General features: G+C 38.8%; 44 protein-coding genes, 3 tRNA genes and 1 pseudogene (1 of these 48 running past the window's edge). 18 read left to right on the top strand and 30 right to left on the bottom strand.

Annotation, left to right across the window (positions count from 1 at the left end):
* The 3 genes in view from HMPREF1321_RS02975 to HMPREF1321_RS02965 are tightly spaced (at most 12 nt apart) and all read right to left on the bottom strand, a layout consistent with a single transcriptional unit that may run on beyond the window.
* Window positions 1-650, bottom strand: the 5' portion of a protein-coding gene (locus HMPREF1321_RS02975; protein ID WP_009421281.1) for a DUF5017 domain-containing protein. Its footprint begins 451 nt before the window's first position; 650 of the gene's 1,101 nt are visible here — the first part of the coding sequence; its start codon is at window positions 648-650; the stop codon falls past the left edge of the window.
* A gap of 1 nt (window position 651) precedes the next feature.
* The gene (locus HMPREF1321_RS02970) at window positions 652-2,457 is read right to left on the bottom strand and encodes a RagB/SusD family nutrient uptake outer membrane protein (RefSeq protein ID WP_009421313.1); all 1,806 of its coding nucleotides are present in this window, start codon (window positions 2,455-2,457) and stop codon (window positions 652-654) included.
* A gap of 12 nt (window positions 2,458-2,469) precedes the next feature.
* Window positions 2,470-5,535, bottom strand: a complete 3,066-nt coding sequence (locus tag HMPREF1321_RS02965) for a SusC/RagA family TonB-linked outer membrane protein (protein WP_009421275.1) — start codon at window positions 5,533-5,535, stop codon at window positions 2,470-2,472.
* A 700-nt stretch (window positions 5,536-6,235) separates the two neighbouring features.
* Here HMPREF1321_RS02965 and HMPREF1321_RS12315 point away from each other — a divergent pair.
* A complete protein-coding gene (locus tag HMPREF1321_RS12315; protein ID WP_009421279.1) occupies window positions 6,236-6,364 on the top strand; it encodes a hypothetical protein in 129 nt (42 codons plus the stop codon).
* Between the two features lie 94 nt (window positions 6,365-6,458).
* On the opposite strand, the gene HMPREF1321_RS02960 is transcribed toward HMPREF1321_RS12315, so the two are convergent.
* The 7 genes from HMPREF1321_RS02960 to HMPREF1321_RS02930 form a co-directional block, all read right to left on the bottom strand.
* Window positions 6,459-8,777: a penicillin-binding protein 1A gene (locus HMPREF1321_RS02960; RefSeq protein ID WP_009421314.1), complete on the bottom strand. Its 2,319-nt coding sequence runs from the start codon at window positions 8,775-8,777 to the stop codon at window positions 6,459-6,461.
* A 29-nt stretch (window positions 8,778-8,806) separates the two neighbouring features.
* On the bottom strand, window positions 8,807-9,295 hold the full coding sequence (locus HMPREF1321_RS02955; RefSeq protein WP_009409915.1) for a gliding motility lipoprotein GldH: 489 nt from the start codon (window positions 9,293-9,295) through the stop codon (window positions 8,807-8,809).
* Window positions 9,282-10,592: a stage 0 sporulation family protein gene (locus HMPREF1321_RS02950; RefSeq protein WP_009421309.1), complete on the bottom strand. Its 1,311-nt coding sequence runs from the start codon at window positions 10,590-10,592 to the stop codon at window positions 9,282-9,284. The genes HMPREF1321_RS02955 and HMPREF1321_RS02950 overlap by 14 nt, the downstream gene beginning before the upstream one ends.
* Before the next feature lie 226 nt (window positions 10,593-10,818).
* Window positions 10,819-11,502 (bottom strand): uroporphyrinogen-III synthase, encoded by a 684-nt coding sequence (locus tag HMPREF1321_RS02945; protein ID WP_009421282.1) that lies wholly within the window; start codon window positions 11,500-11,502, stop codon window positions 10,819-10,821.
* 57 nt (window positions 11,503-11,559) lie between these two features.
* Window positions 11,560-13,104 (bottom strand): ribonuclease E/G, encoded by a 1,545-nt coding sequence (locus tag HMPREF1321_RS02940; protein ID WP_002670818.1) that lies wholly within the window; start codon window positions 13,102-13,104, stop codon window positions 11,560-11,562.
* Between the two features lie 187 nt (window positions 13,105-13,291).
* The gene (locus tag HMPREF1321_RS02935) at window positions 13,292-13,606 is read right to left on the bottom strand and encodes an HU family DNA-binding protein (protein ID WP_002670816.1); all 315 of its coding nucleotides are present in this window, start codon (window positions 13,604-13,606) and stop codon (window positions 13,292-13,294) included.
* A 228-nt stretch (window positions 13,607-13,834) separates the two neighbouring features.
* On the bottom strand, window positions 13,835-15,064 hold the full coding sequence (locus tag HMPREF1321_RS02930; RefSeq protein ID WP_009421286.1) for a 3-phosphoshikimate 1-carboxyvinyltransferase: 1,230 nt from the start codon (window positions 15,062-15,064) through the stop codon (window positions 13,835-13,837).
* Window positions 15,065-15,603: 539 nt separating this feature from the next.
* Between HMPREF1321_RS02930 and HMPREF1321_RS12150 the strand changes: the two are divergent.
* The 6 genes and pseudogenes from HMPREF1321_RS12150 to HMPREF1321_RS02900 all read left to right on the top strand — a co-directional run bounded on the left by HMPREF1321_RS12150 (window position 15,604) and on the right by HMPREF1321_RS02900 (window position 25,360).
* Window positions 15,604-15,774 (top strand): annotated as a pseudogene (locus HMPREF1321_RS12150) (phosphinothricin acetyltransferase).
* Between the two features lie 975 nt (window positions 15,775-16,749).
* Complete coding sequence (locus HMPREF1321_RS02920) at window positions 16,750-18,126, top strand: sigma-54-dependent transcriptional regulator (RefSeq protein WP_002670899.1); 1,377 nt, start codon at window positions 16,750-16,752, stop codon at window positions 18,124-18,126.
* Window positions 18,127-18,214: 88 nt separating this feature from the next.
* The gene (locus HMPREF1321_RS02915; RefSeq protein ID WP_009421308.1) at window positions 18,215-21,145 is read left to right on the top strand and encodes a glycoside hydrolase family 3 N-terminal domain-containing protein; all 2,931 of its coding nucleotides are present in this window, start codon (window positions 18,215-18,217) and stop codon (window positions 21,143-21,145) included.
* A gap of 71 nt (window positions 21,146-21,216) precedes the next feature.
* Window positions 21,217-22,542, top strand: a complete 1,326-nt coding sequence (nhaD, locus tag HMPREF1321_RS02910; protein ID WP_009421299.1) for a sodium:proton antiporter NhaD — start codon at window positions 21,217-21,219, stop codon at window positions 22,540-22,542.
* A 392-nt stretch (window positions 22,543-22,934) separates the two neighbouring features.
* Entirely contained in the window at window positions 22,935-24,629 is a 1,695-nt protein-coding gene (gene lysS / locus HMPREF1321_RS02905; RefSeq protein WP_009421293.1) for a lysine--tRNA ligase, read from the top strand.
* Window positions 24,630-24,727: 98 nt separating this feature from the next.
* The gene (locus HMPREF1321_RS02900; protein WP_009421296.1) at window positions 24,728-25,360 is read left to right on the top strand and encodes a hypothetical protein; all 633 of its coding nucleotides are present in this window, start codon (window positions 24,728-24,730) and stop codon (window positions 25,358-25,360) included.
* A gap of 63 nt (window positions 25,361-25,423) precedes the next feature.
* Here the strand turns inward: HMPREF1321_RS02900 and HMPREF1321_RS02895 are convergent, their stop codons facing one another.
* Entirely contained in the window at window positions 25,424-26,743 is a 1,320-nt protein-coding gene (locus tag HMPREF1321_RS02895) for a sugar MFS transporter (protein WP_009421277.1), read from the bottom strand.
* Window positions 26,744-27,024: 281 nt separating this feature from the next.
* Here HMPREF1321_RS02895 and HMPREF1321_RS02890 point away from each other — a divergent pair, with 281 nt between their 5' ends.
* The 3 genes from HMPREF1321_RS02890 (at window position 27,025) to HMPREF1321_RS02880 (ending at window position 33,215) form a co-directional block, all read left to right on the top strand.
* Complete coding sequence (locus tag HMPREF1321_RS02890) at window positions 27,025-29,901, top strand: TonB-dependent receptor (RefSeq protein WP_009421273.1); 2,877 nt, start codon at window positions 27,025-27,027, stop codon at window positions 29,899-29,901.
* A 142-nt stretch (window positions 29,902-30,043) separates the two neighbouring features.
* Window positions 30,044-32,074, top strand: coding sequence for a recombinase (locus HMPREF1321_RS02885; protein WP_034575574.1), 2,031 nt, complete (start codon window positions 30,044-30,046; stop codon window positions 32,072-32,074).
* 13 nt (window positions 32,075-32,087) lie between these two features.
* Window positions 32,088-33,215, top strand: a complete 1,128-nt coding sequence (locus HMPREF1321_RS02880; RefSeq protein WP_009421290.1) for an aminotransferase class I/II-fold pyridoxal phosphate-dependent enzyme — start codon at window positions 32,088-32,090, stop codon at window positions 33,213-33,215.
* 57 nt (window positions 33,216-33,272) lie between these two features.
* On the opposite strand, the gene fmt is transcribed toward HMPREF1321_RS02880, so the two are convergent.
* The gene (fmt, locus tag HMPREF1321_RS02875) at window positions 33,273-34,223 is read right to left on the bottom strand and encodes a methionyl-tRNA formyltransferase (RefSeq protein WP_009421303.1); all 951 of its coding nucleotides are present in this window, start codon (window positions 34,221-34,223) and stop codon (window positions 33,273-33,275) included.
* Between the two features lie 715 nt (window positions 34,224-34,938).
* On the opposite strand from fmt, the gene HMPREF1321_RS02870 reads away from it, so the two are divergent.
* Window positions 34,939-36,177: a sulfate adenylyltransferase subunit 1 gene (locus HMPREF1321_RS02870; protein ID WP_009421287.1), complete on the top strand. Its 1,239-nt coding sequence runs from the start codon at window positions 34,939-34,941 to the stop codon at window positions 36,175-36,177.
* A gap of 148 nt (window positions 36,178-36,325) precedes the next feature.
* Window positions 36,326-36,736 carry a hypothetical protein gene (locus HMPREF1321_RS02865; protein WP_009421306.1) on the top strand — a complete coding sequence of 137 codons (411 nt, stop codon included), beginning with the start codon at window positions 36,326-36,328 and terminating at the stop codon, window positions 36,734-36,736.
* A 310-nt stretch (window positions 36,737-37,046) separates the two neighbouring features.
* Here the strand turns inward: HMPREF1321_RS02865 and HMPREF1321_RS02860 are convergent, their stop codons facing one another.
* Window positions 37,047-37,520: a hypothetical protein gene (locus HMPREF1321_RS02860; RefSeq protein WP_009421283.1), complete on the bottom strand. Its 474-nt coding sequence runs from the start codon at window positions 37,518-37,520 to the stop codon at window positions 37,047-37,049.
* Between the two features lie 410 nt (window positions 37,521-37,930).
* On the opposite strand from HMPREF1321_RS02860, the gene rocD reads away from it, so the two are divergent.
* The 5 genes from rocD (at window position 37,931) to HMPREF1321_RS02835 (ending at window position 41,955) form a co-directional block, all read left to right on the top strand.
* A complete protein-coding gene (gene rocD / locus HMPREF1321_RS02855; RefSeq protein WP_009421291.1) occupies window positions 37,931-39,175 on the top strand; it encodes an ornithine--oxo-acid transaminase in 1,245 nt (414 codons plus the stop codon).
* A gap of 119 nt (window positions 39,176-39,294) precedes the next feature.
* On the top strand, window positions 39,295-40,104 hold the full coding sequence (locus tag HMPREF1321_RS02850) for an enoyl-ACP reductase (protein ID WP_009421302.1): 810 nt from the start codon (window positions 39,295-39,297) through the stop codon (window positions 40,102-40,104).
* 68 nt (window positions 40,105-40,172) lie between these two features.
* Window positions 40,173-40,382, top strand: coding sequence for a membrane protein insertion efficiency factor YidD (gene yidD, locus HMPREF1321_RS02845; protein ID WP_002680684.1), 210 nt, complete (start codon window positions 40,173-40,175; stop codon window positions 40,380-40,382).
* A gap of 13 nt (window positions 40,383-40,395) precedes the next feature.
* Window positions 40,396-41,739, top strand: a complete 1,344-nt coding sequence (dgt, locus tag HMPREF1321_RS02840) for a dGTP triphosphohydrolase (protein WP_009421305.1) — start codon at window positions 40,396-40,398, stop codon at window positions 41,737-41,739.
* 142 nt (window positions 41,740-41,881) lie between these two features.
* Window positions 41,882-41,955: transfer RNA gene (locus tag HMPREF1321_RS02835), tRNA-Asp, on the top strand.
* 197 nt (window positions 41,956-42,152) lie between these two features.
* On the opposite strand, the gene HMPREF1321_RS02830 is transcribed toward HMPREF1321_RS02835, so the two are convergent.
* The 9 genes from HMPREF1321_RS02830 to HMPREF1321_RS02790 form a co-directional block, all read right to left on the bottom strand.
* Window positions 42,153-42,923: an ABC transporter ATP-binding protein gene (locus tag HMPREF1321_RS02830; RefSeq protein ID WP_009421292.1), complete on the bottom strand. Its 771-nt coding sequence runs from the start codon at window positions 42,921-42,923 to the stop codon at window positions 42,153-42,155.
* Window positions 42,920-43,801, bottom strand: a complete 882-nt coding sequence (gene fabD, locus HMPREF1321_RS02825; RefSeq protein ID WP_009421310.1) for an ACP S-malonyltransferase — start codon at window positions 43,799-43,801, stop codon at window positions 42,920-42,922. The genes HMPREF1321_RS02830 and fabD overlap by 4 nt, the downstream gene beginning before the upstream one ends.
* A 37-nt stretch (window positions 43,802-43,838) precedes the next feature.
* Complete coding sequence (gene coaBC / locus HMPREF1321_RS02820) at window positions 43,839-45,023, bottom strand: bifunctional phosphopantothenoylcysteine decarboxylase/phosphopantothenate--cysteine ligase CoaBC (RefSeq protein ID WP_009421289.1); 1,185 nt, start codon at window positions 45,021-45,023, stop codon at window positions 43,839-43,841.
* 88 nt (window positions 45,024-45,111) lie between these two features.
* Complete coding sequence (locus tag HMPREF1321_RS02815) at window positions 45,112-45,426, bottom strand: DNA-directed RNA polymerase subunit omega (RefSeq protein WP_002670957.1); 315 nt, start codon at window positions 45,424-45,426, stop codon at window positions 45,112-45,114.
* 7 nt (window positions 45,427-45,433) lie between these two features.
* The gene (locus HMPREF1321_RS02810) at window positions 45,434-46,240 is read right to left on the bottom strand and encodes an outer membrane protein assembly factor BamD (protein WP_015782608.1); all 807 of its coding nucleotides are present in this window, start codon (window positions 46,238-46,240) and stop codon (window positions 45,434-45,436) included.
* 36 nt (window positions 46,241-46,276) lie between these two features.
* Complete coding sequence (gene fabG, locus HMPREF1321_RS02805; RefSeq protein ID WP_009421300.1) at window positions 46,277-47,023, bottom strand: 3-oxoacyl-[acyl-carrier-protein] reductase; 747 nt, start codon at window positions 47,021-47,023, stop codon at window positions 46,277-46,279.
* Window positions 47,024-47,059: 36 nt separating this feature from the next.
* Window positions 47,060-47,383, bottom strand: a complete 324-nt coding sequence (locus tag HMPREF1321_RS02800) for a translation initiation factor (protein WP_009421297.1) — start codon at window positions 47,381-47,383, stop codon at window positions 47,060-47,062.
* A 2-nt stretch (window positions 47,384-47,385) separates the two neighbouring features.
* Complete coding sequence (locus HMPREF1321_RS02795) at window positions 47,386-48,912, bottom strand: DUF4270 domain-containing protein (RefSeq protein ID WP_009421316.1); 1,527 nt, start codon at window positions 48,910-48,912, stop codon at window positions 47,386-47,388.
* A gap of 7 nt (window positions 48,913-48,919) precedes the next feature.
* Complete coding sequence (locus HMPREF1321_RS02790) at window positions 48,920-49,729, bottom strand: glycogen/starch synthase (RefSeq protein ID WP_009421288.1); 810 nt, start codon at window positions 49,727-49,729, stop codon at window positions 48,920-48,922.
* Window positions 49,730-49,785: 56 nt separating this feature from the next.
* Here HMPREF1321_RS02790 and panC point away from each other — a divergent pair, with 56 nt between their 5' ends.
* Window positions 49,786-50,682, top strand: coding sequence for a pantoate--beta-alanine ligase (gene panC, locus HMPREF1321_RS02785; protein ID WP_050977199.1), 897 nt, complete (start codon window positions 49,786-49,788; stop codon window positions 50,680-50,682).
* 92 nt (window positions 50,683-50,774) lie between these two features.
* On the opposite strand, the gene HMPREF1321_RS02780 is transcribed toward panC, so the two are convergent.
* From HMPREF1321_RS02780 to HMPREF1321_RS02745, 8 genes are all read right to left on the bottom strand, one after another.
* The gene (locus tag HMPREF1321_RS02780) at window positions 50,775-51,398 is read right to left on the bottom strand and encodes a rhodanese-like domain-containing protein (RefSeq protein WP_034575571.1); all 624 of its coding nucleotides are present in this window, start codon (window positions 51,396-51,398) and stop codon (window positions 50,775-50,777) included.
* 13 nt (window positions 51,399-51,411) lie between these two features.
* The gene (locus tag HMPREF1321_RS02775) at window positions 51,412-51,759 is read right to left on the bottom strand and encodes a hypothetical protein (RefSeq protein ID WP_034554582.1); all 348 of its coding nucleotides are present in this window, start codon (window positions 51,757-51,759) and stop codon (window positions 51,412-51,414) included.
* A gap of 157 nt (window positions 51,760-51,916) precedes the next feature.
* On the bottom strand, window positions 51,917-53,056 hold the full coding sequence (locus tag HMPREF1321_RS02770) for a hypothetical protein (protein ID WP_002670973.1): 1,140 nt from the start codon (window positions 53,054-53,056) through the stop codon (window positions 51,917-51,919).
* 83 nt (window positions 53,057-53,139) lie between these two features.
* Window positions 53,140-53,397: a 30S ribosomal protein S20 gene (rpsT, locus tag HMPREF1321_RS02765; protein WP_002670974.1), complete on the bottom strand. Its 258-nt coding sequence runs from the start codon at window positions 53,395-53,397 to the stop codon at window positions 53,140-53,142.
* 70 nt (window positions 53,398-53,467) lie between these two features.
* A tRNA-Glu gene (locus HMPREF1321_RS02760) sits at window positions 53,468-53,539 on the bottom strand.
* A 42-nt stretch (window positions 53,540-53,581) separates the two neighbouring features.
* Window positions 53,582-53,653 (bottom strand) — tRNA-Glu (locus HMPREF1321_RS02755).
* Window positions 53,654-53,836: 183 nt separating this feature from the next.
* A complete protein-coding gene (locus HMPREF1321_RS02750) occupies window positions 53,837-54,841 on the bottom strand; it encodes an acyl-CoA reductase (protein WP_009421284.1) in 1,005 nt (334 codons plus the stop codon).
* Window positions 54,842-54,867: 26 nt separating this feature from the next.
* Window positions 54,868-57,384 carry a DUF5686 and carboxypeptidase-like regulatory domain-containing protein gene (locus HMPREF1321_RS02745; RefSeq protein WP_009421315.1) on the bottom strand — a complete coding sequence of 839 codons (2,517 nt, stop codon included), beginning with the start codon at window positions 57,382-57,384 and terminating at the stop codon, window positions 54,868-54,870.
* Between the last annotated feature and the right edge of the window lie 287 nt (window positions 57,385-57,671).

The raw sequence follows: 57,671 nt of genomic DNA, 5'->3' as shown, positions 1-57,671 counted from the left end.
AAAGTGACTGCTGTTTCTCCTTCAGCAATTCCTCCTAAGAATATCACGATAGGGAACTTTGTTTCTTCGGGGTGTTCGCTTTGGTCGTTAGTACTTTTCAAAGTAGTTGTCGCAAACTTCATTCGTAAAGTCATCTTCTTGTCGCTTCCTACTTTGGTGTTTACATTAAGTCGCAAAGCTTCATACCACCAGTTAGGGTGTTGGGCATTCACTTTCACTACATTTTTACCTATGGTAGCATCGGTTACTACTTCGGCTTGACTGCCAACTAAGTTATCACCGCTATTGGCATTACGCACTTCAAAAGCACCATTGGCTAAAGTAGTGCTCCCTACTTGTGTAGAAGTAAAGTCTACTTTGTAAGGTTTCACATCAGGGTCGGTAGGGCGATAGTTTTTACCTTGTAATTCCTCAGAAGTCTTTCCTTTGAGTACATTGTCTATACTCTTTTGGTAATCGTGTCCTTCATCACCGGTGTAAATAGCCAAGGCATTTACATTATGATGAATAGTAAAAGTTACGGGGTCGCCTACCTTCACTTGGGTTTTATCAGCTGTTACTGATAGGTCTACGTCTTCAGGTTTATCCTTAGTACAAGCGCCTAAAGCCGTGAGTAGCAAACTGCTAATGAGTAATATATGTGTTTTCATTTTAATATCCAGGATTTTGAGTTAAATTCTTATTTGCGTCCAATTCGCTAAGCGGAATAGGTAACAATTGATGATAAGGGCGAACATTCTCAGGCGCAGCAGGTGCTGGGATACGGCGTTCCTCCCCACTGATAAACGGATTGTTGATACGCCAGTTTTGGAAAGCTTGTACCAGAATGCCACGGCGTACGAGGTCACACCAGCGGTCGGTGGTTTCTCCTACAAGTTCGCGTGCGCGTTCGTTTAAGATTTCAGTACGGAAAGCGGTATAATCATCGCTGTAATGTTTAGCTGTCCACATAGCAGTACCTGCATAGTCATAACCATAAGAGGAGGTTTTCCAATCGGGTACTACGGTGTTTACATCGTTGATATGAGTTTTATCCAAATCACGAGGCAATACATCGCGGTGTACGATGCGTCCACCTGCTTTGTTAGAGATACGAGCGCGTTTGCGCACTAAATTCACCGCATCGTAAGCGCTTTGCACGTTGGTGCCATTCATTGTTAAAGAAGATGAGGGTGTGTAAGCCCCAGGTGAATGGTTTACCTCGTTATAAGCCTCTGCATAGATGAGGAGTACATCAGCAAAGCGAAGTAGCGGTTCATCCATACCGAAGTTCTTGTAGTTATACGAAGAGGTATCAGCTAATGGGAAACGGCGGAACTTACCGATACTCCACATTACCCAGTTATTGTTTTCGGTAGCCTTACTAAGAGGTTGGTCTACACGGGTATCTTTATAAATATTGTAGTCCCAACCCCATAACTTACCATTGTCGAGTACTTGCACACGTGGGCAGTTCCACAATCGGCGAATAGAGTCGGAGGGTTCATAAATCATACGGTGGTAATCGGAACTGGAGATGTTATCCCACGAACCTCCTAAGTTTTCATTCCCTCTCATTCCGTAAAGCATTCCTGTGAGGGTACCAGTGTCGTCGCCTGTAAGACCTTGTACGCACCAAATAACTTCTTTTGGAGCTTCGCTTATTTTGGTTTTAGCGTTGAATACATCGGGATAGTATTCTACTAATTGGTAGCGACCGCCTTGTATGACCTCTTTGGCATAGTTCATTGCTTTGGTGTAGTTTTCAGTAGCCGAACCAAGCACTTCACGTCCGTCGCGTTGTGCTACTGAGGCAAGCCACAAGTGTACTTTAGCTAAGAAACCGCGACAAGCATCTTTGGTAATACGTCCGTATTGGTAACCATTGCCTGTATCGCCTTTTTCGGCTACGTGAGCCATCGAGTAAGTAAAATCGGCAATAATTTGCTCAAACACCTGCTTTTGAGGGGTGCGAGGCACTTTGAGGTCGTCGAGCGATTCGGTTTCTTTTAATACCAAAGGCACATCGCCAAACCAACGCACCAAATCGAAGTACAAGTAAGCGCGCACACCACGAGCTTCGGCTACATAGCGTTCCCAGTTATTGATACGATCTTGGTGTTCGGTTACATTATCGATTACCGAGTTGCAGTTCTTAATGGCAGCATAGTGTTGTTGCCACATTTGGGTGATATAATCGTTGTCAGGCCCAAACTTATAGTTACGCAAGCCTTGCCCCTCGTCCCAATCAGCGCGTTTGGCAAGGTCGGTACTAATTTGTTTGGTGCCGTGTCCTGTGATGTACACATCGGTGAGGTAACGGTAAGTACCGTTCATTGCTTGGCGAGCATCCAATTCATTTTGATAGAAAAATTGAGACGTAAGGGTGCTCTTGGGGTCTTCTTCTAAGAACTTAGCACAACTGCTCAATCCGAGGCTTGCCCCTATTGCTATAATGGTGGTAATATGTAATTTCATAATCTATATCTTTTAAAAACCAACTTCTACTGAGAATAAAACCGATGTAGGTCGTGGGTACGGACTCATATCGAGGCCTGGTGCTAAACGAGCTATGGTGCCATAGCCCGTATTGGCTTCGGGGTCAAACCCTGAATAACGTGTCCAAAGTGCAAGATTGGTACCGGTAACGCCTACACGCAATTTGTTAAGTTTGTAAGGCTCTAACACTTCTTTAGGCAAGTTGTAACTAAGAGTAACAGTTTGCAAACGCAAGAAAGAACCGTCTTCTACCAAGTCGCTACGGAAAGCGTTTTCAGCCCAGAAACCACCTCCAAAGAGCGGGAAGTTACGGTCGGGGTGTGCTTCCGACCACACGTTGTTATAAACGCTTTGTGTGATATTGTCGATATTCTTAGTGCCTGTGAGGTAGTAAGCATTACCGTTTACTACATCGTTGCCATACGACCAACGCAAGAAAGCGTATAATTCCCAGCCTTTATAAGAGAAGGTATTGCCTATACCACCTGTATGTAATGGGTTTACATCGGCTACGGGCACACGGTCGTTAGTGTCGATTACACCATCGTGGTTGATGTCTTTCACTCGCAAACCTCCTAAAGCTACGTTAGGACCTGGTTGTGCGTTATCCACTTCGTTTTGGTTGTGGAATACACCATCGGCTACATAACCGTAGTAAATACCTACTGGCATACCTACGCGCAAGAGCACATCACTTTTGATTTTGGAGTTGATGCCACGGTCGTAGAATTGTTGATACTGACCTTCGTCTAATGAAAGGATTTTGTTTCGGTAGAAAGAAATATTGAAATCGGTTGTCCATTTGAAATCGCCTTCACGCAACCATTGTGCATTGAAGCTCACTTCGAGACCTTTGTTTTCCATTGAACCTGCATTCTTCCACGCTTTTTGGAATCCCGAAGTAGAAGGGATATTCACTTCCAAAAGCATATCGTCTATGCGTTTATAATACAGTTCAGTAGAAAGGGTGTAACGGTTTTTGAGGAAGGACAAATCTAAACCGATATTGTATTGCTTTTGGCTTTCCCATTTGAGGTTGTCGTTAGCAATATTGCTGGTATAACGACCGATTTCCACTTTGTTACCGTCTAATACTACTTTGTTTTTAGCGAGTTGTGCTAAAGATTGGTAAGATGGGATTTGGTTGTTACCTGTCATACCGAAACTACCGCGCAAACGCAAATTGGAAATAGCTTCTATTTTCTTGATAAAGTCTTCTTCGTGAGCATTCCAAGCCAAAGAAACGGCAGGGAAGTAACCGTATTTGTTGTTCTTACCAAATTTAGAAGAACCATCGGCACGCAAAGAAGCGTTGAGTACATACTTGTTGTTATAACTATAAGTAGCCCTACTGATGTAGGATACTAATTGGTTGCCATCATAAGTGTACAAAGGCGCATAGGTTACTAACCCTTGGTTGATACCCCAAATGCCTTGTTTGGTATCCTCGAAGTTGGTAGACTTATTGTAAGTATAATCTGTCCAATACTTATTGGCTTCAAAAGCGCCCATTATAGAAAAATAGTGCTTATTGATGCTCTTAGAGTATTGCAAACGGGCTTCATATACCCAGCTGTTCTCATTGCGATGAGAGAGCTCCATACGTCCGCGTTCTGACTGTCCGAACCAAGTGTCAGGTCCCCAAAAACGGTCTTGACCAATAGTGTGTAAACGGTAAGAAGCACTGGTGTTAAAAGTCAAATCTTTAAGCAGTTGATAGCTGAGGTATACATTGGCGTTGAGCTCGTTATATTTGGTATTGATATCCACTTGGTCTACCGCTACCTTAGGGCTCATCGTACGAATATTAGGATAGCTCATTAGGGTACCAAAACCAGGGTAGTCTAAGAAAGGAGAAGTTTGCAAAGCTTTGAGAACCACTCCATTTTGAGACCAATCGCTTACGGGATTTTTATCCTTAGAAACGGCATAAGAGAGGTTGATACCTGCATTCATCTTATCGTTAATCTTCTGAGAGAGGTTGAGGCGTGAAGTAAAGCGGTTGAAAGCAGAACGTTTGATAAGTCCTTCTTGGTTCAGATAGCCCACTGAAAGCATATAGCGGGTTTGGTCGGTACCACCCGTGATACTACCGTTAGCTTCGTTTTTAGTACCTGTTTGGGTAACTTCTTTCAGCCAATCTTTTACGGCAGGGTGATTCCAGCCTTTTTCGGCAATCATTCGTTGCCAAAAGTCTATTTGAGGTTGATTGCCCCAAGTACCATAATCGAGCATTTTGTGAGCATAATCTTCAGCATTGAGCACCTTCAAAGGGATATTAGGCATCATTTCAATAGAACTTGCATAACTGAAATTGAATTTTGGTTTGGCGAGCTCTTTTCCTTTTTTGGTGGTGATAAGTACTACCCCATTAGAACCGTTAGACCCGTAGATAGCTGCTGCGGCGGCATCTTTGAGGATTTCCATTGACTCAATGTCGTTAGGGTTTAAGCTGAGTAGCGGATTGGTAGCCACATCTTCATTGGTATTGGTTACCCTTTGGGTAGGCATTGGCACCCCGTCGATTACAAAGAGCGGTTGCGTACCTCCTGTGATGGAGTTCACCCCGCGAATTCTAAATGTGAGTCCGCTGGAAGCAGAACCATCGGAAGAGATGATTTGCACCCCACTCACTTTACCTTGCAACGCTTGCAATACCTGCGACGGACTGCTTTGGGCAATATCTGCCATCTTCACCGAAGCTACTGCCGTAGAGATATCGCTTTTGCGCTGTGTACCGTACCCTACAAGCACTACCTCATCAATCTGAGTGACCTCAGGTTCGAGAGATACATTGAAAGTACGTGTTTTACCTACGGCTATGGTTTTGGAGCGATAGCCCATAAAGCTCACTACTATTTTATCGGTAGGAGCTACACTTAGGGAGAAACGCCCTTCAAAATCAGTAGCCGTACCTGAATGTGCGTGCTCTACAGCAACGCTTGCACCAGGGAGGGGTTGTTTGTTTTCATCGGTAACTACCCCCGTAATAGTTACTTTTTGCGCCAGCATTGGGATACTGAACAGCAAAATACAAATGCTAATGATGCTTTTCATTATATAAAATTTAAAGTTTTTTCTTTGGGACAAAATTAAGGAATACTTAACAAAAAGCACTTTACTTATTGTACATTTTTCTTTACTAAAAGTTATTTTTCTGATAAAAACGTAAGTAATCAATAAGTTAACTTGAGCTCAGCGTAAGAAATATCGTAGTATTTATGTTACGAAAAATATAAAGAATAGAAGCACAAGGGCTTTTAAAAAGGAAATAAAAAGGAATTATAAGTAACTGGTAAAAGTGTTTTTTGGTTGAAAAGAGCTTGGGTTAGCTTATAGAGAGCTTATAGGAAGCTTATACGAATCTTGGACGATTGGTATAGAAAGGGTGTATAAGTAGTTGATTAATACTATAATACAAGGATTAAAAAGTGCTAAAAATGAGGTTTCGAGGCGAAAGAAAGAGGAATCCTCACCCCGACCCTCTCCCAAGGAGAGGGGGAATGTAGTGACGGAAAATCAAAAGAAACCTCTCTCTTTACACATACCCAGCTGTCGCTGGCTACCTTCAAAGGGGGAGTGTAGGTACGAATGACGAGAGACGAATGACAAACAAATGAGGGTGCGAGACATACAGGCGGATAAAATTAGTAAATGAATTAATTAGCAAATTAGCAAATGGGGGCGGGAGAATTAAATAATGTAGATTTAGAGAGCTTATAGAAAAGACGAACAAAGAACGAACAAAGAACGAACAATGAGTGGGTCTACAGTGGCTCTACAGTGGGTCTACAACGAACAAAAGACGAACAATGAACGAAGAAAAGACGAACAAATGATGAACAAAAGACAAAGAAAAAGTGAAGGTAAGTTAAAGCTAAGATAGGGATAAGAAGAAAGTTCGGTTGTATTTATCAATACAAAAAAAGGGGATACCAACGCAAAAGCGAAGGTATCCCTTTTTTTAATATATTTAATGATTAAAAATCGATAGAGGTATCGTCTTCTCCAGAGTCTTCTTCTTTCTCCTTGCTACAATCTATTTGGATTTGTACATTCTGAGGAGCAGGGAATGCAGCTTTGGAAACAGCTAAGTCAGCATCGGCATAACACTTTTTCATATAGTATCCCCAAATAGGTAGAGCCATTGTAGCCCCTTGTCCATAAGCCATACTACGGAAGTGTACTGCACGGTCTTCGCCTCCTACCCATACGCCTGTTACAAGATTAGGCACCATTGCGACAAACCAACCATCGCTGTTGTTTTGGGTAGTACCGGTTTTACCAGCTATGGCATTGGTAAATTGATAAGGATAGCCGGTCATCACATTTTTATATACAGCGTTGTAACTATCAGCTCCTTTGGTACGCAATCTCGCCCCTGAACCGTAGCGAGTAACACCTTCCAAAAGATTTACTACGGCGCGAGCTACTTCGGCATTTACTACATCGTGAGTTTCAGGAGTATTTTCGAAGAGTACTGTACCGTTTTTATCTTCAATACGGGTAATCAGTACAGGTTTTACATATACGCCTTCATTGGCAAAAGTACCGTAAGCACCTACCATTTGGAAAACAGTGGCATCGGCAGTACCTAAGGCGATGGAAGGAGCTTGAGGCATATTGGAAGTAATCCCTAACTTTTTCACTAAGTTAATGACAGGAAGAGGCCCTACTTTATCCATTAAATTTACCGTAATAGAGTTTACGGAGTTTGCTAATGCATATTTGAGAGTCATCATCTTACCGGTAAAGTTACCTGTGGAGTTACGCGGGCACCACGCTTGCAGGTTACCATATTTATGAGCTTCTACACAAGTTTGTATATCGGGCAACTCTAAACAAGGAGAATAGTGAAGCTGGTCAATAGCTGTGGCATAAACAAAAGGTTTGAAGCTAGACCCAGTTTGGCGAGCTCCTTGTATGACTTGGTCGTACTGGAAATGTTTGTAGTTAATACCACCAACCCAAGCCTTGATATGCCCTGTTTGGGGTTCCATAGACATCATTCCTGTGCGCAAAAAAGCCTTGTAATACAGTATAGAATCGCGAGGGGTCATTACAGTGTCTTTCTCACCTTTCCAACTGAATACGCGCATATCGGTCTTTTTATAGAAAGAGTCGCGGATTTCCTTTTCGGAATAGCCTAAATACTTTAAGTGAGCCCAGCGATTAGAGTTTTTCATTGCCTTTTCAATTAGGGCTGCGTACTCATCTTTTGAGACCTTCACGAAAGGGAACATAGGGTTCTTTTTAGGGTTATTTTCGGCGTCGAAAGCCTTTTGTAGTCGTTGCATATGAGCTTTAACGGCAGCCTCAGCGTAGGCTTGCATCTTAGAATCGATAGTAGTGTAGACTTTTAGTCCATCGAGGTATAAGTTGTGCTTGGTACCGTCTGGCTTAGGATTGTTTTCAATCCAAGTTTTCATATAAGTACGCAAGTATTCGCGGAAATAGGTAGCTAAACCGTCGTTATGGCTCTCAGGGGTGAATTTAATTTTTAAAGGCAGTTTTTGTAGAGAGTCTTTTTCCTCTTGAGTAATGTAGTTGTTCTTTGCCATTTGGGCAAGTACTACATTACGCCTATTGGTGACGCCTACTTTATTTTTCACTGGGTTATAAAGAGCGGAGTTTTTAAACATTCCGACTAGCATTGCCCCCTCTTCTATCTTGAGGTTTTTAGGTTCTTTATCGAAGTAAATTTTGGCAGCAGAGCGTATACCATCGGCATTGTTATTAAAGTCGTAGACATTAAAGTACATTGCCAATATTTCTTCTTTGGTATATTGTTTCTCGAGACGAGTAGCAATAACCCATTCTTTTATCTTTTGAGTATAACGCCCTAAGCCTCTTTTCTTTTCTTTATGGAAGAGCTGTTTAGCTAACTGTTGGGTAATAGTTGAAGCCCCTCCTCTGCTACCGAAGAAAAACATTGCGCGCAAGGTGCCACGTACATCGATGCCTGAATGCTCGTAAAAGCGTTCGTCCTCGGTAGCAATAAGCGCATCGACTAATGATTTGGGCAAATCTTTAAACTTAATAGGGGTACGATTCTCGTCTAAATAGAATTTTCCTAAGGATTTACCATCGGCGGTAATTATTTCGGTAGCTAAATTGGTTTCGGGATTTTCTAAGTGTTTGAAGTCAGGCATCTCGCCTAATAGTCCCAAAGACGCTGATAAGAACAGCAACATAATTGCTACAATTCCACCAGCAAAGATGTACCAAAACCATTTTACGACGGGGCTTATACCCTTTTTGGTTTGACTATTGTTTTCTGTGTCGTTTGTTTTTTTCATATCTTATTTATCAGTTTATCAATGAAAGTTTACTTTCTGTTTTTTACTTCCTCAACTCTTAATCCTACTTCAGTAATTCCTTTGAGTACAGGTACGCCGTTGTTATCTCCTATTTTTCGCATTGCTTGTTCTATTTTTATGAGATATTTACCTTTAGTAGGGAATGTGAAATTCTCTTTATACCACAATTTACTCTCTTTTACGGCTGAATAGCCATAGCCTAACCATTTACCTTCGGGGGTAGCCATTTCGTACTCCAAAGTGTCTACAATTACTTTATTGCTGTTAGGCAATTCCATTTTAGTAATGAGAAACAGATTGCTGAACTCATAATGTTCGTCATTTCGGAGCATTATAAAAAGGTTCTTCTTTGCTACTGTGTCGTTTTCTTCTAATTCAAAAAACATAGGTTTATGCTGTTCCCAACCATTGGGTAGGGAAACATATTGGCTATATTCCACCCCACTATGGCAAGAAATAAGCAAGGTAAAGAAGGTTAGCAGGCTAAGAATTCTCATCTTTTGGTGTATTGTCGTTATTATTAACTTTTTGTTTGTTTTTATAATTAGGGTTCTTTTTGTTATTCCCATTGGTATAATGAGTATTTTTAGGTTTCGCTTGTGGCTTTTGAGCTTGTTTTTCGTTTGCTACTTCTGCATTGTTATTGTTTTTCTTAGCTCCTTGATTAGACTGTGATTTCAGTTGTTTAGAGGAGTTATTATTGTTACTTTGAGCAGATTTAGCATTCTTTTGACCTCCTTTATTGTCCTTTTTATTGTTGTGTTTGTTCTTTTTGCGCTTAGGAGTATCGAAACGGGTGATACTATCTTCTTCTACTGGAGCGAGTTCGATGCCCTCATATACTGAGGTACTCTTACGAGAAGACAAATCGGTTACAATGGCGTATTCTTCGAGTTCCTCGATAGGTTCACCATTTTTATTGATTTCTAAGATTTCTTTTACACTGTCTACAGATAGTTTGTGCCAAGTAATAGGGTTTTCATCATAAGTGAACCACATTAATCGCTTAAAGATATCTATCTTTTGACAAGTAGTCATACCGCGTTGTGTATGGAGTTTTGTATCGGTTCTTGGGAAGTCTTGCAGAGCATCTAAATAAGTATCGAGCTCAAAGTTTAAGCAACATTTTAGCTTACCACATTGCCCTGCTAATTTCTGTGGATTTAAAGAGAGTTGCTGATAGCGGGCAGCCGAAGTAGAAACACTTCTAAAATCGGTAAGCCAAGTAGAGCAACACAATTCGCGTCCACAAGAGCCTATACCGCCCAAGCGAGCTGCCTCTTGACGAAAACCTATCTGGCGCATTTCTATACGCACTGAAAAGGCTTTTGCCATATCCTTAATGAGTTGGCGGAAATCTACGCGTCCTTCAGCTGTATAATAGAAAGTAGCCTTAGAGCCATCACCTTGAAATTCGACATCTGAGATTTTCATTTCGAGCCCTAAGGCAATAGCCAGCTCGCGTGATTGTTTTTGTACTTCAATCTCTTTGGCACGTGACTGTTGCCACACATCTATATCGTGCTGATTGGCTTTGCGGTATACGCGGGGCAAGTCGCCTTCCCAATCTATTTTTCGCTTCTTCATTTGCGAACGCACCAACTCACCTGTGAGCGTTACTACCCCCACATCGTGACCTGAGGGAGCTTCGGTAGCTACGACATCTCCCATTTGCAGAGGGAGCTTGTCGACATTGCGAAAGTATTCCTTTCGACTGTTTTTAAAACGTACTTCCACGCAGTCGAAAAACTCTTGTCCACCAGCTAATTGAGTATTAGCAAGCCAATCGAACACTGAGAGTTTTACACTCCCAAAGCTACTGGCTCGACAGTTGGATATACACCCTTTTTTTGTATGATTGATTATGCAACTATTGCAACTCATTTTCCTGTTTATTATGTTAATAGTGTTTAGGTAACATACTACCTCAATCGGCAAAAATACAAAAAAATATAATTAGAGCAACAATGTTTAGTGATTATTTTCTTTATTTTTAGGATTATTACCTTAATAGAGTCTGTTATTTTAGGTTTATAGACAGTATTTCTAAAAGAGATTTTACAGTAGGAATTGGAGGGAGGATTATATTTTCAATTTGGTTTTTTAATCTGTTTTTTACGGCTTCGGCGGTAGTTTTACCTATACAAAATATCTGTTGTTCAGCGGTAAGGGTGTTGCGCGTGCAGTAGCTTTCTACTCCCGACGGACTGTAAAAGAGAATAGCACTTGCGTTCTCTTTTATCTCAATAGGAGTATATTCAGTTTTATAAGCGGTGATTTCTTTTACTTTTAAATTGTTTTCAACAAAGAAGTTGGGGAGGGTATTAAGGCGTTGAGTACCTGCAAAGAATGCGATAGAGGTAAGTTTTTTTAAGGAAGCTAAGTTTTGCTGTAAATATTGAACCAAATCAGAGGCATAGTGGGCAAAATGCAATACATTAAAGCCGTTTTGAGTGAGTAGTTGTTGAGTTTGCTCACCTACACAAAGAACAGGAGTCTCTTTTAAGGTAGTTACCAAAGGGTGTTGCGATAGGCTCTTCACTGCATTTTGACTGGTAACAATGAGCAAGTCGTAGGGTGGTGTGAGGCTCATTGTTATAGGGCTTACGGTGATAAAGTTGTGTTCGATAAGGTGTATAGGAAGAACTGAAAGGATTGCTTTCTGTTCTTGGGATAAGACTTTTGTAGAGACGATGGTTTTCATATTTGTTATTTAATAAAAAAACTCGGTGAGTATTGTTACGCACCGAGTTTGGTAATGTTAAAGAGGGGTTCCTTCGTTGGTTTTGAAGCGATACTCTAAATAAGTATAGGCATCGCGCGGTAGGATTTTTATCCATCGCTTGTATTTCAAGAACCACTTGAAACGGATAGAGCTAAAGAGCCCTTTGGTTAAATAAGCTGCTATAAAAGGGTGCGCATTTAGCACGATGCGTCCTTTATAGGCTTCCTCCTTAATAATGCTTTCAAGTTCTATATTGATTTTATCAATTAGAACGATAGGCGCTTCGATTTCGCCTTCTTTGCTTGGATTCTCTTCTTTTGTTTTGATGTTTAGTTCTTGGCGCACTCGCTGGCGTGTGATTTGTATCAGACCGAACTTGCTCGGGGGCAAGATTTTGTGTTTAGCACGGTCTTCGGCCATTTCATTGCGCAAGTGATCGAATAATACACGGCGGTTTTCGCTATTGCCCATATCGATAAAATCGACGACGATGATACCACCCATATCGCGCAATCGGAGTTGTCGTGCGATTTCGGTAGCAGCGATGAGGTTTACGGATAGAGCGGTGGTTTCTTGGTCGTTATTTTTATTGGAATGGTTGCCACTGTTTACGTCTATCACGTGTAAGGCTTCGGTGTGTTCTATTACGAGGTAAGCTCCTTTTGGCATCGATACGGTGCGACCGAAAGCCGTTTTGATTTGTCGCTCAATATGGAACTTTTCGAATATAGGCACTGATGAGTGATAGAGCTTTACGATATTCTCTTTCTCAGGAGCAATTTCTTGTACGTATTTTTTTATCTGTTCATAGAGTTGCTCATTATCTACGTGAATACCTGTAAAGGAATCGTTGAACATATCGCGGAGGATAGCCCCCGTTTTGTTCACTTCACTCATTACCTTAGAGGGAAAAACCGCTTTTTGAATTTTTCGGCACATCAAAACCCAACGATTGAAGAGACTTTGCAAATCCTTGTCGAGTTCCGCTACTTTTTTACCTTCGGCTACGGTGCGTACAATCACACCAAAACCTTTGGGTTTAATGCCTTGCAAGAGTTTACGCAAGCGTTCTTTCTCGGCTTTACCTTCTATTTTCTGAGAGATAGAAATGCGGTCAGAAAAGGGAACCAGTACGAGGTAACGACCTGCGATAGAGAGTTCAGAGCTGATACGAGGACCTTTGGTGGAGATAGGTTCTTTTACTATCTGTACCAGTATAGGTTGATTAGGTTTAAGTGTTTCGGCTACAGAACCATTTTTATCGATATCGGGTTCTAAGGGAAAATCTTTAAGAGAAAAGTCTTTTAGTTTTCCAGAGATTACCCATTTAAGGAACTTCAGTAGAGAAGCTAATTGAGGACCTAAGTCGTGATAATGCAAGAAGGCGTCTTTTTCGTGACCTACGTTTACAAAAGCTGCATTGAGCCCCTGTATAGGTTTGCGCACCTTAGCGAGCATTATATCTCCTACTCCTAAGCCGTTAGTATCTTCTTCTTTATGAAGTTCGATGAGCCTACCGTCTCTGAGCAAAGCAAAATCTACGTAAGAGGAACCAGAACGAATGATTAATTCTTTGTCCACTTTGTTGGATTTTAGTTAAACAATACTACTTTAAAGCGAAAAAGTAGTTAAAAACTACTTTTTCTTTTTGTGGCGATTAGCTCTCGCTCTTTTTTTGCGTTTGTGGTTAGCCACTTTATGTCTTTTTCTTTTTTTTCCGCTTGGCATAACTTAATTATTTAATATATTGTGATTTATTAATACAATGTTATTTTTTCGCTTTTTTATCAGTTTTAGCTACTTTTACCTTAGCTTTAACTCCTTCAACGAATACTTTTGCAGGTTTAAAGGCAGGAATGTTATGAGCGGGAATTTTCAAAGTGGTATTCTTAGAGATGTTACGTCCGGTTTTTTCAGCTCTAGTTTTGATAATAAAGCTACCGAAGCCTCTAAGATATACGTTTTGACCACTTTCTAATGTGTTGATTACTTCGTTCATAAAGTTTTCAACCGTTAGTTGAACGTCGTTTTTATCAAGACCCAACTTGTCGGAAATCTTTGATACAATTTCTGCTTTTGTCATCTTTATATTGTTTTTATTAATAATATTCTCTAAATCCTTTCAGCGTGCAAAGGTACAAATTAATTATTTAATAAACACTATGTTAGAACAACTTTTTTTATTTTTTATTTTTTAGTGTCTGATAATTAGCTGTTTAAAACGCTGTTTTCTAATATTTTACAATTAAAATATACTTTTATTGTATCGTGGTAGATTTTTATGTTACTGATTGAAAATAAGTTTTAATGATTATCTTTTAACTGTAAGCTGGGTTACGTCGTGCCAAAAAGAGGGATAGGATTTGCTTACGACTTCTTTATCGGCTATTTCGAGGGTAGTTTTTAGCATCAAAGGAGTGAAAGCCATTGCCATTCGATGGTCGTTATAGGTAGCAATGCTAATGCCAGAGCGCAAGTGTGGGCAAGGTGCTAAATGCAAGCTATCGTGAGTAATACTTACTTCTGCTCCTAACTTTCTCAGTTCGGTTTGTAATGCTTGAAGGCGGTCGGTTTCTTTGATTTTAAGAGTGTGTAAGCCTGTTAGATGACACTCTAAGCCCATTGCTACACAGGTAACGGCAATGGTTTGTGCTATATCGGGGGTGGCATTTAGGTTACACTCGAAACGCTTTTGCTGAGGTTCAGCTACTTTTTCAATGGTTAATTCATTACCTTTGAATGAGGAGTGCACTCCAAAAAACTCATAAATAGTTTTTAAGGCACTATCACCTTGCAGGCTATGAGGCTTAAAATAAGACAATGAAAGGGTAGTGCCTATGGGTGATAAGGCGACAAAAGCATACCAATAGGAGGCGGAAGACCAATCGGATTCTACTTCCCAACTGTTATGTAGTAAGTTTTTTCCGTTCATTGTGTTTACCTTTATAGTATTGGCTTTGAACAACACTTGCTCTTGTCCTATGCAATGAGCTAAGAGATTGGTAGTCATTTTTAAATAAGGCAGAGAGGTAACTTCGCCTTCCAAATGCAAAGTGAGTCCGTTAGGCAAAGCGGGAGCAATAAGCAATAAAGCTGAGCTGTACTGACTGCTGACGTTGCCTTGAATATGTACTTCGTTGTTAGTGAGCTTTTTGCCTCTTATATATATAGGTGGAAATCCTTCTTTTTCAGTATATGTAATATCGGCACCTAACTGTTGTAATGCATTTACTAATAGGTGTATGGGCCTTTCTTTCATTCGGGGAGAACCTGTGAGGAGCACTTCTTTGCCCTGCTGTATTGCAAAATAAGCGGTGAGAAAGCGCATTGCAGTACCTGCGTGATGAATGTCTATAACTTCTGTATGAAAGGTAAGAGCTTGTTGTAGCAGTAGGGTATCATCGGCAGTGGAGAGGTTTTGCACAGTGAGTTCAGGAAAGAGCGCTTGCAATATAAGCGCTCTGTTGCTTTCGGACTTGGAGCCTGAGAGCAACAAATGTTTTCCTGACTGTAATGTAGAATGAGGTAATTGTATGTTCATAAGGTAAAAGGTAAAAGGTAAATGCGCGATAGGTGTTTAATAGGGTGCAAAGGTAGGCAATAATGCTGATAAAACCAAAAATGCTGATAATGCCAAAAATGCTGATAATGCCAAAAATACTGATAATTAACATTGGCAAAGTTTTAAACTTTGCCAATGTTTGAGGTGAAAAAGCGATGTATTGAGACTGTTAAGAGGATTCGGAAGGAAACGGAGATTTTCAGAAGAAGGTTAAGGGTATTTTTGGTGAAAAAAGGGTGTAAGGAGGGTGGGGTTAGCTTATAGAGAGCTTATAGGAAGCTTATACGAATCTTGGACGATTGGTATAGAAAGGGTGTGTAAAAAGTTGATTAATAATATAATACAGTGATGCAAAAAATGGTAAAAACGAGGTTTCGAGGCGAAAGAAAAGGGAATCCTCACCCCGTCCCTCTCCCAAGGAGAGGGGGAATGTAGTGACGGGAAAGATGAAGATAATGTGGTGAAAACATTCTCCTTTACACATACCCAGTTGTTGCTGGCTATCTTGATAGGGGGAACTGTGGCGAATCATTTAATCGGTAAGCCCCCGAACCCCCGAAGGGGGACAAGCTGGAAAAGGTGATAAACCTCCCCCTTTACACATACTCCGCTATCGCGGGGCATATATCCAGCTATTGCTGGCTACCTCGAAAAGGGAGAGTGTAGCGACGGAAAGAAGGAAGAAATGACGAATAGCGAGAGACGAATGGTGAAGGTAATGTGAGGGTGTAGCACGACGGGTAGAGACGAGCTGCACGGGCAGTTAGTAGAGAATTGGCAGAAGGGTAGTGGAGAAAATAGTTCTTTTGTACACTCAGACTTGTGGATAAGTAGCACTTGTGAGATGAATTTGATGGTTGAATTGAGGTTAAGATGAAAATAAGATGAAGAGAAGGGGAGGAGATGATATTGTATAGGAGGGGTTGGATTGAGGAATGATAGTGTGTAAAAAGTTACATATTTACACGTTTTGTGTATAACTACACACTTTGTATACAGGTTACGCACGGGATACTAACAAGTTATCAACAGGTTGTTAATAACTTATTATATTGATAATAAGTGTTTTAATGTAGTTATGAACAGATTTTCGGTATTTTGGCACGGAATTTTCTATATAGTAGGCGTAAGTTGATAAAACTTATTGTGCATAGTAATAAAATAAATGATTTGTCACAAACAGAAAATGGTTAAAAATTAAATTACTGAAAAAATTGCTAAAAGAAACATTGTTAGATAAGAATCATTAAACAAAACTGTTGTTAAAAATTAAATTTCATTTCATTGTGTTGTTGGGAAACAACTTTTATATTAAGAACATTGCTAAAATTTTAATTGTTTAAACACAATCATTTATTAAACTATTTTAAGACATTCCTTTAAGTTTAGCCAAGCTAGCTTAAAGTACTAACAAATATTGGGAGTTAGTAGTAGTATTTATATTATATGCATTGAAGAAAGACTTTCTTGAAAAAAGAAAGTCTTTTTTTATTAATATAGTATGTTTATTAGAAAAGTTTTGTATATTTGCAAAATTTTTGTCCTGTTTTAAAGAGCGCTTTTTAAACGCACAAAGCTGATGTTCATATTTTTATCATATGATGATAAGTGAGAGAACGGCTAAAAACAGTATATTTTTTAATTTAAAAAGACATATATAAAGTATGAAGAATCCAATTCTTTTAGTAGAAGATGATGTAGTTTTTTCCAAAATGTTAGGTAAATTTTTGGAGCGCAATGGATATGAAGTAGTAAGATGTTATAATTTAGAAGAAGCGGAGAAAAGCCTAAATGCATCGCTAAGTTTAGTATTCACTGATTTACGTTTGCCCGACGGTGACGGTATCAATTTTTTGAAAAAGGTGAAAGAAGTATATCCAGATTTGCCAGTAGTGGTAATGACCAGCTATGCGGAAGTATCGACTGCGGTAGAGGCAATGAAATTGGGTGCTTTTGATTATATATCGAAACCGTTCCAACAAGAGGACGTACTGAATGTTATTAAGAATGCGCAAAGCAGTACGCGTACGGCTTCGTTACCTAAGAAGGAAAATGTGAAGGCGGACAACAGCCCAGGCAAAGCTGCTCAGCCTGTTGTTACTAACGAAAATTCATATATAGAAGGTGTAAGTGCCGCTTCTAAAAAGCTGAATAAGTTTATCAGTTTGGTAGCCCCTACGGATATGTCGGTACTCATTACTGGTGAAAGTGGTACGGGTAAAGAGGTGATAGCCAAATCTATTCACTTGAAAAGTGAGCGTCGTAACAAGCCTTTTATTGCGGTGGACTGCGGAGCTATTCCTAAAGAAATCGCATCGAGTGAGTTCTTCGGTCACGTAAAGGGTTCGTTTACGGGAGCAATTACCGATAAGAAAGGACACTTTGAAGAGGCAAATGGTGGTACTATTTTCCTTGACGAGGTAGGAAACCTAAGCTATGACAACCAAATACAGTTGCTACGTGCCCTACAAGAGCGCCGTATTAAACCTATTGGTAGTTCTAAGGAAATAGAAGTTGATATTCGTGTATTGGCAGCTACCAACGAAGATTTATTGGCAGCAGTAGGAAAAGGAGAGTTTCGCGAAGACCTTTATCACCGATTGAACGAGTTTTCGATAAAAGTACCTTCGCTAAGTGAACGCAAAGACGACTTGATGATATTTGCTTCATACTTCTTGGAAAAAGCAAATGAAAAGCTACATAAGAACGTACAAGGGTTTACTGAAAAGGCGGTACAAAAGATGCTTTTATACACTTGGGGAGGTAACTTGCGCGAACTATCGAACACGGTGAAACGCGCTGCCCTGCTCACACAAGGTGATTATATTACCGAAAATGAGTTGCCAGAGCCTGTAATTACCGAAACACGCCATTTTCCTACCGAGCGTTTTTCTTTTTCAACCAAAGAAAACGAGCGTGAACTCATTATTAGTGCGCTACACGAGACCCATAATAATAAAACAGAAGCAGCTAAGCTGTTAGGCTTTACACGTAAAACACTTTACAACAAACTTAAAGCCTATAATATAGACGAATTTTAATAGGTAAAAGGTAAGAGGTAATAAGGTAAAAGGCAAGTAAAACGCCTCTTATCTGTTATTTCTTACCTTTTACTTTTTATACAAAAAAATGAGAAAGACTTATTTACTAATTACTTTTTTTAACTTATCACTATTTACTACACTTGCCCAGAATAAATCTCCTTTAACAACTACCGATGCCCAAGCACAACAGCAGTGGGTGAACGACACCTATAACAAAATGAGCCTTGATGAAAAGATTGGGCAACTGTTTATGGTATCGGTATTTTCAAGCCATATAGGCACAAAAAAGGCCGAAGAGGTAAAAGACTTCATAAAGAAATACTACATTGGAGGGATTATCTTCTCCAAAGGAGGACCGAAGCGTCAGGCAAAGCTCACCAATGAATACCAAGCACTCTCTAAAATTCCGCTTTTTATGGCAATGGATGCCGAGTGGGGATTGGCGATGCGTTTGGACTCTACTTATGCTTACCCGTGGAATATGACCCTTGGGGCAATCAAAGATAACTATCTTGTAGAACGTACCGGTAGACGCATAGGGTTACACTGCAAACAATTGGGTATGCAGTTTAACTTTGCTCCTGATATTGATATTAACACAAATCCGAATAACCCTATTATAGGAAATCGTTCGTTTGGCGAGGATAAAGAGAATGTAACCCAAAAAGGGCTTGCTTTTACTCGCGGAATGCAATCAGTAGGGGTGTTGGGCAGTGCTAAACACTTTCCTGGTCACGGCGATACATCTAAAGATTCTCATAAAACTTTACCGCTTATATCTTTCGCCACTAACCGTATTGACGAGGTAGAACTTTATCCTTTTAAAGCCCTCATCAGAGAAGGAGTAGCTAGCATAATGGTAGGGCACCTTAATATTCCTTCCTTAGAACCTAAAACAGGGCTACCTTCTTCGTTATCAAGTGCTATTATCACCGATTTACTCAAAAAGAAATTAGGTTATCAAGGGCTTATCTTTACCGATGCACTTGGTATGAAAGGGGTATCGGAATACTTGCCCGTAGGCGAAGTGGAAGTAGAAGCCTTCTTGGCGGGTAACGATATTTTGCTGATGCCAGCTAATGTAGCTAAGGGTTTTGAGGCAATGAAGAAAGCCTACCAGAACAAACGCATCAGTGAGGAACGCTTAGCCCATTCAGTAAAGAAAATACTAATGGCTAAATACAAAGTGGGGCTCACATCTTTCAAACAGTTAGACGAAAGCACTGTAACCTCGACTTTGCACACGGTAGAAGATGATTTGCTCACTGAGGAACTGTTTGAAAATGCGATTACGGTAGGGCAAAACAAGGAAAATATACTGCCTATAAAAGACTTGGACAAGCGCAAAATAGCCTATGTGAAGTTTGGTAACGACAGTGGTTGGGCGTTTTATTCCACCTTACGCAAATACGCAGAGACCGTGCTTATTGAGCCTAAGAATGAGGCACAACTATATGAAGCAGTTGAACCTTTTGACACGATTATCATCGGGTTGCACAAACCAGATAAGACCCCTTGGGACGCATACAAGTTTACAGAGAACGAACTGAAATGGTTAGAGCATATTGCTAAGAAAAAAAAGGTAATCCTCGCAGTGTTTACTCGCCCCTATGCGATGCTCGACGTGAAAAATATAGCTCCTATTAAAGCTATTGTATTTGCTTACCAAAATAACAAAGTAGCCCAAGAGAAAGCCGCTCAGCTCATCTTTGGTGCTATTGAGGGTAAAGGAGTTTTGCCTGTAACAGCACACCCTAACTTACCCGTAGGGACTTCAATTGCTACTCCCAGAATAGGACGCTTAGCTTACGGTTTACCTGAAAGCGTGGGGCTCAATTCTCTTAAACTAAAAGAGATAGACAGCATAGCTCTTGATGCTGTAGCACAAAAAATGACACCCGGGATGCAAGTATTGGTTGCCAAAAGAGGAAAGGTAGTTTATCGCAAGAATTTTGGTACTTTAGATTACAATCCAGCCAATAAAGTGACCGACAATACTATTTACGACCTCGCTTCGCTTACGAAAATATTGGCTACTCTCCCTGAATTGATGCGCCTTTATGTACGTGGAGATTTCAAACCCGTAGATACTTTTGAGGATTTGCTACCCAAGCTCAAACATACAAACAAGGGAGATTTGGTAATGAAAGATGTGCTCTCGCACTATGCTCAGTTCCAGTCGTGGATTCCTTTTTACCGAAAAACCTTAGATATTGATAGGAAACCTTCGCCTGAGTATTACAGCACTACTAAAAGTGATTCTTTCCCTACTGAGGTAGCCAAAGACTTATATCTTAGAGAAGGGTATACTGACAGTATTTATAAAACAATTGACGAGAGTGAGCTTATCAAAGATAAAAAGTACTTATATAGCGACCTCCCTTATTATTATTTCAAGAAGTACATAGAAAAAAAAAACAAGAAGCCCCTACAAGAAATCGTTCAGAAGCACTTTTATAGAGGTTTAGGAGCCTACCAGCTTACTTTTCTTCCTTTGCAACGCTTCTCTCCTGTAAATATTGCGCCTGCCGAAGATGAGAAGACCTTTCGTTCTCAGGAGCTTCGAGGGTACGTACACGACCAAGGAGCAGCCCTTTTAGGAGGGGTTGGTGGGCATGCAGGACTTTTTGGAACTGCCGACGATGTAGCCAAAGTAATGCAAATGTACCTCCAACAAGGATATTACGGTGGTACGTGGTTCTTGCAACCTCAGGCTATAAAAATCTTCAACACTTGTAATTACTGTCCGGAAGGCAACCGTCGGGGCTTAGGATTCGATAAGCCGCAGTTAGGCAAATCAGGTCCTACTTGTGGTTGTGTGCCAATGGATAGCTTTGGACATACTGGTTTTACGGGGACTTTTGCGTGGGCTGACCCCACTAATGAAATAGTAGTAGTTATCCTCTCGAACCGCACTTATCCCTCTTCTGACAATAAACTTTTAGTAAACCGATTGGTGCGCCAAAAGATACAAGGAGTGGTGTACCAAGCTCTATCTACGAATAAAAACTTTTAAAAAGATTTGGTATATAACGAGAAGTTTTAGTACATTTGCGCCACGTTAATTTTTAAAATAAAATTTATTATATGGAAGCGTGGATTATTGCCATTTTTTTTATTGGCTATCTTTGTATTACTACCGAACACCAAATAAAGGTAGACAAAACCATTTCAGCCTTAGCTATGGCTGTCATCTGTTGGACGATACTTAAAGTATTTAACCTTGATGTACTAGAAGTGCTCAACGGAGTGTTAGTACCCGTAGATATAGCTAACAACAGTAATGCTATTGATGAAGCACTACGACATCACTTAGCTGAAACTTCCGAAATACTCTTCTTCTTAATCGGTGCAATGACCATTGTAGAAATCATTGATATGCACCGTGGGTTTGAAATCATCAAGCGGGTGATTCGCACTAGAAGCAAAGTAAAATTGCTTTGGATTATAGGTATTATTGCTTTTTTCCTCTCTTCTATTATCGACAACCTTACTACTACCATTATTCTCATTACCATTGTACGTAAGCTCATACCTGACCAAAAAGAGCGCATTTGGTATGCTTCTCTCATTGTGATCGCTGCCAATGCAGGAGGAGCTTGGTCTCCTATCGGTGACGTAACGACTACTATGCTTTGGGTAAAAAATAAAGTAAGTGCTGCTAAATTAGTAGAATACGTATTTATTCCTGCTACTGTATGCTTGATAGTACCTTTATTTGTCGCTTCGTTTTTACCTATATTCAAAGGAAAGATAGACACTTCAGACAGCGAAGAGAGTATTACTTACAAGAGCAGTATGCCTGTGTTGGTAATAGGCTTTATCTCTATTATCTTTGTGCCTATTTTTAAATCGATTACACACTTACCTCCTTATATAGGTATGCTTTTTGCTCTGGCTACTATGTGGTTTATTTCTGAAAAATTAAAACCTATCAGGGAACTTTCATCGACCGATAAGGATAAATTCAGTATTCATCGTGCTTTAGGACGTATCGAATTTTCGAGCATACTATTCTTCTTAGGAATCCTCTTGGCAGTGGCTTCATTGCAAACTATCGGTACGCTTTTTAACTTTGCACAAACATTGAATGAGACTATCCCAAGTACAAACGTAGTGATTTTGCTCTTAGGTTTCGCCTCTGCTGTAATAGACAACGTACCATTAGTAGCGGCTAGTATGGGTATGTTCCAAGAACCTATGGATAGTGGTCTTTGGCACTACATTGCCTATGCGGCTGGTACAGGAGGTAGCTTGCTTATCATCGGTTCGGCTGCGGGGGTAGTAGCTATGGGTATGGAAAAGATTAATTTCTTTTGGTATGTGAAAAATATCTTATGGATAGCCCTTTTAGGTTTTGTGTTAGGTTATCTTACTTTGGTAAGTTTTGAAGCTTTACACGTTTTTGGATAGCATAAAACGATACATCATATACGAAAGACTGCCTAAATATAATTTTTTAGGCAGTCTTTTTTAATAGGTGAACATCAGCATAGTTACTTCTTAGTCTCTCTTTGTGTATTATGGGAGGTGTATAGAGAATATAAAAGTACGTCAATGCACAGTGTTCACATTTAGAAATAACTTAGTATCTTTGCTGGCAAAAGCACATTATGAAGAATTGTTTTACAGAATAAATAGGATTGTAAGAGAGAAGACTCTTAAAACTTTAAATATGAACGTCGTGTTTATTTGCGAATACTATTGTGTAAGTCAAAAAAACGCCGTACTTTTGCACCCTAAAAGTATTTCAATTAATCACTAGCCACTAACCATTTATCATTAAGCGTTAATAATTAAAAAAGATGTTATCAGAACAAGAAATCATTCGCAGAGAAAAACTCTCTAAATTGAAAGAATTGGGGATAAACCCTTATCCCGCTCCATTATATCCGGTTGATACTACCTCTAAGGATGTAGCCAACCATTATGAAGAAGGTAAACAAGTGGTTGTAGCCGGTAGATTAATGTCGTTGCGTGTACAAGGAAAAGCCTCGTTTGCTACTTTGCAGGATAGTGAAGGCACGATGCAATTGTACTTCAACCGCGATGAGATGTGCCCTACTGATGATAAAACGCTTTACAACGAGGTGTTTAAAAAATTATTGGATTTAGGTGACTTTATAGGTGCTGAAGGAACACTCTTCATCACTAAAATGGGTGAGAAAACTGTGTTGGTAAAGAACTTTACGCTACTTTCAAAAGTATTACGTCCGCTACCTATGCCTAAGGTAGATGCCGATGGTAAAGTACACGATGCCTTCACCGATCCTGAACAACGCTACCGTATGCGCTATGTAGATTTGGTAGTAAATCCACAAGTGAAAGAAGTGTTTATCAAGCGCACTAAACTCTTCAATGCTATGCGTCAGTTTTTTAACGATGCAGGTTATTTGGAAGTAGAGACACCTATACTACAAGCTATACCAGGGGGAGCTAGTGCACGTCCGTTTATCACTCATCACAATGCGTTGGACATTCCGCTGTATATGCGTATTGCCAATGAACTTTACTTAAAACGTCTTATTGTAGGAGGTTTTGACGGGGTATATGAGTTTTCTAAGAACTTCCGCAACGAGGGTATGGATAGAACTCACAATCCTGAGTTTACGGCTATGGAAATTTATGTGGCTTACAAAGATTATCACTGGATGATGGACTTCACTGAACGCTTAATCGAACATTGCGCTATAGCCGTGAATGGTACTACTAAGGCGACCTTTGGTAAACATACAGTAGATTTCAAAGCACCTTATCCACGCCTTACGATGACTGATGCTATTAAACAGTTCACAGGCTTTGACATCACTGGGAAGACAGAAGACGAATTGAGAGCCTTTGCACAGTCTATCGGTATTGCAGTAGACGAGGCGATGGGCAAGGGCAAACTGATAGATGAGATATTTGGTGAGAAATGTGAAGGTAACTTCATTCAGCCTACTTTCATTACCGATTACCCGAAAGAGATGTCGCCACTGACCAAAGAACACCGCGACAACCCCGACCTTACTGAACGTTTTGAGTTAATGGTATGCGGTAAGGAGATTGCCAATGCTTATTCGGAATTGAACGACCCTATAGACCAACGTGAGCGCTTTGAAGAGCAATTGCGACTCTCAGAAAAAGGCGACGACGAAGCGATGTTCATTGACCAAGATTTCTTGCGTGCTCTTGAATACGGTATGCCACCTACTTCAGGTTTGGGTATCGGTATGGACAGACTCGTAATGTTCCTCACTAATAATGAGAGCATACAAGAAGTGCTTTTCTTCCCACAAATGCGTCCTGAGAAGAAAGAAGTAGAGCTTTCGGAAGACGAAAAAGTAGTGTTTGAGCTTTTAAAAACCTCAGAAAGACTGCTTTTAGATGCTCTCAAAACACAAACGGCATTTTCTAACAAGAAATGGGATAAAGCCATTAAAGGTCTTACCAGTAAGAAAGTAGCGAAAGTAGTAAAAGAAGGAGAAGAACTGTTTGTGGAATTAGCAAGTAACAATTGATAATTATTAATTAGATATGATATAGATTTTGCCAAAGGTTATAACACAATACGATATTAATAGCTTCTTAGGTAGAAATTTTGTTAAAGGAAATAGTAATGAATATCACTGAAAAAATATCCTATAAAGAAAGATTAATCACGCGTGCCAAAGCGATTTTAGAACAAGGAAAATATCCTACTGAACTCCTCGAAAAGATTAAAGACGAACGTTTGCTCAAAGAGGTAATGAAGGAAATGATGCCTTCACCGGGAACAGATTACGAGCTTTTAAGCAATGAGGATAAGCAACAACGTGACCGTTTGTTGGTACTCAATATAAAGTTTAGGGATTATCTGCATGCTCTTGCATTGTGCAAGAATATAGGTTATTTACTTGTGATAACAGCAATGTTAGTGGGGATTAGTGCTGTGATGCAATTCAATAATAATGGCGTTTTTGCTATATTATGTCTGCTAAATGGTGTTTTGGTTTTATATTTGGCTACTGAGAAAAAAAAGCTATTACACTATTGTTGGCAGTTATTTTATGTATTTCTTCTGTTTTATATTATAGAGCTTATTGTATGGAAAGTTCCCTCTCCTTTTGTGTATTTTATCGATAACGATATACTTGCTTCAAAACACGATACCAAGATAAAACTCGCAAACCTATCAACTCCATTAGTTTATGAAGGAATAAGGATAGTAGCACTTTTGGGAATTTATAATGTATTGAAAAAAATCAGCTAATTTGTGAAAGTAAATTAGCTGATTTTTTTTTGTTAATTATCAATTGTTTATTATCATTGATGATTATTTATTGTTTTTGTAAAAACCAAAGAAAGCGATATAACCGTAGCAAACTACTAAGGTGAGGAATGCTAAGCGGAAACCTATATAGTCGGTAAGGAAACCGTACAGAATAGGCAAGAGTCCGCCACCGACAATCATCGTACAAAGGATACCTGAAGCTTGAGTTTTGAGTTCGTCTATCCCTTCACAAGCAAGCGCAAAGATAGTGGGAAACATCATAGAGTTGAAGAGGCCGATACTTAATAAAGTCCACATTGAGAGCAAACCACCGGTATTGATAGAAAACAAAATAAGAGAGATGGCAACTATAGCAAAAGCAATGAGAACTTTGGCGGGAGCAATCCACTTGATGAGATAAACACTGATAAAGCGTCCTAACATAGCACCTCCCCAGTAGAAAGTGAGAAAAACAGCTATAATAGCCTTGGGGTCGGCTGAGGTTAGATGAGGTTTTCCCGCCAATGAGCCAAGCGTTTCTACAATAAAGCACATAAAAGGGCTCTCTAAAATATCCTTAGTGATGTTCATATTGATGAAGTAGTTTACTGCATAACTTCCTATCACTACTTCAGCACCTACATACAAGAAGATACCTATAGCCCCCAACAGTAAGGGAGTTTTCTTGAGAAGATTCCAATAACTGTCTTTATTTACTTCTTCTTTTATTCTATAAGCATAAGGTAATTTAACTACTGCAAAAACAAATGCTAAAGCAAGTGCCCATAAGGCTATATAGAAAAAAGGTAATTGTATTGAAAAGGCTTCTTCACGGAAATAAATAAGCTTATCTGTAGTGTCTAAGGCTTCTATTTCAGCTTCTTTTTTTATTTCGTTGCTCAGTAAGTAAGTGGCTCCAAATATAGGAGCAATAGTAGTGCCTATGGCGTTGAAAGCTTGAGAGAAAGTGAGCTGGCGAGGTGTAGTGGCTTCGTCGCCTAGAATCACTATATAAGAGTTCATAGCCACTTGGAGGAAAGTAACGCCACAGCCTAATACGAAGATAGCAGTTAAAAATACCCAATATAAACGTTCCCCGGCAGCAGGATAGAAGAGCAAAGCGCCCAAAGAGATGAGCAAAAGACCTAAGATAATACCCCGCTGATAGCCTATTTTAGTGAGAATAAAACCTGCAGGGATAGAAAAAAATAAGTAAGACAAGAAGAAAGATAGAAGAATATAGGCTGCATCGGAATAATGCAACTGAAACACATCACGAAGATGAGGTAATAAAAGCTGTATGAGCACTGTTAAACCTCCAAAAAGTAAGAATAAAAGTGCTACCAAAATAAAGGCTTGGGTATGTTTCTTTTGTCTATTCATTGCTGTATAAGCTCGGTTTAGAGCGCAAATCTACTACAAAAGATTAAAAAATAGTTAAAATTTAACACTTTATTTTTGTTGTATATATAACTTAAAGCGTACAACATACTTGTACTTAGTACTTTATGTGTAGGTAAAATCCTTGTTAATAAATATGTTAGAAAATATTTTGACAAATCTGTTGGGGGATATCAAAAAAGTTAGTAACTTTGCTCCGAATAAAATAGTACTACTTAGCTCACTACTGACCATAACCATTCGTAACTAATTTAACTAATATAATGAAAAGCTGGTTTTTAAATGTAGCCGTACTTTTTCTCACATCAATGCTTTACTCACAGCAAGGAGTTATTACAGGTGAAGTAATTGATGGTGATTACAACGCTCCGTTAATGGGAGCAAATGTTTTGGTTAAAGGGACTACCAAAGGAGCTTCTACTGATATGGACGGTAAGTATTCCTTGAATGTAGACTCACCTACTGGAACCTTAGAGTTCTCTTATCTTGGATATGTTACCAAGACAGTTTCGTATAAACTTGTGAATGGTAAAGCGCACGTGCGAATTACCCTTACAAGCGACCAACAAACCCTAGGAGAGGTAATTGTAACAGGTAAAAGCACCTTGTTAGACATTGCACAAGAACGTAAAACACCTGTGGCGGTATCTACTATTCAAGCTACCGAAATTATAGAAAAATTAGGTACACGAGAGCTTCCTGAAGTACTCAATCGCACACCTTCTGTCTACGCCACCAAAGGCGGAGGAGGCTTTGGTGACTCTAAAATCAATATTCGAGGCTTTGACAGTAGGAATGTGGCTGTAATGGTTAATGGTATGCCTGTAAATGATATGGAAGGTGGTACCGTATACTTCAGTAACTGGACAGGGCTTTCAGATGTAACTTCCGCAATGCAGGTACAACGTGGGCTTGGAGCATCTAAATTGGCGATTGCATCAGTAGGTGGTACAATGAACTTTATTTTGCGTGCTTCCGATATGCGAGAAGGAGGAAATATATCTTTCAACTATGGTACTAATCAAGAATATAAAGGTACGGTTTCTTACAATACAGGAAAGAGTCTTACTGGTTGGTCGGCTTCTGTGTTATTCAGCAAAAATGCAGGACGTAAATATGTAGATGGTACTCAGTTTGATGGCTATAGCTACTATTTTGCGTTAGGTTATGAACCTTCTAAAAAACATAGTTTCCAATTTACCTTCACAGGGGCTCCACAATGGCATAACCAACGTAATATAAGTCCGCTAATTTCTGATTATCAGAAATATGGTTCAGAAGACAAACCCAACCGTCGCTATAATTCAGATTGGGGATACTTAAATGGTAAAGAACACACCATTAAGAAAAATGTTTATCACAAACCAGTAGCAATGCTCAATTGGGATTGGAATATCAATGAAAGTACTTCCCTTAGTACTGTAGTATATGCATCATTAGGACGTGGTATGGGAACAAGTTCATCGGGGGTGGCACATTCAATCTCTTCGAAAACTACTGCTAGTGGTACAACCACTTATTCACTTCAGAAAAACTATTTAAATTCTTTCCGTAAAGATGATGGACAGATAGATTTCGATAAAGTGGTGCGTTATAACAACGGAGAGACAGTAGATGATTTACTCCCTATGCAACACCCAAGAGAAGCAGGAAAGAACGTAACAATTGCTAATCCAGGTGGAGGTCGAGCTTTTACAGGTTATGGTGAAGGTTTTACCTTAAATGGCTCAGTAAACTCACACGACTGGTATGGTATCCTTACCAACCTGCAACACCAGATTAATAATCACTTCACTATTAATATGGGGCTTGATGGTCGTTATTACTATGGTTATCACTATCAAGTAGTAACTGATTTGTTGGGTAACGATAGTTATACTGATAATACACAAAATAACAACAAGAATTTGGCAACTCCTACCGTAATTCGTTCTGCGGTATCTACTAAGCCCTCTTGGAATCCTTTCCAGAAAGTAGAACCTCTTGAAAATCGTATAGGTTATAGTAGTGAAGGGGAAGTGAAATGGATGGGACTTTTTTCACAGTTAGAATACTCTGACGATCATTTTTCAGCTTTCTTACAAGGTTCTACCTCTATGCAGTCATATCAACGTATTGATAACTTTTTGAAAGATGGAGTTTCACGCGCTATAAGTACAAATCCTAATTCGGTAATGTATACTAAAACAGGTTTTAAAAACTTGATAGGTTATAATATCAAAGGAGGAGTGAATTATAATATCAACGAACAGCATAATGTGTATGCTAACATAGGATATTATTCTAAGCAACCTTTCTTCAACGCTGTATATCCTAACAATCTAAACTATTTAAATCCTTCGCTTACCAATGAAAAGATATTTGGAGTAGAAGCTGGATATGGTTTTAAATCTAAATTCTTCAGTGGTAATTTAAACCTTTATCACACTACTTGGAAAGATAGATTTCTTCGTCAAACTTACACTTTCGGAAGTTCTTCAGGAGGACGTGGCAGTAATACAGGCTATGCAAATATTTTGGGTGTTCAAGAAATACACAATGGGGTGGAAGTAGATTTCAAAGCTACTATTACTGATTACTTAAAACTAAATGGTATGTTCTCATTTGGTGACTGGTATTACAAAGGCGATGCCTCAGGAACTCTTTTGAATGAGAATGGTAATGCTATAGACTTACAAGGAAATGAGGTGCCTGTTGGTAGGGCTGCAGAGCTCAAACTATACTTAGATAAAGCAAAAGTAGGACAAACAGCTCAAACAACAGCTTCTTTGGGATTAACTGTGCTGCCCGTTAAGAATTTGAATTTTGATATCGATTGGCGCTATATAGATAATTTATATGCTAATTTGAATATTGGTACTTTTTCTGAAAAAACAGTAGCTGAAAAAGGAGCTATAAAATTACCTGCTTATCATTTGTTTGACCTTTCTGCTTTTTATAGATGGCAACTTACTGATAAGCAACGTCTCACTTTCTCAGCTCACGCCTATAACCTATTAGATACTTATTACATCGCTGAATCATATACAAGTATTCACACCACTGATAGTAGTAAAACTTATCAAGGTATCGATGTGAGAAACCAAGTGTACTTTGGTGAAGGTCGTACCTTTAGCTTTGGCGTACGATACAACTTCTAATAAGTTGAAAAATAAAAGATAAGAACTTAAAAGGCTGTCCTACTCGGGCAGCCTTTTTTAATTAACAAATTAGCAGATTGACAATTTTTTCGTACCTTTGCACCATTCTAAATTATCAATTTTTAATTATTTATTGTAAGATATGTTACGATTCGCAAAAGAATATAAATCTATTTATGAAATCTTTGAGACTTATATGCACTCATCAGACTATGAAGATATTGACTTCGTGTTTGATGTAGTGAACTACTTTCGTCGCAAAAGTAAAAATAAAAAGTCTCCCCTCAATATCGATGAACTCATCGCTGAAATCAAACACAAACCCGAGTGCATCGCTTTCTTCAAGGAAAAGCTCCACAACGTATTTGCTAATAAACAAAAAGTAATTCTTTTTACTGACGCAGGTCTGCTGAACAGTGTTTCTTTCTTCAAAGAACTGCGTCGCCGTATCAGTCGTCAGCTTTTGCCCGACCAGCCTTCGGAAGAGAATATACAATACGTACTCAACCAACTCTTCTACCGTCCTTCCGATGTGAAATGGGTACATCAAATTCCTTTAGATAACTGGAAAGAACTCTTTGAAATTCTTGCTGTATCTACTTTCTATGAGGATAGTGAGGGCAAAACTACTTCCAAGCAAATCCTTTTGGCGATAATGATTCTCTCTCAACGTATGGGAGGGCTCGCCTTGCAAACTGATGTGCGCCGTATGGTGCCTGAATATGCTCATCTCAACAGCCCCTTTATCGCTCTCGACGATGAGCTGAACAATCTTGCACGCACTCTTTCCAAGGAAGATAACCCTTATCTATATATACAAGACCACGAACTCGATTACAAACAGCTGAATATTCTAGCTGGTCAGTGTGAGGATTTCGTAAACAAAGCTGATGCCAATACTTCTAAATATGGGGTGAGTTTCAGTGTGAACCAAACTCTTTTGCTCATTCGTCAGCAAATAAAACGCATCAAGCGACTCTATAACTACCTGTTTATAGAGAAAGAAGCTGATAAATGTGAAAAAACGATTGCCTTCTACTTAGATATGGTGAAAACTAATTCTAAGAAGAACAATATTCGAAAGCTGATAGATGATAGTGTTTATAACATCACCTACGAGATTACGAACTATACCGGAAAGACGGGTGAACACTATATTACTTCTACTACCGGTGAGTACTTCAAGATGCTTAAAACAGCTTTGTGGGGTGGGGTTATCGTGGGGTTTATGTGTTTGGTAAAACTCTATATGTCGATGCAACCCGACCAAAGTGATTTTTTCCGTGCACTGAACTACAGTTTTAACTACGCTATTGGTTTTGTGCTCATCTACCTCACAGGGTCTACTTTGGCTACCAAGCAACCTGCGATGACGGCTTCTACGATTGCAAAGACTTTAGAGAGCCTCAGCGACAACGATAACAATAAGGAAAAACAGAAACATTACACCGAATTCTCAGCACTCTTTACGCGTTTGTTCCGTTCGCAGTTCATCGCCTTTGTGGGTAATGTGTTTGGTGCTTTTCCTGTGTCTATGCTTTTGGCGATAGGAATGAGTTATCTCAGTGGTTACAATATCGCTACCAAAAAGAGTTTACATCTCTTGGAAGACCTAAATATATGGCACACCCCTGTATTTTTGCACGCTTGTATTGCAGGGATATTTCTGTTCTTATCGGGTATTATAGCAGGTAACGTAGCTAGTGTAAACAATTTTAACAACTTCTATTATCGTCTTTCCGAACACCCCTTTCTTAAAGGCTTCTTTGGTAAAGTACGTATGCAACGCGTTGCTAACTGGATGCAACAAAAGTGGCCGAGTGTCGTCTCAAATATTTGGTTTGGAGTCTTTATGGGAAGTGCGTGGGCAATAGGTCATTTCTTCGGCTTGCCCATCGATATACGCCACATCACCTTTGCCAGTGGTAATTTAGCTTACGGCTTGTATGGTATGAATTTTATCATTAGCTTAGAGAATATTTTTTGGTGTATCTTAGGGATAGGCATCATCGGTTTAGGTAACTTTATTGTGAGTTTTGGTCTCTCTCTATGGATAGCCCTACGCTCTCGCGAAGTCCCTGCTTCAGAACTAAAATATTTAGGTCGTTGTGTATGGAGAGCCTTTAAAGCTCGTCCCAGAGCCTTTTTCTTTCCCGTAAAGGAGAAAGAATAAAAGAATATTCAATATGAAACACATCAAAGAAAAATTAGCTGAACGTGAGGCTCACAACGCTCTCCGCTCTCTTAAACAACGCCATTTTGCTATCGATTTCTACTCCAATGATTATATAGGATTCAGTACAAATTCTGAAATTACTAAACGTATCTCTCAATTACTCCCTCAGCAAACGGCACCTCACGGGGCTACAGGCTCGCGATTGCTTTCAGGTAACTTGCCTATCTTTTCCGAAACCGAAAGCTATATAGCTCATTTTCATAAGGCTGAAACAGCTCTTTTGTACAATTCGGGCTATGACGCCAATGTGGGATTCTTCTCCTGCATCGTAGGGCGAGGTGATATTATCTTATACGATAGTTACAGCCACGCTTCTATACGCGACGGTATTTCACTGAGTTTAGCCAATTCCTATAAGTTTAAACATAATGATTTAGACGATTTAGAAAAGCTCTTAAAGAAGTTTGCTACCCCTGATAAAACGGTGCTCATCGTTACTGAAACAGTTTTTTCAATGGACGGTGATAGTCCTGATTTGGTGCGTTTGGTAACATTAGCAAAGCAGTATGGGGCTTATATAGCGGTAGACGAAGCTCACGCCATAGGAGTATTTGGCAAACACGGCTCTGGGTTGGTGCAAGCATTGGGGTTAGAAGAAGAAATTTTTGCCCGCATCGTTACCTTCGGGAAAGGCTTAGGAGCACACGGAGCAGCTGTCTTAGCTTCAAATGAGGTGATACAGTATTTAGTGAACTTTTCACGCTCTTTCATATATACTACTGCTATGAGTCCACATAGTGTGGCAACTATTAGGGCAGGGTATGAGACCTTACAGACAACTAAATCAATAGAACAACTGCATCATAATATACAGTATTTTAAAACGCAAATTGCCAAATACAAAATACAGGGTTTTATTCCTTCTGATTCGGCTATTCAAGCCATAGTGGTAGCAGGCAATGAACGAGTGAAAGCACTTGCCGAAGTACTACAAGCCCAAGACATAGGCGTATTACCGATTTTAGCGCCCACCGTACCTGCGGGACAAGAACGGTTGAGAATATGCTTGCACAGTTTTAATACAGAAGGAGAGATAAATATTTTAATTAGCCAATTAGCCAGTTTGTCAATTATCTGATTAGAGAATCAATTTTTACCAAAGTTTTTTAATTGCCTATCGTGCTACGACTCGTCATTATAGTATTGTGGTATTATCAAAGCTGAATCCATTTAGCAAGTCTGTGGTCTTCATACGTTTTTTAGCAGGTAATTGCAATTCTAATAGCTTTATATAACCATCTTTTACAGCTACACGCAGTCCTTTTTTATCTACTAAGAGTTCCCCAATAGGGTATTGATGAGAGACAGGTTCGAAAAGAGCATCATATACTTTTACATTTAGCACTTCTCCTTTTTGTACAAACGCTGTCCACGCAGTAGGGTAGGGGCTCATTCCCCTCACTAAACGCTCTATTGTCATTCCTTCCGCTTGCCAATCTATCTTGCAGGTCTCTCTGTATATCTTAGGAGCTTCGGCAAAGGTTACTTCCTTGTTTTGTGGTTGGGTAGTGCAAGTCCCTTCTGCAATGCTATCTACGGTTTTTAGTACCAATTCAGCGCCTTGCAACATTAGTTTGTCGTGTAAGGTGCCTGCTGTTTCGTGAGACTCAATAGGTGTAACCTCTTGTGCGATAATAGCTCCCGTATCAATCTTCTCGTCTATAAAGAAAGTCGTTACCCCTGTTTCCTTTTCCCCGTTGATAATTGCCCAGTTGATGGGAGCTGCTCCACGATAGTTAGGTAAAAGAGAGGCGTGCAGATTGAATGTGCCGTATTTAGGCAATCGCCATACCACTTCGGGCAACATACGGAAGGCTACTACTATTTGCAAATCGGGTTGTAAGGCTTTCAGTGCATTTACAAAAGTTTCATCTTTTAGTTTTATGGGTTGTAACACCGGTATTCCTTTGCTTTTGGCATAGAGTTTTACGGGCGACTGGTGTAGCTTCTGTCCGCGTCCCGAAGGTTTATCGGCTACCGTTACTACACCTACTACGTTGTAATGGTTCTCTACTAATGCTTTTAGCGACGCCAACGCAAAGTCAGGTGTCCCCATAAATACAATTCTCATTTTATCACTTGTCATCTTTTTTACCTTTTACCTTATAATCTTTTAATTGTTTCAGAGGCTCATTTTCTTATTTCAGTTAAGCGATGAGCTTGTTTTTAGCTTTGATTTATTTTTGGCAAAAATATAAAATTTGGTATTAATAATAAAGTTTTTTATAGTAAAACTTTTAATACGAGTTATTATTAGTTCTTCTTTCGCCCCTTAGAGTTAAATAACATCAATTCAATATAACAAAATTCTATTTTTCATTCGCCTTTCCCGTCACTAATTCCCGATTTTCCGTCATACTTCCTCCTAATGCCTATGGCCTAAGGCCTAGCACCTATTTCTCTTTCTTTCGCCTCGAAACCCCGTTTTTAACATTTTTATCATTGTTGTATCATAGTGTTAATCAACTTTTTATATACCCTTTCTATACCAATCGTCCAAGATTCGTATAAGCTTCCTATAAGCTAACGACACCCACTTTACCTCTTACTTTTTACCTTTTACCTCAACACGCCTTTCCGAACTTTTCCGTTTCCTTCCGAATCCTCCAACTCCTCCTCTGACCTGTCCGACCCGTCTGAAAAAGTCCGACCCGTTCATTCCTCTTGGTGGTATTATTGGTATTATTGGCATTTCTGGTATTATTAGCATTTACCCCATTTACTAAGCTCCAAATTTGCTAATTTGCCAATTAGTTTGTACTTTTGCACCAAATTATATTTACTCAACAGAAATAAAGCAAATGAATATATTACGATTTATCACCGCAGGTAGCGTAGACGACGGTAAAAGTACCCTTATAGGTCGATTGTTATATGATAGCAAAAGTATTTTAGCCGACCAGCTCGAAGCATTGGAACAACAATCAAAAAATAAGAACGACGATGGTATCGACCTCGCTATCATCACCGACGGGCTCCGTGCTGAACGCGAACAAGGGATTACTATTGATGTAGCCTACCGCTACTTTGCTACTCCCAAACGCAAATTTATCATCGCCGATGCTCCTGGTCATACCCAATATACCCGCAATATGATTACGGGAGCTTCTAATTCCGAGCTCATAATCATTTTGGTAGATGCTCGCAATGGCGTAACCGAACAAACTCGTCGCCATTCAATCATCGCCTCCCTGCTCAATATCCCAGAGGTAGTGGTAGCCGTAAACAAAATGGACTTGGTAGGTTATAGCGAAGAGGTGTTTAACAATATCAAGCAAGAGTACGAAGAGATTGCCAAACGTTTAGGATTGAAGAGCGTGCACTATTTCCCTATTTCGGCTTTTGTAGGCGATAATATCGTGAATACCACTGAGGCAATGCCTTGGTACAAAGGTAATTCGCTTTTAGACTTTTTGGAAACTGTAGAAATTAGCAAAGACAACTATGACCAACCTCGTTTTCAGGTGCAGTATGTAATACGCCCACAAACCGAAGCTTTACACGATTACCGCGGTTATGCGGGAGAAGTCATTTCGGGCACTTATCGCAAAGGTGATGCGATAATAGTAGAACCAGAAGGGATTACTACAAAACTCAGTAAGATAGAGTATAACGGCGAAGAAGTTGCAGAAGCAAAGGCAGGTGATCCAGTAGTACTACACATCGAAGACGATATCGATATTTCTCGTGGCGACTACTTTGCCAAACAAGGAGCAGAGCCTCAGCAAGGGCAAGATATCGAGGCTATTGTATGCTGGATGGATAAACGCGAATTGCGCGAAGGTAATAAATACTTGTTGCAACAGCGTAGTAAACTTGTAAAAGCAATTGTGAAAGAAATAGAGTATAAAATAGACGTCAATACCCTCAACCGAACTGAAGGCGTAGAAAGTGTAAAACTCAATGAAATCGCAAAAATCCGACTTAAAACGGCTTCTCCATTAGTATACGACGCTTTCCAAAGCAATCCTCCAATGGGTAGTGCTATCCTCATCGATGAGACCAGCAATGCTACCGTAGGAGCTGTGATGATATATTAACGCTTTTATTTTTCTGTTTTATTTCACAATAATACAAGTTAAAAAACTTAAAGTATACACAAAAAGCATTAAATAATGTTAAAAAAGAAATACTTGTATATATTATACATATATTTGCATCAAAATAACATATAAAAAAATCAAGTTTATGACAGGTAAAGAATTACAAGAAGCAGTTAACAAGCTCTGCTTAGATATGAAAGCTAATTTGCCAGGCTTCATCTTTTGTGGAATTCTCAATTGCGCTGATGGAACTATCATAGGAAGTTCTTCAGCTAATCCAGAAATTTCAAAAATTGCAAACGAAGTCTCTCCCTTTTTCTCAACTATTGTAGAGCAAGTGAAAAAAGTGGTTACTTCAAGTGAATCATTAGGAGTTAAAGAAACACATAGTATTCTTATCGAAACTGATAAAGTTACTAATGTGATTGGGGTTTCAAATTCAGGGAAATATTTTATTCTCTTAGCCTTAGATAGAGCCAAAGCTAATATAGCAATAGCTAGAACTTTAGTTGAAAGAAGCAGATCCCTTGCTGGAGCATTAGATGAACACCTCTAAAAAATAGATATTAAATAATATCTTCAGAGCACAAATTTGGGCACTCCGAATTTGTGCTTTTTTGTTTTTACAAAAATATGTTGTACTTTACTAAAATAAGACAACAGGTTAAAATTAGCTTCTCTTTTATAGTATGCGATGCTTTCGTAGTAGTATTCTCATATTCTCATAGATGAGAACATACTGTAAGAGCTGTGAAGATGTGCTCAATGAAATCTTATGAAAAGTTTTATATTCTGACTAATATAAAAAGAGCACAAAGCAGGTTGTTTGCTTTGTGCTCTTATAATTTCTTCTGTTAAAGGAAATACTAAAAAAAGTCGTCTAATAGGGTTCCAAATTCTCTTTTGCACTTGTAAAGTAAAGCTCTTGAGATACCAACGTTTGATTTAGCTCTATCTAAAGCGGTGATAGAAAAGAACTTTCCTAAAGCTGAAATCATTAACATAAATGTGATTTTGTCTGTTTCAATAAGGATATAATCTAACTCCGACTTTTCTAAGGTATCATTGCTATCTATCACTTTCTTCACTTGATCAATAATAGTAAGATGAAAGGCAGAACCTTGTTCAACTATCTTTGAAGCTTCTTCATTGGCAGAAGCTTTGCTTAAGATAGAACCATCAGAACTACTCAAAATTCCATAGAAGAGGAATCCTGGCATTCCTTGTTTCATATCTTGACAGTGAGCGTCAAGCATTTGTTGTAGTTGCGCACCAGTTAGTTGTGTATTTATATCTGTTTTTACATCTGTACCTTTCGGTTGTAATACTGTATCTGTCATAATTTATGGTATTTCAATGAGGGCAAAGGTATAATATTATTTTTTAAAAAAAGAAATTTTTACGAGAAATCTTTTACTATAAATATAAAATTTAATGTTAATACAAAGAAAATCAATAATTAATACTGTAATAAGATTATCGTTCAAAAGTAAGAAATACTACAAAATTATTTCTGTGAGAAGAAAAATACTACAAATATAAAACGATATAAACGGTTTCATATAAAAAGGATTTAGGTGTCAAACTTCTTTTTTTATATGAATGTATAGGATTATTTAATTTATTGTTGTATCTTTGCCTAAGTTTTTGTGGATAGAAAAATTACTATTAGACAAGGTAAATATGAGAATATAACTTTGTGATAAGATGAATATTATTTTTTTTTCTTTAAAAGTATATAACAAAATATATGATAACACATAAATTAACCTCAGAACAAGCAATGGCACTCGAAAATCAGTACGGTGCACATAACTATCACCCGCTACCCGTAGTGCTCAGCAAAGGGCAAGGGGTATATGTGTGGGATGTCGAAGGCAAACGCTACTACGATTTCCTTTCGTCTTACTCTGCCGTAAACCAAGGCCATTGCCACCCACGTATCATTAAAGCGCTTACTGACCAAGCGCAAACTCTTACACTCACTTCTCGCGCTTTTTACAACGATAAGCTCGGAGTGTATGAAAAGTACGTAACCGAGTATTTTGGCTTCGAGAAAGTCCTCCCGATGAATACAGGGGCTGAAGCGGTAGAAACAGCTATTAAAATATGTCGCAAATGGGCGTACGAACAGAAAGGGGTACCTGAAAGTGCTGCCATCATCATTGTATGCGACCAGAACTTCCACGGGCGTACCACTACAGTTGTATCTTTTTCATCTGATAAAAATGCGCGCAAGAACTTTGGTCCTTATACACCTGGTTTTGTTTCCGTTCCTTACAACGATTTAGTTGCTTTGGAACAAGTTCTTGCTGATAATAAAGCAACAGTAGCAGGCTTTTTAGTAGAACCTATACAAGGTGAAGCTGGCGTATACGTCCCTTCCGAGGGGTATTTAAGCGGAGCAAAAGCCTTATGCGAAAAGTATAATGCGCTATTTATCGCCGATGAGGTACAAACAGGAGTAGCGCGTACCGGAAAACGTTTGGCAGTAGACCACGAGAATGTAAAACCTGATATATTGGTACTGGGGAAAGCTCTTAGTGGTGGGGTGTATCCCGTAAGTGCTGTCCTCGCCGATGACCGTATTATGCACGTGATTAAAGCTGGACAACACGGTAGTACTTTTGGAGGCAATCCCTTGGCAGCAGCCGTAGCAATTGAAGCCTTACAGGTAGTAAAAGATGAACGTTTGGCTGAAAATGCCGCTCGTTTGGGTGAGATTTTTCGCAAAGAAATCGGCGACTATATCAAAATCTCAAAAATAGCTACCTTAGTACGTGGTAAAGGGCTCCTAAATGCGGTGGTTATCAACGATACAGAAGAGAGTGACACTGCTTGGAATATCTGTCTAAAGATGCGCGATAATGGTTTACTCGCTAAACCTACTCACGGCAATATCATTAGATTTGCTCCGCCATTGGTAATGAATGAAACGGAATTAAGAGAGTGTATTGCTATTATTATCAATGCTTTAAAAGCGTTTGAAAAGTAATACACTTATTGCATACAGATAGAAAGCTACCTAAAATGTCAGGTAGCTTTTTATTTATACAGAAATATTTTGTACATTTGCCCCATAGGAACAAAATTCATTTTATAAAAGAAAAAATTATGTATAATTTATTAAAAGGAAAAAAAGGTATCATCTTTGGTGCCTTAGACGAAAATTCTATTGCTTGGAAAACAGCAGAACGTGTACACGAAGAAGGCGGTAAGTTTGTACTTACCAATGCTCCCGTAGCAATGCGTATGGGACAAATAAAAAACTTAGCTGAAAAAACAGGCTCTGAAATCATTCCTGCCGATGCTACCAATATGGACGATCTCCAAAACTTGGTAACCAAAGCTATGGAGATTTTAGGAGGTAAGTTGGACTTTGTATTACATTCCATTGGTATGTCGGTAAATGTACGCAAAAACATTCCTTATACCGAGTCTAACTATGTGAACACTGAAAAAGGTTGGGACGTTTCAGCACTTTCTTTTCACAAAGTATGCCAAGTGCTTTATAAGAATGATGCAATGAACGAGTGGGGTAGTATTGTTGCCCTTACTTATATGGCAGCACAACGCACCTTCCCTGATTATAACGATATGGCTGATAACAAAGCTTACTTAGAATCTATTGCGCGTAGTTTTGGCTATTTCTTTGGTAAAGACAAGAAAGTGCGTGTGAATACCATTTCACAATCACCTACCGCTACTACTGCAGGACAAGGCGTAAAAGGTTTTGACGGTTTTATTGCCTATGCCGATGCTATGTCACCACTGGGTAATGCCACCGCTCAAGATTGTGCCAATTATACGGTATCTCTCTTCTCCGATCTTACTCGTAAAGTAACAATGCAAAACCTCTTCCACGATGGAGGCTTCTCTAATACTGGTGTAAGCAACGAAGTAATTGAACGATTTACTAAGTAGTAGTTAGAAATTGGTTGTTAGTAGTTAGAAAACTAACGGCTAATAACTACTGACTAATAACTAATGAAATGAAGTATCTTTTCATTTATTTAGTGCGCTTTTATCAAGTAGCCATTTCGCCACTTAAGCCTCCTACGTGCAGGTATACCCCTACCTGCTCGCAATACACTTTAGAAGCCTTGCAAAAGTACGGTTTTTTTAAAGGAGGCTGGTTGGCTATTAAGCGTATATGTAGTTGCCACCCTTGGGGAGGAAGTGGCTATGACCCCGTACCTTAAATAAACAATAAAAATGCTTTGGGAAAACTTACTCTCTCTTAATAAATATGGTGATACTAGTCTTCGTTTGCGAAAAAATGAAGATGAAACACGACTCAGTTTTGATATGGATTATGACCGTGTGGTCTTTTCAAGTGCTTTTCGTAGCTTGCAAGACAAAACACAGGTAATTCCGCTTTCAAAAACAAGTTTTGTACACACACGTCTTACACATAGTATTGAGGTGTCGGTAGTGGGGCGTAGTTTGGGGCGTGCTGTGGGTAAACATGTGCTCACTAAATATCCTCACTTGCGCGAATTGGGTTACCAAACTAATGATTTTGGAGCCATTATTGCAGCAGCTGCGGTAGCACACGATATTGGTAATCCACCTTTTGGACACAGTGGTGAAAAGGCTATAGGAGAGTTTTTTCAATTCAAAAAAGGAACTGCTATCAAACATTTACTCACAGAAGCCGAGTATGCTGATTTGTGTAGTTTTGAAGGGAATGCCAATGGCTTTAGAATCCTTAACGAAACACGTTTGGGAGCAGAGGGAGGTTTAAGGCTTACTTATGCTACCTTAGGAGCTTTTACTAAGTATCCTAAAGAATCATTACCTGTACGTCCTACTGACCATATAGCTGATAAGAAATATGGTTTTTTTCAAGGCGATAAAAAATTCTTCAAAGAAGTGGCTGAAACTTTAGGACTAAAATCTAATAGTGTAAATGGTGAATTGCGTTATGCACGTCACCCCTTAGCTTTCTTGGTAGAGGCAGCCGACGATATCTGTTATACTATTATAGACTTTGAAGACGGTATCAACTTAGGGCTTATAAGTGAAGATGTAGCCTTAGAGTATTTAGGTGGTATCATCTCAGATAAGATAAATACTCATAAATATAGCAAACTACAAACTAAAGAAGAACGTATTGCTTATTTGCGTGCAGTTGCTATAGGAGCTTTGATACAAGATGCTACTGATATTTTCCTGCAAAATGAAGATGCAATCTTGGCAGGAGAATTTCACCAGTCGCTTTTATATGATAGTAAATATCGCCACCAAATCACTGATGTAATAGATTGTAGTGTGGAACGTATATATCAATCCGATGAGGTAGTAGAAAAAGAAGTGTCGGGCTATGTGGTTTTACAATATTTATTAGATATCTTTTTTACAGCTATTATCAATCAAGAAAACGGACGTGAAACATCATTTGATAAACTTTTGCTTAAAAAGCTACCTGAAAAGTATCGCAAAAATGGCTCGTTATATGACAAAGTGATGGGTATTACTTGTTATATTACAAGCCTTACCGATAGTAAAGCAGTGGAATTACATCTAAAAACAGCCAATACAACCTTTAATATCTAATACTTTAATATGTTTATTATCAGATATATTATGAAGGAAGATTAAAAAAAGTTTAAAAAAACGCTCTAAAAATTTGCAAGTAATAAAAAAAGTAGTACCTTTGCAACCGCAATGAAGAAATGAATTGCACAAATTTACTGAAGGTCTGGTAGTTCAGCTGGTTAGAATACATGCCTGTCACGCATGGGGTCGCGGGTTCGAGTCCCGTCCAGACCGCTTCATAAGATTTAGTTGTGTTGTTTTGTGTAAATATTTTTACACGGGTTTATAGTAAACCAATGAAAGCTTTCCTTTCTCCAAGGAGAGCTTTTCTTTTTAAGTGAGATTTAGAATATAATTTACCTTAATTCTCTAATAATAAAAAAGCTACCTATAAACTTTATAGGTAGCTTTTTAGAATTTTAATTATTAATCTAATCCTCGTGTTCTTCTAAATAAGCTTTCCTTACCTTCTTAAACAGCTCCGATGAATACACAAAGTCAGTAACTACTTCGTTATCGGTGCGGAAAATAGTTTCTTTAGTGCCTTCCCATTCTTTATAACCATTTTTTAGGAATACAATCTTAGCCCCTATTTCCATTACTGAGTTCATATCGTGAGTATTGATTACGGTGGTGATGTTAAATTCTTCGGTAATTTCCTGAATGAGGTTGTCTATCACAATAGAGGTCTTAGGGTCTAGCCCTGAGTTAGGTTCATCACAAAACAGATAGTTGGGTTGGTTTACAATCGCACGAGCAATAGCTACCCGTTTCTGCATACCTCCAGAAATTTCTGATGGTAATTTATCATCAGCATTTACTAAGTTTACACGACTCAATACTATATTAGCACGCTCACGTATTTCCTCAGGTGTTTTCTGAGAAAACATCTTCAAAGGGAACATCACATTCTCGAGCACTGTCATAGAGTCGAATAAAGCGCTCCCTTGGAATACCATTCCCATTTTTTGACGCAAGGCTACTCGTTCTTTGCGTTTCATATCAGCATACTTCACTCCATCGTAAATAATGTCGCCTGAATCAGGGGTAAAAAGACCTAAAAGTGATTTGAGGAACACAGTTTTACCTGAACCACTTTGCCCGATAATCAGATTCGTTTTACCTTTTTCAAAAGTAGTAGAAATACCTTTGAGCACTTCAGTTCCATTAAAAGATTTATGTAAATTTTCTACTTGTATCATATTTCTGCCGAAGCTACCACTGCCTCTTTGTTTATTTTCTTCACCAAGCCTTGTAGCACTTTGCCAGGTCCTACTTCAATAAATTCGGTAGCACCATCAGCAATCATCTGTTGTACACTTTGTGTCCATTTCACAGGAGCAGTAAGTTGCTTGATGAGGTTCTTTTTAATGTTAGCTTCATTGCTTACAGCCGTAGTAGTTACATTTTGGTATACTGGACAAAGTGGTTTATGGAAAGTCGTTTGCTCAATCGCTGCTGCCAATTCTTCTTCGGCAGGTTTCATCAGTACTGAGTGAAAAGCTCCACCTACAGGCAATACAAGAGCACGCTTAGCACCTGCTTCTTTCATCTTTTCGCAAGCTGCTTCTACAGCTTTGAGTTCACCTGAAATCACCAACTGACCTGGGCAATTATAGTTGGCAGGGGTTACAATTCCGTCAACTGTTGCACAAAGTTCTTCAACCTTACTATCGTCTAAGCCTAATACGGCAGCCATTGTACCAGGTTGTAATTCGCAAGCCTTTTGCATAGCGGTAGCACGTTTGGCTACTAATTGCAAACCATCTTCAAATGAGAGGACTTCATTGGCTACTAAAGCAGAAAATTCACCTAATGAATGTCCTGCAACCATTTGAGGAGCAAAATTTTTACCGAGTACTTTGCTAAGGATTACTGAGTGCAAGAAGATAGCAGGCTGGGTAACTTTGGTTTGTTTGAGGTCTTCATCAGTACCGCTGAACATTATATCAGTAATGGAGAAGCCGAGAATGCCATTAGCTACTTCAAAAAGAGCTTTGGCTTCAGCAGATTTTTCGTATAAATCAAGCCCCATACCTACAAATTGGGCTCCTTGACCTGGGAAGATGTATGCTTTCATTTATTTTTATTTTTATAAGATTGAAAGTACAAAGATATTACTTTTCTATAAGAATGCCAAATATTTGCGTCAAAATATCTTTAGCGACTTCTTCTTTAGTTTTTAAAGGAAAACTGATTTGTTTTTCTTTAGTAATAAAAGTAACTTTATTGGTATCAGTACCAAAACCCGCTCCTGCATCGCGCAACGAGTTGAGAACAATGCCATTTAAGTTCTTTTTCTCCAATTTGGTTTGGGCATTAGCTACCTCATTTTCAGTTTCTAAGGCAAAACCTATAAGCGTTTGGGTAGTTTTGATTTTACCCAAAGATGCCAATATATCGACCGTAGGTACTAAGGTTAGGCTAAGATTACCGCCTTTCTTTTTAATTTTTTCGGGGGCTACAGTTTCAGGCGTATAGTCAGCTACAGCTGCAGCGAGGATAGCGATATCACAAGTAGAGAATTCGGTTACAGTAGCTTCGTACATTTGCTGAGCGCTTACCACCCTATGCAAGTGAATTTGTGAGTGAATATTCTTTTCCGAAGAAGGGCCTAATATTAAATGCACCTCAGTGCCTTGTCGTACGGCTTCATTAGCAAGAGCAATCCCCATTTTCCCAGAGGAGAAGTTTCCTATAAATCGCACGGGGTCGATAGCCTCATAAGTAGGCCCTGCTGTGATAAGTATTTTTTTACCCTTAAGAGGAAGATTTTCGGAGAGTGTGTTCTCTATAAACAGCACTATATCTTCGGGCTCAGCCATACGCCCTTGCCCTACAAGTCCGCTAGCAAGTTCACCATAAGTAGCAGGAATGATATGATTACCATAGGATGCTAATTTTGCTAAATTCTCGGCAACCGTAGGATGAGCGTACATATCTAAATCCATTGCAGGAGCGACAAACACGGGAGTTTTCGCTGAAAAATAAGTCGCCAACAGCAGATTGTCGCATACGCCGTGTGCCATTTTAGCAAGCGTATTGGCAGTAGCAGGAGCGATGAGCATTGCATCTGCCCAGAGTGCTAACTCCACGTGGCTATGCCAATCGCCCTCGGGAGAGGAAAAACTTGTGAGTACAGGGTTTTTAGATACTGTACTAAGGGTAAGAGGTGTTACAAACTCTTTTGCATTCTCAGTGAGAATTACTTTTACATTGTGCCCATTTTTGGTGAGCAAGCGCACTAATTGAGGTGTTTTATAAGCCGCTATACCCGCAGTGATACCAAGTACTATATTCATAATTTAGAAATATAATTAAAAAAGGCTCTAAACGGCAAGCGGATGCTTACTGCTTAAAGCCTAACAAATAATCTATAAATACCCAATTCTATTCGGCTTCACGGTAATAAATCTTACCTTCAAGCCATTCTTTTACAGCAATAGCTTGTGGTTTAGGTAGACGCTCATAAAAGCGAGATACCTCTATTTGCTCTTTATTCTCAAAGATTTCCTCCAAGCTATCATTATTAGTAGCGAAAGCCTCTAATTTTTCTACCAATTCCTTTTTAATTTCGGCATTTATTTGGTTAGCTCTCTTAGCAATAATAGAAATAGCTTCATAAATATTACCCGTAGGTGCTTCTATAGCCGATTTGTTATAAGTAACAGTAGTGGTAGGAGCATCTATTTTCTTAAAATCCATAATGTAGTTATTTTTGTGATATAAAACTTTTTAATGATGTGTTTATTTTAGCAAGCATATTCTCTGCTTCCTTCTTGTATTTAGTTTCAGGATAGGCACGCAATAAGTTGTCGTAAGCTTCTTTAGCGGTATTGAGGCGTTCCTCTTTTTTAGTCTCTATACTATTGATAGCCCACTCGTAAGCTGAATGCAAGCGCGTGTACAACGCATCTTCTCTAAAAGCACTACCTGGGTTATTAGTCAAAAAATTGTCTAACGATTTCATTGCTGCTTGATAGTCGCGTATTTGGTCGTATTGTTTAGCTATTTCAAACTCTTTTTTCTCTAAGCGAGTCACCAAGTCTAAGGCTAACTCGTTAGCTTCTTTAGCATATTCACTATCAGAATATCTATCCAAAAAGTATTGTAATTTCTCAAGAGCCTGATAGGTATAAGTTTGGTCTACACTATATTTAGGAGTTTCCAAGTAAAGCGATTTTGCTTCTAAGAAAGCCGACTCTGTAGCTTTTTCGCTACGAGGATATAATTTCTGAAGTCGTTCAAACTGATAAGACGCCAAACTGTATTGTTTTAGCTGATAGTAAGAATCTCCAAACATATAATAAATACGTTCTCCTTGTGGCTTACCCGCATATTCTGAAGCTATTTGTTCAAAAAGGCGTGTCGCTTTTTTATATTTTTTAGCCTTATATAGCTTTTCAGCCTCAGTGTATTTTACGCTTCCTTCTTTTGATTTCAAGGCCTTTTGATACTCTCCACACGAAGTAAAGAGCACAGTCAGAAGACCGATGATGATATATTTTTTTATTAACATTCGGCAAAAGTAAAAAGTTTTTCTGATATAACAAAATTATGTGAGCATTCCTCCATCAACATTGAGCACTTGCCCTGTGATGTAAGCCGACATATCAGAGGCTAAAAACACACAAGCATTCGCTACATCTTCAGGTTGTCCGCCACGTTTTAGAGGGATAGCATCACGCCAGCTTTGTACTACTTTTTCGTCAAGTACAGCCGTCATTTCGGTTTCTATAAAGCCTGGAGCGATAGCATTGCAACGAATATTTCGAGAACCTAACTCTAAGGCAATCGATTTGGTAAAGCCGATAATTCCCGCTTTAGAAGCCGCATAGTTTGACTGTCCAGCATTGCCTTTCACGCCCACCACACTACTCATATTGATAATAGAACCTTTACGTTGTTTAAGCATAATGCGCTGTACCGCTTTGGTCATATTAAACACCGATTTGAGATTTACTTCTATTACCTTATCAAAATCTTCTTCACTAATGCGCATCAGTAGGTTGTCTTTAGTGATACCTGCGTTGTTTACTAGAATATCAACTATGCCAAATTCGGCTACTACGACATCTACAAATTCTTGCGACTGTGCGAAGTTAGAAGCATCGCTTTGGTAGCCTTTTACTTTCACACCTTTTGTAGCTAATTCTTTCTCTAATGCCATTGCAGCATCCACTGATGAACTGTACGAAAAAGCAATGTTTGCCCCGTGGGAAGCAAATACTTTGGCTATACCACACCCAATGCCTCTACTGGCACCAGTGATAATAGCTGTTTTTCCTTCTAATAATTTCATATTACTAATTTGTTAATTATGAATTGTCAATTGTTTTCAACCGCCTCTGCGCTTCACCTTAAACCCTTTTTTTTTGAGAAGTTGCATAATAGTGTCGCGGTAATCACCTTGTATGAGGATAGTATCGTTTTTCACAGTTCCCCCTACGCCAAGGTACGTTTTAAGTTCTTTAGCCAAAATCTTAAAATCGGCTTCTGCGCCATTATAGCCCTCAATTACGGTTACGGGTTTTCCTTTGCGTTTTTCGTATTTGCATAGTAAAGGCTCTTCCTGCAACCAAATATTAGAAGGAGCTTCTTGAGGTATCTCCTCTTCTATATGGTCAGGGAAAAGTGATTTTAACTGATCTCTTAAATCCATCACTATTTAGGTTGAGTGTAGCTGATACGCAATTTTACATCTTTTATAACAGTACCCAAAGGAGTAACCACTGCTGAAAATGGTATTTTTCCTTTTGTATTAGTGTTTCTCAAATATGCTCCTAAGTTAGTGTTTTTCACATTAGAAGCTACTACTATCCCTAAAGGTACATTTGTCCCTATTTCATTAACCAGATTTAAAATATGATTGGTAATCCTCAATTGGTAAAAAGCTCCTTTCCCGTTTTCTTTTTGCAATTTTCCTAGGTGATAGAGATATGAATAAGTAGACGAATCAGCATTTGATGTTGGGTCGTACTGATAATCTACAAGCACAGCTCCTGTTTGGGTGTTATAGATAAAGAGGCGTTCAGGCTCTTTTGTATAGCTTACTGAATTATCCACATATAACAATAAACTCGCATCGGTTACCATTAGTTTTTGCGACTTAATATGAGCAATATCTGTATCCGAAATAGTAATAGAAGCTGTTTGTCCTAAAGCTCCACTGAGATATATTTTACTGCTATCAGTTAAACTCTCTCCTGAATTGTTAAATAGATTTACTGTAATGCCGTTCAGTGAAAGTTCATAACGATTTTTACGAGTTTCTGTAGTTGTAGAATTCGTTCCTGAAGTTTCATAGCTATATACAATCTCTATTTTTGCATTTGCCATATTTAGGAGCATCATTAAATCCTTTGAAAAGTTAGAAGCACTGATACTAATCCCTTTAAAATATTTTTTAAATTCATTAGCGTTAGCAAGTTCGCTACTGCCTTCCTTGTTGATAATTTTTGTTTGGAAGAAATTTGTGCTTAGTGGAATACGCAACCCTGGTGCTAATACATCTTGTACTTTTTTACTTTCATCTTCACTTGTTTGTGGGTTGTCAAACTGATAGCGAGTAATAGCTTTATTACTGATAGTGTAAGTACTAGTAGTGTTAGACACAATAGAAGTACCTAAATTACTTGTAATATTAGTGTCGTTTGAATAATATATTTTAGCATTGAGATCCGTATCAATATCACTTAAAAAATAGTTCAGTTCTCTCACATTCACTTGAAAGCTCGCATCTCTATTCCCATAGATAGAATCTAACGTATATTCTACATTTTGAGAGTAAGAAGCGTTGCTATTAGAACTATTCGCATTGAAGAAAGGAATGTATAGATACGCTTCTGTAACAGTTTCGTTTTCTGATTTGTTCTCACTATTTTCAGAGGCTTGTGTTTTACTTCCAAAAGTCGGATTAACAGCTGGTAATGTTACTTGTGCCACTATGGTAGCCGATTTGGTACCAAAGGGAACTTGGCTATACTGTCCTAATAAATATCCTCCTAAACCATTAGTTTGTACCGCACTTTCTTTTACTTGGCTTACCTGAATAGTAGCTGTAAATACATTAGTGTCAAAGTTAGGATTTTTTAGCAGTCCACCATCTATCTCGTTAAAATCATTACTTGAGCACGCACCGAAAAGTGTTACTATAGTAGCGAAAAATAAAATCTTCTGTATGTTATTCATTCGTTTGTTATTTCTTTAATATTTTAGTGTAAAATTCGCGGTAAGAATCTTGGAAAGTTTCCTTATCACTGTTATAAAGCACAGGCTTTCTTAGATTTTTTAGGTAGGTTTGGAAATCCTCAGGCATATCTTCACTCACCACTACAACTCCATCCGAATACTTGATAGCGACACGCATCAAATTGTAATAAGTAGGATTTTTTAGTGGGTCTACCGTCTTTTTGCTAATACCATCAAAAGCCACTTTATTGATAAGCGTACTGTCCAAAGCCCCCTCATAATCGCTATCGAATACTGAGGTAACAATCTTACTTTCTGAAAAGATAGGTTCATCTTTGTAATAGGTGCGTAAGTAAAGAGGCAACAAAGCCGATGCCCAACCGTGTATATGAATAATATCGGGTAACCAATTGAGTTTTTTAACAGTTTCTACAATACCTTTAGCAAAGAAAATACAGCGCTCATCGTTGTCTGGGTACATATTGTTTTCCCTATCAAAGAGTGTGCCAGTGCGCCTGAAATATTCATCGTTGTCAATAAAATAAACCTGTATGCGCTCCTTAGGGATAGAAGCTACTTTAATAATCAGAGGTACATCAATGTCATTGATAATAATATTCATCCCCGAAAGGCGTATCACCTCGTGCAACTGATGACGTCGCTCATTGATATTACCAAACTTGGGCATAAAAATACGTATCTGCCCTCCATTGTTATTCACCATTCTCGGGGCTTCAAATGACATCTTTGCCAACTCACTATAAGGCGAATATGGCAACACTTCCGACGATACGTAGAGTACTTTTTTATCTTTCATAAAAAGTAATTAGTTATTTTAATTAGCTCTTAGAAGGCACAAAAGTACAAAAAATTATGTACATATCCATAATTTTATATAAGTTTGCACCCAAAAAAGATTTGATACCGATGATTTACACACACCAAAAGGAACTCCATAACCTGTTGGAACCCCTTAAAAATCAAGGAAAAACGATTGGTTTAGTACCTACTATGGGCGCTTTACACGACGGACATTTATCACTCGTAAAAAAAGCTAAACAAGAGAATGATATAGTGGTAGTGAGCATTTTTGTGAACCCTACGCAGTTTAACAATCCTACTGATTTGCAAAAATACCCGCGTACCTTAGAAGCCGATGCTCAGAAGATTGCTCAGTTCAGTAAAGAGATATTTATTTTTGCCCCTACCGTAGCCGATATTTATGGCGAAGAAGTAGTCGCTGAACCTTTTGACTTTGCAGGATTAGACAAAGTGATGGAAGGTACTTCTCGCCCTGGTCATTTCGATGGTGTAGGCACAATTGTTAAAAAACTTTTTGAGATTGTAATGCCCGATAGAGCTTATTTTGGTGAAAAAGATTACCAACAACTGCTTATTATTCAGCAAATGGTGCGACAAAAGGGCTTGCCAGTAACCATTGTTCCTTGCCCAATCGTGCGCAATGCCGATGGTTTGGCTCTCAGCTCCCGCAATGCTCTCCTCAGCGAGCCAATGAAACAGCGTGCTACCATTATTTACAGCACTCTACTCGTTGCCAAAGAACGTTTTGCTACTCATAGCCCTGCTGAAGTAGAAGCGTGGGTAAAAGAAGTCTTTGCTCAACAGCCCGACTTCACCTTAGAGTATTTTACTATTACCGATGCGCATACTTTGCAACCTATTACCAAAAAAGAAGCAGGTAAAGACTACCGTGCTTTTATAGTAGTACACGCCGAGGGAGTAAGATTGATTGATAACCTTGCTTTTTAGGTAAAAAGTAATAAAAAACTTTGCCAAAACTCTAATAGTCTCTTGTGCTACGAGCTTTGGCAAAGTTATATATCTTGTAAATAGCTAATTGATTAATTTCCCTTCGTAACTATAAATACATTTTCTTTCTCTACTCCTATCACTTCGTGTTCTACATCTACGGGTATTTGATAGGTATCGAGGTCTTTGAGCACAATTTCTTCTCCATTGATAAGAAAACGTACAGTTCCTTTCACCATAATAAGGGTTGCAGGGATACTGGTAGTGTGTTTTTTCAGCACTCCTCCTTCACCTAAAGCTATGGCTACTTGTCTCACATTCTTACCGTCTTTTACAAAATAGGTAGTTTGTTTATCATTCCGGAAAGTGAGCTTATCGGCTAAGTTTACTTTCTGTAACGATTTTACGTGTTCTACTGTTTTGCCATTCACAACTATAATGTTGTGCATTTTAAGAATGTCCTGTGCTTTGCCAGCGCGTATACCACGACGGCAAAAGAGAACAATATTCTCTTTCCCTTTTAGTTCTTGCCATCGGGCACCCATCTCTTCCAAAGGAATATTAATGGCTCCTTCAGCAGTCCCCGCGGCATATTCTTTTGGAGTACGCACATCCACAAGGGTTACGTTGCCAGCGTTGATACGCTCAGCTAAGGTCTGTGCTTGCACAGTTACAGTACATAATATCAGTGTACTCATAGTGATTATAAATTTCATTTTTTTATATTGTTTAAATGTACCAAGCAGTTAATCCGTGTATTGTTGCAGCAATTGAAGGTCCTATAATCATTGGTAATTCTTTTCTCTTAAAACCTATGATAACATCTATTATTTGTATTGTCATTGCAGTTGATAAAACTACTTTAACTACTGTATTATCAATATTAGTTATGAATGGTACTATAGCAACAATCAAACCAAAAGGGACAGCTCGCGCAGCATACATCTGAGTAAAAAATCTTTCCCCTATAGTAACCTCTTGCGATTTACTCATCCATTGAGGATAGAAAAGAACTAATATAGAAGAGATTATGCTTATTAATGATGCAAAAGCATTTAAAAATAATAAAACAATCATAAACTATTATTTAAGTTATTAGAATACTAATTATCACGACTTACAAAAATACGTAATTCACATAATCTTTACAAGATTTTATAAGTATTTTTATTACTAAGGTCAGCAACACTAAATTTCGGATTACAGTATTTTTCCTATTTTTAATATTTAACTATTACTCAAATTTCTTCACGTCTTTCTTTAGTATGCTATCGGTGTCTTGTGTCCCAATAAACTTCATTCGTTCTTCTAAGTCGTTTCCGTAGATGTTATTGATACGCGCAATCACACTATTAAAAGTTTGTCCTAATAGCGAAATATTGCTTTTGAGCTCTTCTTCTTTAAAATCTGGATTGTTCTTTACATTGTCAGCTAAAGCTTTTATCTGTGTTTGGAAAAGTCTAAGACGTGCTTTCACAGTAGGAACATTTATCTTTTCAGGGAAGGTAGCGTCATCGCTGAGTAATTCTCGTAAGGCATCTTCTATCTGCACCAACCAAAAGAATACTGAATAATAAGAGCTCTCTACTTCCGAATGTTCCCCCACAATCTTGTCCGAATACTGTCCTACTTTGTGAAAGTATTTAGCAGGAAGTTCTAAAACAGAACGATACAGAATTACATTGTCATTCTCTTTAGCATTCTCATCTAAGGAAAGTTTTATAGTGTAAGGAGCTGATTTTTTAGGTGAAAAAGTAATCTGATATCTGTTCCAATCGTCTTCTAGGGCGGTCTTTTTTACGTTGCTTGTCGAGGAGTTAAGCGTATCTAATGCAAAGGTTGCCGATAGTTCATCGGTGTTAGACTCTGAGAAATTTAGGTTTACTTTTGGATAGTTTACTTTTTTTAAAACTACAGAAAAAGTATAAGGAATGTTTGCTACCAAAAACCTACTCCATTGTAAAGAAGCTACCTCATTGTTCTTTTTCTTTTCAAACCTAAAAACAGTATCTTTCGAAGCCTCTGCGGGAGCTCGCCAATCACGTTCTACTAAGCTATTGATGTTTTCAGTTTTAGAGTTGATAGGATATAGTCTACTGTACACCAAGAGGCTATCGGGGTTTGAGAGCATTAAATCATCTGTGTTTTTAATCTTGGCAGGAGCCATCGAAACAATCACCTGCATCAGCGATTGAAAACTCTTCCAATGCTTCATATCCTCTTGAGCTTTAGGGGTAAGGTCTATTAATTTGAACTCCTCAAAGTCAATTGATTTAACTTTGTGCACTTGCCTTGTTTTGTTAGTTTCTTTGTCGTCATTACACGAAATGAAACACGTTAATAAACTGAATAATATATAAAATCTGTACTTCATAAACTCTTGTATTACTGAAAACACCAAAGCCAGACTTACTTACATAAATCTGGCTATTAGTGATAAATCTAAAACCTAAATGACTATTTAGCTAACTTGTTAATATGTTTAGCTAAACTGCTCTTTAAATTCGCCGCTTTATTAGCGTGAATAATATTTCTCTTAGCAAGTTTATCAATCATCGAAACTACTTTAGGGAAAAGAGCTTTGGCTTCTTCTACATTTTCCAAAGCGCGTAGTTTTCTCACGGCGTTACGAGCCGTCTTGTGTTGATAACGATTGCGTAAACGAGCTGCTTCGTTTCTTCTGATTCTCTTTAATGCTGATTTATGGTTTGCCATTTTCCTTTATTAGTTTTATTTTTATCGCCGTACCTTTCCTTTTGAAGATACTTCTAATAGTTGCATTTAGTAGTCCGTAGGGGAATCGAACCCCTGTTACAAGGATGAAAACCTTGCGTCCTAACCCCTAGACGAACGGACCTTGAAAATTATTGTTTAATCCAAAAAACTTAATATATGCTTGTAGTCCGTAGGGGAATCGAACCCCTGTTACAAGGATGAAAACCTTGCGTCCTAACCCCTAGACGAACGGACCATTCTACCATTAAAGTACTACTTCTCCTTTAATGCGGTGGCAAAAGTACTACTTTTTTTTATACCTGCAATATTTTTGAACATTTTTTTTACAAAAACGCTAAAATTATTTTTTAAGTGTCTTATAGTTAGTAGGTTGTTAATCTGTGTTTTTTCTATGTAAACAATTCTTTTTATTTAGTTGTTACAAATTTAGTAAAAACGTAAGCGTGTTTACACCATCGGCGTAATCCCATAGTTTAGGAGTCTGCGTTTGCCCGAAGGGTATTTCACCATCTATAAAATTATGACCTACTACACATTGTATCTTTTCTCTGTCGGTTGCTAATTTCTTTTTTAGGGTTTCTTTATTGGTGTAATATTCATAGAAAAGAGTCGCAATAGGTGAACCGTAATGTTCGTCTTCTTTCAGCAGTAAGAAACCGTTCTCAAGTAGTTTATACAAGCTCATTAGGTAAACGGCTTTGTTGTAGTCGTAGTTATTGGCGTATTTTTGTTCTTCAATAATGTCTTTATACGGGTAGATAGCCTGAAATAATAGGTCGAAATCATAACCCTGGGGTACAAATAGTTTAGAAACACTTCGGCAACCCAAGCCGTAATACAAAAAGATGTCTTTACCTAAATCCTGCAATTCCTCAGGTGTTTCTTCACCTGTAAGTACGGCTACTGAATGGCGGTTTTTCCTTATAATATGGGGTTTCTTGCCAAAGTAATACTCAAAATAGCGTGCGGTATTATCGCTACCCGTAGCTATTACTGCATCGTATTCAGTTACTTTATCATCTGTAAAAGCTACCGCTTCTGCCCATTCAGGGGCAAAAGTCCTTATCTGTGTTATGAGGTAGGGAAGTAGTACGCGGTCATCGCTGGAGAGCTTCACTATTGCCTTATGCCCTGCTACCAATACGCACAACAAATCGTGGAAGCCTACCAAAGGCAGATTACCAGCCATTATAATCAATATTTTTTTAGGCGAAGTAGTTTGTGGTAATTGATATTGCGACAGCCATTGTTGTACATTGCTTTTACTGAGGGCTTCACTCCACGATTTAAAGGCAAATGTTACATTAGCACGCGTAAACCAACTGTTCTGCTGTTCTGCTTTATCAAATATATCGTTGGATTGTTCGGTTTTAGAAAGTAGTTCCCCTAACCGAACTAAGTTGTTTATATTTTGTTGCTTCATTAGAAAGTATCTATTTTACCTTTTACCTAAAACGATGGTACTATCCCAATCCGTACACCAAACTTAGGATTACGCACCCCATTCACATCATTGAAATCGTTGCGCCATACGAAATCTACTCGTATAAAGCGAAAGTTTCCTAACCCTATGTTCTCAATCCCAAATCCGTATTCCCAATACAGTTTTTCAGGTGAATTGAATATAATATTCGTAATATTAGCTTGTTTGTTCTTGTCAGAGAGTGTTCCGTAAGCAAATCGTCCAAATATTAAACTCTTAAAGCGCGTTTTTTGCAAGAAAGGAATGCGGTTGAACAAGAAACCATCAAAATGATGCTCAAAATATCCATTGATATACGTGTCGGTAATGAAATCGTAGTAATCTAAAAGCGCAAAAGTGTTAGGAGCTGATGAATACGATTGGTTTGCAGGAGTAGGGGTTAGTGCTATCAGAGGTGCTGTACCGAATACCTTCCCTGCTTCCACGGTAGCGTGGAAAATACCGTACCCGAAAAGCGGAATAGGTTTGTAAAGCACCGTTTGCACTTTGTCGTAATCAAACTTACTGTTTAATACACCGTCTACGCCTTTGGAGTATTTAAGGGTATACATCGGGAAAAGCTTTTTGCCATAACGCTGTTCCACCCCATAGCCAAATACCTTTCTGTTGGGGGTAAAGGTAAATTGTGCCCCTGTATAAAAATTGTCGTATTCGTGAATTTCCTCGCCTGTCTTGGGATTTCGGTAGGCAATAAGGAAGTTCTCTTCGCTTGCCGAAGTAAGTTTTTGGTAAGTGCCAAATACCGAAAACTGCAAGTTAGGCACAATATCATAGTTAATAACACCTTGTACTTTCTTGTTGCGAGTAAGATAATAGTTCTCACCACGCGCAATGATAAAGTTGGTTGTCTTTTCAAAATTCAGCTCAGTATCGTCGTGCATTACAAAGGTACCCAACTGCAAATTGTCGTTCTGATAGCCTGCTCCAAAGGTAATACGCGGACTGTGAGAGATAAGGTATTTACCACTGATACCGTATTTAAACTCTTTGTCTCTCACCCCATAAGCTCCGTATACATAGGTGCGGAAGCGGTCATCGGTAGAGAAGAACGAACGAAAGCCAGCTCTTAGCCGTAAACCCTCTACGTTGTTGCTCGAGAAAGTTTGCCAAAACCTGCCAAACTGCATATAATTGCCAATAGGAATATAGCCCGACGTCACAATATCGGTTACATCACCTATCATCTTGATGCGTTTATTGCTCCCCACTTCCCGAATCAGAACTTTCGTTTTAGTGAGGTCTGCCCCTCCTAAGGTATTTGCGTCCCAATAACTATCGTCTTTGTAAAATTGATTTTTCGCAACCTTTACCACCTGCTCGTCATAAAAATTAGCAGGTTTAGGCTTGTTGAGAACAATATCCGAAAAAGTGATGTAGTTCTTTACATACAATCCCTTTTCTTCGTCTTTCTTCGTCAGGAGTGTAAAGTCCCCTTCTTGTATCTCGCGTTCAGGAAGGTAAATACTGTCGTTGGCAATGGTAAAGTATTTTTCAAAAGAAAGTCCACGTACTAAGTTAATATTCGTTTTAGCCGTAGTACGCATCTGTATCGAACTCACTATATAAGTCTTAGTGTCTACTTCAAACTTTCCCTCTAATGCTAAATCTTGGTCATCACGAGGAAAAAAGTTGATGCGATAGAACGAGCGGTCGTCTCTCTGAATTGTATCGCTCAGCACGTACAGATATACGCCATAACCAAACTCCGCTAGCGGACTTACAAAGGGCTTGTTCAGTATCATATAAGTATTGTCGTAAATATCAAAATCGTCAAACGACTGACTTACACGTTCCAATCCAAAACCTTGTTGTACAATCCCTTGAGCACGTTCAGCTTCTATGTCTACTCGCTTTTTCCCCAACTGATTGTTGCCGTAAACCGTTTCTATCTTTTCAGTGAGATACATTGGCAGAGAGAAGGTCTCTTTGTATTTCTTCTCAGAAAGAATACGCCTGATGGTGTCATATTCCTTTCCTAAAGCCTTTTTTAAGAAGATGGTATCGAGGTTGTTCACCCCCAATTCCGTTGTACTGTGTTTTTTAAACTGATACGCCGTAGCGTTTTGTAGTCCACGCTTCTTTTTATTCTTCCAAATACCTTGCAATACGGTATAGGCAGGGTTCTCTTTTTTAGACAGTGCCTTAGTAGGTTTCGCTACAACTGTTACCTCTTCGAGCAATTCCCCTTCCACCAATACCACTACCAAATCCTTGGTGTTGTCTTTGTCTAAATGTATTTTCCTAGTGTTGTATCCTATAAGTGAAACTTCTAATTCCTTTTGTCTTTTCTCCGAATACAGAGAAAACCGCCCTTGGTCGTCGGTATAAGCTCCAATGGTAGTTTTTGCAAAAATCACATTGGCATAAGCCACGGGGTTGCCGTTTTCATCAATCACTTTACCCGACACGTGTGTCTGCCCCCATACTTTTGTAAGACAGAGTATTAAACCGAATAAAAGGAGCAGTAAGAAGCGTTTTTTCATCGTATAAAATCACTTTTAAAATGCAAAGATATAAAAAATAATAAAAATAATATACAGAATGCTACTTTTCTAAAACTAAATCTACTGTATATTATTATAAGCTCTTATTTTTTGTAGACCTGCCTTTCACAAAAAAATAATACTCATCTTTCATCTATTGTTCCTTTGTCATTCGTCACCCCCGTCCCTCTTCATTCGTCATTCGTCCCTCGTCATTACTTCCCTTTTTCGTCACTCGCCCCTTGTCACTACACCCCCTCTCCTTGGGAGAGGGACGGGGTGAGGAT

Source organism: Capnocytophaga sp. oral taxon 412 str. F0487 (genome assembly GCF_000271925.1).
GTDB lineage: Bacteria > Bacteroidota > Bacteroidia > Flavobacteriales > Flavobacteriaceae > Capnocytophaga > Capnocytophaga ochracea.
Note: the sequence above shows the minus strand (reverse complement) of the source record. Positions and strands in the feature narration are given on the sequence as shown.

Bases quoted from the DNA above. Each gene is read 5' to 3' on its own strand.
- HMPREF1321_RS02970 (WP_009421313.1), bottom strand. From the start codon at position 2,457: ATGAAATTACATATTACCACCATTATAGCAATAGGGGCAAGCCTCGGA.
- HMPREF1321_RS02965 (WP_009421275.1), bottom strand. From the start codon at position 5,535: ATGAAAAGCATCATTAGCATTTGTATTTTGCTGTTCAGTATCCCAATG.
- HMPREF1321_RS12315 (WP_009421279.1), top strand. From the start codon at position 6,236: ATGAGTGGGTCTACAGTGGCTCTACAGTGGGTCTACAACGAACAAAAG.
- HMPREF1321_RS02960 (WP_009421314.1), bottom strand. From the start codon at position 8,777: ATGAAAAAAACAAACGACACAGAAAACAATAGTCAAACCAAAAAGGGT.
- HMPREF1321_RS02955 (WP_009409915.1), bottom strand. From the start codon at position 9,295: ATGAGAATTCTTAGCCTGCTAACCTTCTTTACCTTGCTTATTTCTTGC.
- HMPREF1321_RS02945 (WP_009421282.1), bottom strand. From the start codon at position 11,502: ATGAAAACCATCGTCTCTACAAAAGTCTTATCCCAAGAACAGAAAGCA.
- HMPREF1321_RS02935 (WP_002670816.1), bottom strand. From the start codon at position 13,606: ATGACAAAAGCAGAAATTGTATCAAAGATTTCCGACAAGTTGGGTCTT.
- HMPREF1321_RS02930 (WP_009421286.1), bottom strand. From the start codon at position 15,064: ATGAACATACAATTACCTCATTCTACATTACAGTCAGGAAAACATTTG.
- HMPREF1321_RS02920 (WP_002670899.1), top strand. From the start codon at position 16,750: ATGAAGAATCCAATTCTTTTAGTAGAAGATGATGTAGTTTTTTCCAAA.
- HMPREF1321_RS02915 (WP_009421308.1), top strand. From the start codon at position 18,215: ATGAGAAAGACTTATTTACTAATTACTTTTTTTAACTTATCACTATTT.
- nhaD (WP_009421299.1), top strand. From the start codon at position 21,217: ATGGAAGCGTGGATTATTGCCATTTTTTTTATTGGCTATCTTTGTATT.
- lysS (WP_009421293.1), top strand. From the start codon at position 22,935: ATGTTATCAGAACAAGAAATCATTCGCAGAGAAAAACTCTCTAAATTG.
- HMPREF1321_RS02900 (WP_009421296.1), top strand. From the start codon at position 24,728: ATGAATATCACTGAAAAAATATCCTATAAAGAAAGATTAATCACGCGT.
- HMPREF1321_RS02895 (WP_009421277.1), bottom strand. From the start codon at position 26,743: ATGAATAGACAAAAGAAACATACCCAAGCCTTTATTTTGGTAGCACTT.
- HMPREF1321_RS02890 (WP_009421273.1), top strand. From the start codon at position 27,025: ATGAAAAGCTGGTTTTTAAATGTAGCCGTACTTTTTCTCACATCAATG.
- HMPREF1321_RS02885 (WP_034575574.1), top strand. From the start codon at position 30,044: ATGTTACGATTCGCAAAAGAATATAAATCTATTTATGAAATCTTTGAG.
- HMPREF1321_RS02880 (WP_009421290.1), top strand. From the start codon at position 32,088: ATGAAACACATCAAAGAAAAATTAGCTGAACGTGAGGCTCACAACGCT.
- fmt (WP_009421303.1), bottom strand. From the start codon at position 34,223: ATGACAAGTGATAAAATGAGAATTGTATTTATGGGGACACCTGACTTT.
- HMPREF1321_RS02870 (WP_009421287.1), top strand. From the start codon at position 34,939: ATGAATATATTACGATTTATCACCGCAGGTAGCGTAGACGACGGTAAA.
- HMPREF1321_RS02865 (WP_009421306.1), top strand. From the start codon at position 36,326: ATGACAGGTAAAGAATTACAAGAAGCAGTTAACAAGCTCTGCTTAGAT.
- HMPREF1321_RS02860 (WP_009421283.1), bottom strand. From the start codon at position 37,520: ATGACAGATACAGTATTACAACCGAAAGGTACAGATGTAAAAACAGAT.
- rocD (WP_009421291.1), top strand. From the start codon at position 37,931: ATGATAACACATAAATTAACCTCAGAACAAGCAATGGCACTCGAAAAT.
- HMPREF1321_RS02850 (WP_009421302.1), top strand. From the start codon at position 39,295: ATGTATAATTTATTAAAAGGAAAAAAAGGTATCATCTTTGGTGCCTTA.
- yidD (WP_002680684.1), top strand. From the start codon at position 40,173: ATGAAGTATCTTTTCATTTATTTAGTGCGCTTTTATCAAGTAGCCATT.
- dgt (WP_009421305.1), top strand. From the start codon at position 40,396: ATGCTTTGGGAAAACTTACTCTCTCTTAATAAATATGGTGATACTAGT.
- HMPREF1321_RS02830 (WP_009421292.1), bottom strand. From the start codon at position 42,923: ATGATACAAGTAGAAAATTTACATAAATCTTTTAATGGAACTGAAGTG.
- fabD (WP_009421310.1), bottom strand. From the start codon at position 43,801: ATGAAAGCATACATCTTCCCAGGTCAAGGAGCCCAATTTGTAGGTATG.
- coaBC (WP_009421289.1), bottom strand. From the start codon at position 45,023: ATGAATATAGTACTTGGTATCACTGCGGGTATAGCGGCTTATAAAACA.
- HMPREF1321_RS02815 (WP_002670957.1), bottom strand. From the start codon at position 45,426: ATGGATTTTAAGAAAATAGATGCTCCTACCACTACTGTTACTTATAAC.
- HMPREF1321_RS02810 (WP_015782608.1), bottom strand. From the start codon at position 46,240: ATGTTAATAAAAAAATATATCATCATCGGTCTTCTGACTGTGCTCTTT.
- fabG (WP_009421300.1), bottom strand. From the start codon at position 47,023: ATGAAATTATTAGAAGGAAAAACAGCTATTATCACTGGTGCCAGTAGA.
- HMPREF1321_RS02800 (WP_009421297.1), bottom strand. From the start codon at position 47,383: ATGGATTTAAGAGATCAGTTAAAATCACTTTTCCCTGACCATATAGAA.
- HMPREF1321_RS02795 (WP_009421316.1), bottom strand. From the start codon at position 48,912: ATGAATAACATACAGAAGATTTTATTTTTCGCTACTATAGTAACACTT.
- HMPREF1321_RS02790 (WP_009421288.1), bottom strand. From the start codon at position 49,729: ATGAAAGATAAAAAAGTACTCTACGTATCGTCGGAAGTGTTGCCATAT.
- panC (WP_050977199.1), top strand. From the start codon at position 49,786: ATGTACATATCCATAATTTTATATAAGTTTGCACCCAAAAAAGATTTG.
- HMPREF1321_RS02780 (WP_034575571.1), bottom strand. From the start codon at position 51,398: ATGAAATTTATAATCACTATGAGTACACTGATATTATGTACTGTAACT.
- HMPREF1321_RS02775 (WP_034554582.1), bottom strand. From the start codon at position 51,759: ATGATTGTTTTATTATTTTTAAATGCTTTTGCATCATTAATAAGCATA.
- HMPREF1321_RS02770 (WP_002670973.1), bottom strand. From the start codon at position 53,056: ATGAAGTACAGATTTTATATATTATTCAGTTTATTAACGTGTTTCATT.
- rpsT (WP_002670974.1), bottom strand. From the start codon at position 53,397: ATGGCAAACCATAAATCAGCATTAAAGAGAATCAGAAGAAACGAAGCA.
- HMPREF1321_RS02750 (WP_009421284.1), bottom strand. From the start codon at position 54,841: ATGAAGCAACAAAATATAAACAACTTAGTTCGGTTAGGGGAACTACTT.
- HMPREF1321_RS02745 (WP_009421315.1), bottom strand. From the start codon at position 57,384: ATGAAAAAACGCTTCTTACTGCTCCTTTTATTCGGTTTAATACTCTGT.